General features: G+C 72.6%; 37 protein-coding genes (1 of these 37 running past the window's edge). 19 read left to right on the top strand and 18 right to left on the bottom strand.

The window, feature by feature from the left end:
• On the bottom strand, positions 1–263 hold a 263-nt coding region (locus ABZ822_RS21370; RefSeq protein ID WP_360856246.1), incomplete at its 3' end, for a hypothetical protein.
• Between the two features lie 394 nt (positions 264–657).
• Here ABZ822_RS21370 and ABZ822_RS21365 point away from each other — a divergent pair.
• Both ABZ822_RS21365 and ABZ822_RS21360 read left to right on the top strand, forming a co-directional pair.
• Complete coding sequence (locus tag ABZ822_RS21365) at positions 658–3,969, top strand: hypothetical protein (protein ID WP_360856243.1); 3,312 nt, start codon at positions 658–660, stop codon at positions 3,967–3,969.
• A 308-nt stretch (positions 3,970–4,277) separates the two neighbouring features.
• The gene (locus ABZ822_RS21360) at positions 4,278–5,003 is read left to right on the top strand and encodes a type VII secretion system-associated protein (protein WP_360856240.1); all 726 of its coding nucleotides are present in this window, start codon (positions 4,278–4,280) and stop codon (positions 5,001–5,003) included.
• Between the two features lie 175 nt (positions 5,004–5,178).
• On the opposite strand, the gene ABZ822_RS21355 is transcribed toward ABZ822_RS21360, so the two are convergent.
• A complete protein-coding gene (locus ABZ822_RS21355) occupies positions 5,179–5,943 on the bottom strand; it encodes an RICIN domain-containing protein (RefSeq protein ID WP_360856237.1) in 765 nt (254 codons plus the stop codon).
• 442 nt (positions 5,944–6,385) lie between these two features.
• On the opposite strand from ABZ822_RS21355, the gene ABZ822_RS21350 reads away from it, so the two are divergent.
• Complete coding sequence (locus tag ABZ822_RS21350; RefSeq protein WP_360856234.1) at positions 6,386–6,616, top strand: hypothetical protein; 231 nt, start codon at positions 6,386–6,388, stop codon at positions 6,614–6,616.
• A 340-nt stretch (positions 6,617–6,956) separates the two neighbouring features.
• Here the strand turns inward: ABZ822_RS21350 and ABZ822_RS21345 are convergent, their stop codons facing one another.
• Both ABZ822_RS21345 and ABZ822_RS21340 read right to left on the bottom strand, forming a co-directional pair.
• Positions 6,957–9,182, bottom strand: a complete 2,226-nt coding sequence (locus ABZ822_RS21345) for an AAA family ATPase (RefSeq protein WP_360856231.1) — start codon at positions 9,180–9,182, stop codon at positions 6,957–6,959.
• A gap of 548 nt (positions 9,183–9,730) precedes the next feature.
• On the bottom strand, positions 9,731–9,955 hold the full coding sequence (locus ABZ822_RS21340) for a hypothetical protein (RefSeq protein WP_360856228.1): 225 nt from the start codon (positions 9,953–9,955) through the stop codon (positions 9,731–9,733).
• 268 nt (positions 9,956–10,223) lie between these two features.
• Here ABZ822_RS21340 and ABZ822_RS21335 point away from each other — a divergent pair, with 268 nt between their 5' ends.
• Together ABZ822_RS21335 and ABZ822_RS21330 are read left to right on the top strand one after the other, a co-directional pair.
• Positions 10,224–11,447, top strand: a complete 1,224-nt coding sequence (locus ABZ822_RS21335; protein WP_360856225.1) for a MerR family transcriptional regulator — start codon at positions 10,224–10,226, stop codon at positions 11,445–11,447.
• Positions 11,448–11,456: 9 nt separating this feature from the next.
• Positions 11,457–12,125: an HAD family hydrolase gene (locus tag ABZ822_RS21330; RefSeq protein ID WP_360856222.1), complete on the top strand. Its 669-nt coding sequence runs from the start codon at positions 11,457–11,459 to the stop codon at positions 12,123–12,125.
• A 270-nt stretch (positions 12,126–12,395) separates the two neighbouring features.
• On the opposite strand, the gene ABZ822_RS21325 is transcribed toward ABZ822_RS21330, so the two are convergent.
• The 5 genes from ABZ822_RS21325 to ABZ822_RS21305 form a co-directional block, all read right to left on the bottom strand.
• A complete protein-coding gene (locus tag ABZ822_RS21325; protein ID WP_360856219.1) occupies positions 12,396–13,277 on the bottom strand; it encodes a PhzF family phenazine biosynthesis isomerase in 882 nt (293 codons plus the stop codon).
• A 190-nt stretch (positions 13,278–13,467) separates the two neighbouring features.
• Entirely contained in the window at positions 13,468–14,664 is a 1,197-nt protein-coding gene (locus tag ABZ822_RS21320) for a hypothetical protein (RefSeq protein WP_360856216.1), read from the bottom strand.
• Between the two features lie 135 nt (positions 14,665–14,799).
• Entirely contained in the window at positions 14,800–15,579 is a 780-nt protein-coding gene (locus ABZ822_RS21315) for an SDR family oxidoreductase (protein WP_360856213.1), read from the bottom strand.
• A 425-nt stretch (positions 15,580–16,004) separates the two neighbouring features.
• Entirely contained in the window at positions 16,005–16,730 is a 726-nt protein-coding gene (locus ABZ822_RS21310) for a DUF4232 domain-containing protein (protein WP_360856210.1), read from the bottom strand.
• Between the two features lie 597 nt (positions 16,731–17,327).
• Positions 17,328–17,492 carry a hypothetical protein gene (locus ABZ822_RS21305; RefSeq protein WP_360856207.1) on the bottom strand — a complete coding sequence of 55 codons (165 nt, stop codon included), beginning with the start codon at positions 17,490–17,492 and terminating at the stop codon, positions 17,328–17,330.
• A 231-nt stretch (positions 17,493–17,723) separates the two neighbouring features.
• Here ABZ822_RS21305 and gcvH point away from each other — a divergent pair, with 231 nt between their 5' ends.
• The 10 genes from gcvH (at position 17,724) to ABZ822_RS21255 (ending at position 29,689) form a co-directional block, all read left to right on the top strand.
• On the top strand, positions 17,724–18,116 hold the full coding sequence (gene gcvH / locus ABZ822_RS21300; RefSeq protein ID WP_360856205.1) for a glycine cleavage system protein GcvH: 393 nt from the start codon (positions 17,724–17,726) through the stop codon (positions 18,114–18,116).
• 366 nt (positions 18,117–18,482) lie between these two features.
• Positions 18,483–19,958: an extracellular solute-binding protein gene (locus tag ABZ822_RS21295; RefSeq protein WP_360856202.1), complete on the top strand. Its 1,476-nt coding sequence runs from the start codon at positions 18,483–18,485 to the stop codon at positions 19,956–19,958.
• A 1-nt stretch (position 19,959) separates the two neighbouring features.
• Complete coding sequence (locus tag ABZ822_RS21290) at positions 19,960–20,949, top strand: sugar ABC transporter permease (RefSeq protein WP_360856199.1); 990 nt, start codon at positions 19,960–19,962, stop codon at positions 20,947–20,949.
• Complete coding sequence (locus ABZ822_RS21285) at positions 20,946–21,809, top strand: carbohydrate ABC transporter permease (RefSeq protein ID WP_360856196.1); 864 nt, start codon at positions 20,946–20,948, stop codon at positions 21,807–21,809. The genes ABZ822_RS21290 and ABZ822_RS21285 overlap by 4 nt, the downstream gene beginning before the upstream one ends.
• Before the next feature lie 86 nt (positions 21,810–21,895).
• Entirely contained in the window at positions 21,896–22,981 is a 1,086-nt protein-coding gene (locus tag ABZ822_RS21280) for an NAD(P)-dependent alcohol dehydrogenase (protein WP_360856193.1), read from the top strand.
• A gap of 12 nt (positions 22,982–22,993) precedes the next feature.
• Positions 22,994–23,800: a DeoR/GlpR family DNA-binding transcription regulator gene (locus ABZ822_RS21275; protein WP_360856189.1), complete on the top strand. Its 807-nt coding sequence runs from the start codon at positions 22,994–22,996 to the stop codon at positions 23,798–23,800.
• Positions 23,801–23,929: 129 nt separating this feature from the next.
• Complete coding sequence (locus ABZ822_RS21270; protein WP_360856186.1) at positions 23,930–25,243, top strand: Bcr/CflA family multidrug efflux MFS transporter; 1,314 nt, start codon at positions 23,930–23,932, stop codon at positions 25,241–25,243.
• Complete coding sequence (locus tag ABZ822_RS21265) at positions 25,213–26,424, top strand: serine hydrolase domain-containing protein (protein WP_360856184.1); 1,212 nt, start codon at positions 25,213–25,215, stop codon at positions 26,422–26,424. Before ABZ822_RS21270 ends, ABZ822_RS21265 begins: the two co-directional genes overlap by 31 nt.
• 142 nt (positions 26,425–26,566) lie before the next feature.
• Positions 26,567–27,589: a small ribosomal subunit Rsm22 family protein gene (locus ABZ822_RS21260; RefSeq protein ID WP_360856181.1), complete on the top strand. Its 1,023-nt coding sequence runs from the start codon at positions 26,567–26,569 to the stop codon at positions 27,587–27,589.
• 240 nt (positions 27,590–27,829) lie between these two features.
• A complete protein-coding gene (locus tag ABZ822_RS21255) occupies positions 27,830–29,689 on the top strand; it encodes a ricin-type beta-trefoil lectin domain protein (protein ID WP_360856178.1) in 1,860 nt (619 codons plus the stop codon).
• 17 nt (positions 29,690–29,706) lie between these two features.
• Here ABZ822_RS21255 and ABZ822_RS21250 read toward each other — a convergent pair whose 3' ends face one another.
• From ABZ822_RS21250 to ABZ822_RS21240, 3 genes are all read right to left on the bottom strand, one after another.
• On the bottom strand, positions 29,707–30,207 hold the full coding sequence (locus tag ABZ822_RS21250) for a GNAT family N-acetyltransferase (protein WP_360856175.1): 501 nt from the start codon (positions 30,205–30,207) through the stop codon (positions 29,707–29,709).
• Positions 30,208–30,526: 319 nt separating this feature from the next.
• Positions 30,527–31,339, bottom strand: coding sequence for a dimethylargininase (ddaH, locus tag ABZ822_RS21245; RefSeq protein WP_360856172.1), 813 nt, complete (start codon positions 31,337–31,339; stop codon positions 30,527–30,529).
• 123 nt (positions 31,340–31,462) lie between these two features.
• Complete coding sequence (locus ABZ822_RS21240) at positions 31,463–31,699, bottom strand: DUF6243 family protein (RefSeq protein WP_360856169.1); 237 nt, start codon at positions 31,697–31,699, stop codon at positions 31,463–31,465.
• A gap of 132 nt (positions 31,700–31,831) precedes the next feature.
• Here ABZ822_RS21240 and ABZ822_RS21235 point away from each other — a divergent pair, with 132 nt between their 5' ends.
• The gene (locus tag ABZ822_RS21235) at positions 31,832–32,434 is read left to right on the top strand and encodes a TetR/AcrR family transcriptional regulator (RefSeq protein ID WP_360856166.1); all 603 of its coding nucleotides are present in this window, start codon (positions 31,832–31,834) and stop codon (positions 32,432–32,434) included.
• On the opposite strand, the gene ABZ822_RS21230 is transcribed toward ABZ822_RS21235, so the two are convergent.
• Positions 32,404–33,252 (bottom strand): glycerophosphodiester phosphodiesterase family protein, encoded by an 849-nt coding sequence (locus ABZ822_RS21230; RefSeq protein ID WP_360856163.1) that lies wholly within the window; start codon positions 33,250–33,252, stop codon positions 32,404–32,406. The genes ABZ822_RS21235 and ABZ822_RS21230 overlap by 31 nt on opposite strands.
• Before the next feature lie 151 nt (positions 33,253–33,403).
• On the opposite strand from ABZ822_RS21230, the gene ABZ822_RS21225 reads away from it, so the two are divergent.
• Positions 33,404–34,135: a bifunctional DNA primase/polymerase gene (locus tag ABZ822_RS21225; RefSeq protein WP_360856160.1), complete on the top strand. Its 732-nt coding sequence runs from the start codon at positions 33,404–33,406 to the stop codon at positions 34,133–34,135.
• A gap of 150 nt (positions 34,136–34,285) precedes the next feature.
• Here the strand turns inward: ABZ822_RS21225 and ABZ822_RS21220 are convergent, their stop codons facing one another.
• The 4 genes from ABZ822_RS21220 to efeO all read right to left on the bottom strand — a co-directional run bounded on the left by ABZ822_RS21220 (position 34,286) and on the right by efeO (position 38,812).
• Positions 34,286–35,155, bottom strand: coding sequence for a hypothetical protein (locus ABZ822_RS21220; RefSeq protein ID WP_360856282.1), 870 nt, complete (start codon positions 35,153–35,155; stop codon positions 34,286–34,288).
• Positions 35,142–36,176 (bottom strand): iron uptake transporter permease EfeU, encoded by a 1,035-nt coding sequence (efeU, locus tag ABZ822_RS21215; protein WP_360856157.1) that lies wholly within the window; start codon positions 36,174–36,176, stop codon positions 35,142–35,144. Before efeU ends, ABZ822_RS21220 begins: the two co-directional genes overlap by 14 nt.
• Entirely contained in the window at positions 36,176–37,516 is a 1,341-nt protein-coding gene (efeB, locus tag ABZ822_RS21210) for an iron uptake transporter deferrochelatase/peroxidase subunit (RefSeq protein ID WP_360856153.1), read from the bottom strand. The genes efeU and efeB overlap by 1 nt, the downstream gene beginning before the upstream one ends.
• 150 nt (positions 37,517–37,666) lie before the next feature.
• Entirely contained in the window at positions 37,667–38,812 is a 1,146-nt protein-coding gene (gene efeO / locus ABZ822_RS21205) for an iron uptake system protein EfeO (protein WP_360856150.1), read from the bottom strand.
• A gap of 214 nt (positions 38,813–39,026) precedes the next feature.
• Here efeO and ABZ822_RS21200 point away from each other — a divergent pair, with 214 nt between their 5' ends.
• Positions 39,027–39,740 carry a CDP-alcohol phosphatidyltransferase family protein gene (locus ABZ822_RS21200; protein WP_360856147.1) on the top strand — a complete coding sequence of 238 codons (714 nt, stop codon included), beginning with the start codon at positions 39,027–39,029 and terminating at the stop codon, positions 39,738–39,740.
• On the opposite strand, the gene ABZ822_RS21195 is transcribed toward ABZ822_RS21200, so the two are convergent.
• Complete coding sequence (locus ABZ822_RS21195) at positions 39,694–40,167, bottom strand: adenylyltransferase/cytidyltransferase family protein (protein WP_360856144.1); 474 nt, start codon at positions 40,165–40,167, stop codon at positions 39,694–39,696. The two genes, ABZ822_RS21200 and ABZ822_RS21195, sit on opposite strands and share 47 nt — an antisense overlap.
• A 186-nt stretch (positions 40,168–40,353) precedes the next feature.
• Here ABZ822_RS21195 and ABZ822_RS21190 point away from each other — a divergent pair, with 186 nt between their 5' ends.
• Positions 40,354–40,959, top strand: the 5' end (the start) of a protein-coding gene (locus tag ABZ822_RS21190; protein ID WP_360856141.1) for a glycosyltransferase family 4 protein. Its footprint extends 651 nt past the window's final position; the window shows 606 of its 1,257 coding nt (coding positions 1–606); the start codon lies at positions 40,354–40,356; its stop codon lies beyond the right edge, outside the window.

Below are 40,959 nucleotides of genomic sequence, written 5' to 3'. Positions count from 1 at the left end.
CCAGGCAGCACCGTCCCGACCGTCCACCAGCAGCAGCCAACCACCTCAACCACTCCGCCCCAGACCACCGAGCCCGCGGACACCACCTCGGACACGGAAGACTTCACCGACTTCGGTGGTCTGCTGGACCCGGACCCCATCTCTCCGCCCGCCCCGCCCCAGACCACCGAGTCCTCGGACACCGCCTCGGACACCGCCTCGGACACCGCCTCGGACACCGCCTCGGACACGGCCTCGGACTCGGAAGACTTCGGGGACTTCACCGACCTGCTCGCCGCACCCCCCACGACCACGACCGTCCCGGAGCCACCCGCGACACACGCCCCGCCCACCACCCCGCAACCCACGGATGACTCTGATGACGAGGGCTTGTTCGCTGCGCCGTTGAGCCGCGGTGCTGTCGGGCCGGAGGGCACGCCCGAAGAGATGTCGGGTGTATCGGAGGACGTTTCCGACGACGAGGACTTGTTCGCTGTGCCGTTGCGCCACGGTGGGCTCGGGCCGGAGAGCACGCCCGACCGGTCCGGTCCATCGCGACCGGCCGGGCATGGCACCGAGCTGGAGGCCCCGGCAACGCCGCGTGACTCCGAGTACGGGGCCCATGGCGTTGTCGATGGGAGCGGGCCGCGCCCCGTACCACCGCGGTTGTCGGAGCTGATGCCGGAAGGAGACTGGTGGCGTCTTTACATCGACCCTCGCGATCACCCTCTGGCGCTCAAGCTGTACCCGCACGATCCGGGGCAGCTCTACGACCGGCAGCGGTCACCGGGTTTCCAGCAGAGCATGGTCGACGCCTATCGCGCGACCCTGGACTCGCCGGAGGGGCCGGCGAGGCGGATGAACGCCTCCGAGTACCTCCGGATGCACAATCTGGTGGTCGCCAAACTGGATGCGAAACCCGGTTGGTCGGGAGGTCAGCCGACCAGTTTCCCCCTGCGTAACACCCAACTCAGTCAGGACCTCCTGGAGGAGGAACTGGGCGGCCGGCGGCTGGCCCTCGATCTGGGCACCTACGACTGGCCCTCCACGGCAGCCAAGCCGATCACGGCGTTGGAGACCTTCTCCACAGGCAAGCCCGTCCTCCAGACCAACTATGCGGTGGGCGAGGTGCCCAGGCTGGTCGACCTGGCATTCGACCGCTACTACACCGAGGCCGCGCAGGCGGACAACGACCTGAGCAGGCTCGCGGCGATCGGCAAGGTAGTGCGTGCCCTGCAGGTCATACACCCCTTCCACGACACCAACCGGCGGCTCAACGTCCACCTGCTGCTGCACAAGCTGCTGATCGAACAGGGATTCCGGCCGGTGGTCACGCCGGAGTTGGCGTCGCTGTTCCAGGGCGGCTATTCCGTGGAGCAGATGGCAGAGACATTGCTCCGGAACACCGAGCCCTTCCGGCCGCCCATTCAGGCTCCGGCACCCCAGGGCGAGTTGATCACGCGCGAAGACGAGTTGAGTCCCCGCGCTACTGCTTCGGAGCCGTTGCCGGAGACCTCGGTGGTGCGGGAGCGTTCCGCAGGACAGAGTCCTTCGACCGCAGAGGTCGACACCCGCGAGGTCGACACGCGCGAGGTCGACACGCGCGAGGTCGACACCGGAGAAGCCGACACCGGGGCGGAGCTGGAGGACGTCGCACCGCGCGGCGATTACCGGCGTACCGGACCCGACACCGCGGTGCTCGACGGCACGCCCTTCTCGCTGCACGAGCCGTCGGCCGACGGAGACCGTTTCGCGGACACCCTGCTGTCCGCCCTTCGTCACGCGGCCCCAGCCGCGGTCGCGGACGCAGGGATCGACTCGCCCGAGGCGTTCGCGGACTGGCTCGAGGAGCACGTCACCGATGACGACGTACCCGCGGGCGGGTTGCCTCCCCTGGACGGAGGCCGGAACATCCCGGTGGACCTGCTGGAGGCGATCGGCGTCGAGCTGAACTCCTCGCAGCGCGCCCAGAGCGCCCTCCTCGGCGATGTGCTTCCGGCTTCGGACGCGGGTCTGAGTCCGGCCCAGCGGTTCCGCCTGCTCCGTCGGGATCCCTCGTACGGCGGTGAGGGCGACGGCCTGCTGGACGTGGTGCTCCCGAAGGTCGTCTCCCGCGAACTCGGCGTCGACATCGCGGTGGTGGGCCCGGACGGTGAGGTGACCTTCCACGGGCGCCCCGAGGACGGCCGCACCACCGATTCCGCGCCCCCCGCCGTCGTCGTCCGCGACGGCGACCACTACCTCGCCGGATCGGTGACGCCGCTACGGACCGCGCCACCGCATGACGGCAAGGCGACCGCCCCTCCCGGCCGAGCCGAAGCCGGGACGTCCCGGCGTGCCCCCGCACTCGACGACTCCGCCCGCTCACCCGCCTACCCCGGTGCCCGCTTCCGCAACGCCGGCGAAAGCGCGGGGTCGGCGGATTCCCCGACCGATCCCTGGCGCGATGCGCCGGGTTCACGGGTGGTCGTAGAGAAGCTCGTCGACGACCAGGGCCGGACCACCGGTCTGATGTCCTTCACTCGGGACGACGCCGCGCCGCGCCGGGACGCCTACCGGCAGGCGTCGGGGCTGCGGCAGTACACGCAGTGGTGGCGAGGGACCGGTGGCGAGCTGGTCAGCACGCAGCGCCGGCTACCGGTGGCGCCGGACGCCAAGGTCGTGGTCTGGGGGTCGCACGGTTCCGGCGACGGACGGTTCAGGGGTGCGACGGACGGCGACAAGCCGGTCGTCTTCGGCACGGACGAGTTGCTGGCCCATCTCAAGGACGCGTTGCCGGCCGATGCCACGGACATCCTGCTCACTCCCTGCTTCTCCGGTGCGGACCCCGCGCGGCAGGCTGCTGTGGCCCAGCGGATCCACGAGGCCACCGGCCTCGGGGTGCACCTGGCTGAGGGCGATGTCTCCCTGACTCCGGCCACGGACGACGGTGAGCCGGTCCGGCTCCACACCCACGAACGGGCCGACGGGAGTCCCACGGGCTTTGTCTCCTCCCTGCCGGAGAACCGCACGAGCATCCCGCAGAGCGCCCTGCCGGAGGGTCGGCGGCCCGCCCCTCCGGCACCGGCCCTCAGGAACGCCGAGGACGAGACGGCCGGCCCCGGCGAGCCCGGGGGACAGACATCGGAACCGCCCGGCGTCATCGTCGAGGAGGGCGAAGGCGAGGCAGCCGCCTCCCAACCGCCCCTGCCGCACAGTGACTTCCTGGTATCCGCCGGAGACCCTCTGGGCGGACTCGTGTCGACCGTCCCGCAGGAGCCCGGGCAGCAGCGGGCCGGCGCCGCGTGGCCCGATTCCTTCTTCGATTCGGACTCGGACGTGTCGGACTCGGACGACGAGTCCGATGCGGGATCCGAATCCGGAGCGGGTTCCGGCGAAACGGCGGGCCCGGAGGCCGAGGCTCTGCCGTACCACAAGAGTCTGCGGGCTCTGCGCACCTTGATCGTGAAAGCCATGCGATCGCCGAATGCCGGCGGCGGGGAGTGGATCCTCAGAGCGAAGATCGACCCCGGCGCGTCCTGGACGAGTAGGGACTTCTGGGGCGGCGAGGTGGGCCACGTCTGGCTCGAACTCATCTCCCCTCTCGGACGTTCGCAGACGTTCGGCTTCTATCCCGTCGAGCAGGTCACCGGCCCCAGCGTCCCGGGAGAGATCATCTGCCCGGACGGTCACGGGGGCGCCCAGGAGCAGACGACGGCCACCGTCGGTCTCCAGGAGGTGTTGCGCGGCTACCGCGCTGCTCTCGCCCGGGTCGATGCCTCGTACCAACTCGCCTCGTACAACTGCGCGAGCTTCGCGTCGGAGATCTGGAAGGCCATGACCGGCGATGCGCTTCCGAACGGCATGCTCGTCCCCAACCCGGCCTCCGCCGCGACGACAGTGAGGATCGGGCGGGATCTGCGGCAGCAGCTCGACACGGAGGAGATGAGCAGTGACATGGAGGATCTGATCGACCAGATCAGTTCCGGTCGTATCCCCCCGGCCCTCTAGGTGTATTGATCGCGAGCGTTGCCGAACGCCGGTGTGCTGGGCATCGGTTCCGCTCCTCCGGCGTGAACCGGAGGTTGCCGGACACCGTAGACACCACGTGCGCCACAGCAATCGCTCAGACCCGGCACCAGCCCACGGGGCCTTGGAGAAGGCGAGGCCTTGGAGAAGGCGGCGGAACCCGCCCTCGGGCCCGATGACGCAGGATGTCGGGCGAGGGCCGCCGATGCCGCGCAACACAGCAGGGTGAGTTCCTCACGCGGGGGCCCATCGGAGAGCACAACCGGTACGAGTGGACGGTGGAGAACGACATGACCGGCACGCCAGGCGGGGACATCGCACGGGAGCCGGACCCGACGGCTCCGGACGTCACGGAGCCGTCGGGTCATCGGACACCGCAACAGACGCAAGAAGGCCTGGAAGCCGACGGGTTGACCGTAGTGGCGGAGTCCGGGAGCGACGACGCGGAAGGGATGCCGCCCGTTCCGGAGCACATCCGCGAGGCGGCGCGGCAGGCGCCCGGCCACTGGTTCGCGATGGCCGACCCCACGTGGTCCGGCGAGGGCGCCCCGCCGGAATGGGCCCTGGTCGGCCGGTGGAGGTCGGACGAGCACGGCGAGATCGTCGAGTGGCGGGACAACGAGGAGTACCGTCCGTCCCCGTCGGCGCTGGGGTGGCCCGAACCGGTGGATCCGGTGGACGCCGCGGTGCAGCTCGCCGCGACCGGCTACGGCCCGACGGACGCCGTGGCCCGAACGTTGGCCATGGCGGAGGTCGCTGTGTTCCTCGCACCGGGAGGTGGTCCCGTGTCCGCGGTCGCTCCGGATGACGCGACGCCGGTTGTGCCCGTCTTCACCGCACCGGAGCACCTGAACGCGGCGGGCAGGCTGTCCTTCAGGACCGTGAAGGCCGCGGAACTGCTCGACCAGCTGCCCGAAGGCCACCTGATCTACGTCAATCCCTCCGGCCCGGTGAGCATGACGGTGGAGCCGCACATGCTCCGTGAGTTGGTGTCCGCCGCCGAAGCGGACGGCTGACGACGCGCTCTGACGACGCGCTCTGACGACGTTGCCGGGCGGCCTCACGACGCGGCGTGAGGCCGCCCGCGCTGTTCGAGCCGCGGCGGGGCTTACGCACCGCCCCTGACGTACGACGGCCGCGCCCCTTTCACAGGGCCGCGGCAGTCGCTTGTCGTGCCAGGCCAACCGTCCGTCAGCTGCGGGTGAAGTACCACTGGTGGTTGTTCTGGCTCTCGGGCCGGCAAATGTAAACGATCAAGTTCCGGTCCTCGTTGTCGGCCGTCTGCGAGTCCAGGCACTGATGGTTGCTCGCGAAATTGCGAATCCAGTACAGGCCGTCGGCCTTCTTGTCCAACCACCACAACTGGTTGTCAGAGGTCGAGCCGTTGCACGGGAACTCCGTCACGGCTGTTGCGACGGGTGCGCCTTCGTTGCCGGGCAGGTCCATGCACATGCCGTCCTTGGTGTTTCGGATGACGAACAGGGCCGAGCCGCCCGGACCGGCGTTCTCATACTTCTTCTCGAGGTTCCAGAGCTGGTTGTCCTCGGTGGTGCTGTTGCACACCGCCTGATGGATCGGACCGTCCGCGTAGCCGTAGCCGCCCCCGGGAACGTCGGCGCAGGTCGCGTTCGTAAGGTTCTTGATGAGCACCCGGGTCCTGGTCGCCGGCAAACCGTCGGAAGGCGCCTTCGCCGCGGCTTTCTTCTTCTTCGCCGGCTTCGACGGGCTCGGAGCCGCCGTCTGAGGCGCGGCCGCCTTCGGCGACCGGGCCGGCGGCTTCTTCTTCGGCTTCGTCTTCTTGGGGGAAGGGGATTCGGGGACGAATGCTCCCGCCCGGGACCGGTCGTCCTCGAGAACGGTGTCGGCGGGTGCCGACGAGGAGGCCGTCTCCTTGCGGTCATCGTCGTCGAGCGCCATGACGAGCAGCGGCAGGGCGATCAGGACGGCCCCCGCCACGGCGGCACCCGCGAGGACGGGCTTCTTGGGGCGGCCGGGGAAGCCTGGACTCGCCGCGGCGGCCGCAGCCCTGCCCCCGGCGTCCCCGGACCGGCTGTCGCTCGCCGCCGTGGCGGCGGCGCCCCTGATACTGCGGGTGAGCGCCCCCCAGGCGACGTTGTTGTCGCTGCGGGCCTCGGGTTGTGCCGCGGCACCGCTCGTGTCGCCGCTGTTCTGCTGTGTGGTGGAGCCGGGGTCTGTGGCGCGGGCGGCGGTACCGGTGTCGGTGGCCGCGTTCGCGGAGCCCCCGCTCTCGCCCGTGCTGGCGGCGCCGGACTCCGGCGCCGCAGGGCGAGTCGGGGACGCTCCGTCGGTACCGGCGTTGACGGCGCCCTCGCCCGACGCCGCATCACCTTCCTCAGCCGGACGCGAGGATGGCGTGCCGCCGGTGAGGCATGCGGCGATGGCTGCCGCGTCCGCCGAGGCTCCGGACCTCGTACCCGAGGCGGACGACGAATCGGAGCCCGAGGCGGACGACGAATCGCGGCCCGGGGGCGACTCGGGCTCCCGCGACGTGGATCCGGGGGTCGACTCGGGTTCGCGCGACGTGGATCCGGGGGTCGGCTCGGGTTCGCGCGACGTGGATCCCGGGGTCGACCGGCCGCTCTGCGCGTCCGCGTCGGCCTGGTGGTGATCGGACATGGACTTCTCCTCCTCGCCGGGGACGCGGAGGCCCATGGCGGTGGGGTGGACAGGGCGGAAGCGGAACGAGGGCGCATGAGGCCGCGCCGCGGCAGCTCAGGCTCGGATCGGGCTCAGCGCCCCCCTTCGAGCACACGCCGGCGTATGCGAGGCGATGCCCTCTCCGGCGCCATCGGCCCCGCCGCGCGCAGATGCCGGTCGACCTGTGCCGGGGCCGCGTCCGGACCGTCCGTACGTCCCGGGGCGTGGGGAAGGGGGTCGCGCAGCTGACAGCCGCAGCGCAGGCACCGACGACGGGCGATCTGCATCGTCATCCTGAAGGAGGGGATTGCTCACCCAACAGACCAATCACTGCTCAGTTCGACGCGGCCCTGCGCATCCTGCGCCGAACTCGCGCGCGGCCTCGGTACCGATGGGCCGGCTCCGCGCAACTCCCGGTGCCACAGCAGGTCGCAGAGCTGCTCGAATCCGCGCGTGAGGTGACGGCGGTAGGTGCTGAAGGGAAGGCCGAGCCGCTCCGCCGCGGCTTCCTGGGTGAGGGTGCCGTTCAGGAACGTCGCCGTCAGCGCCCGGCGCAGCTTCTCCCCGCCTCTGTCGCCACCCAGCTTCTCGATGCTCTCGGACACGGCGGTCCGCATCGCTTCGACCGGGTCGGTCGCGGCGACGTCCGCCACCAGCCGGGTGCGGACGAGCGGATTGGCCGACAGGACGTCCGGCCGGTTCCACGAGCGCAGAGCACTGCGGACCGCCGCGTCGAACTCGGGCCGGGAGAGCACCTTCAGGCGGCGGGTCGGCGTGGTCCGGGCGGTGGTCCAGCCCGCCTGGTCCTGGCCGGAGTTGACGAGGTCCATCCGCTCGAGCCACGCCTCGATCGGTTCGGCCCGCCAGTCCTGGCCGAACAGTCCGTACGTCCGGTCGCCCACGTGCGCGACGGGCGGCGGGTCCGTGCGGGCGCAGGAGGATCTCGTCTGCCGTTCGCCGGGGCCGCGGCCGCGGCCCCGGCCCCGGCCGGGGCCGGGATCGGGGTCGGGGTCGGGGTCGGGGAGCACGGTGCACGACCAGGCGAGCAGGTCGTCGTGGATGAGCCGGGCCAGGACGCGGGCGCTGACGAGGTCGCCGGTCGGAGAGGGTCCCAGGTCCTGGGAGACCATGAACCGGGCGATTCCCAGGTGCTCCTTCTCCCGCAGCGGTGCCGTCCGGCGGACGTGGTCCCACGCCACCGCGACGACGGGATCCGCCGCCATGTCCTCCTGGCTCGGCTGGACGAACCGCAGCCACGCCATGAAGCCGGTCAACTCCCCGGTGCCGGCTTCGCGGTAGATGCTGAAGCCCTCCGGCTGCCGGTCGAGCCAGTAGGCGGTAAGGGCCACCGACGCCGGATCCAGCCGTACGGCGGCGAGTTCGAGCACGGCCTGCCGGTCTTCGGGCCGGAAGACGTCCTCGAACACCTGGCTCCTGTTCTTCCCGGTGAACCTCTGGTGCGTGAAGCCCGCGCCGCGCTGGAGATGCAGCAAAGCCGCCGAGGACTCGAGCACGGCGGGACCGGACGCGGTCCGGGCCTGCTCCAGGAGGTGGCCGAAGACCCTGCGGTGCATGGCGGTGTAGCGCTGCGGGTCGCGCCACCGCAGGTCGGCGTCGACGATCTCGCGCACCACGTCGTGCGGGCGGATCCCGAAGCGGTTCGCATCGATGAACGGCAGTTCCCGCAGCCAGGCGAACAACCTGCCCGCGTCCGCCCCGGGAAGAGCAGCCCGCAGCAGGCCCTCGGTCGTGGCCTCGACGTGCGCGCAGATCTCCAGTGCGTGCTGGTGGTCCGGCGAGGGCACGTCACCGATGATCCGGCCCACCAGCGTTCCGATCACATGGGGCCCCGGCCTCCACTCCGTGTCGCCGCCGTCGCCCCGCCTGGCGGCCTCGGCGGCCAGGGAGAGAGCGAGCGGATGGCCTCCCGCGAAGTCGAGCACCGCGGCGTGGTGTGCGGCCGATACACCCCGTGCCTGAAGAAGAGCCAGCGCGTCCTCCTCCGGCAGATCCGACAGCGGCATCACGCGGAGGATGTCGTCCCAGCCCGGATCGGCCCACTCCACGCCCGGGGCCCGCTGCCCCGCGAACACGGCCACGGAACCCACCGGCAGCCGGGGCAGGAACCGCTCGCGCAGCCAGCCCTCGATCGGCTGGTACGCCTCGAAGGAGTCGACCAGCAACACCACGCGGTCACCGGTCAGGACCTTGGCGGCGGCGGCCTCGAAGGCCGCCGGGACGGCCTCGGCATCATGCCCGTCCATCTCGACGACGATGCGCCCGGCCTGCTCGGCCTCGTCGGCGAAGCGTTGCAGGAGGGTCGACTTGCCCACCCCTCCCGGACCGCTCAGGAAGAACACGGCGCAGGAATGAGGGGCGAGCAGCACGGCGCGGAACTGATCCAGCTCCGCGTCCCGCCCGACACATGCGCGAAGCCGCCCCCTGCGCAGTCGCTCGCCCAGGTTGCCGAACGGTTCGTTGCCTAGGTTCGCCATCGTGGTTCGGGGCAGCACCCGCGAGCGGGCCTGGTCCCCCACTCCCTCCGTGGGTGGACACCGGTCTCTCCGGTGGGTACACGGCTGCCTCCGCAGGGTGGTTCACGGCGATCATGTGCGGTGGCCGAGGGTGAGGGCCCCGTGGTCCACCCGCACCGGCCGGTCCTGGTGGGCGGACCAGGTCGTCGGCGGTGTCCTGGAGTGCGAACAGACCGTAGCCGTGCTCCCACCCCGCCGGCGCGGCCACCTGAGGAACGGCTCGATCGAGCCGTTGCCTGCTCCCTCGCCGTGGGCTGCGCGGGAGGTGTCGACTCGGGCCGCGCCCTCCTCGATCGCGGCCGGCGAGTGGGCGACCGGTATGGAGGGTTTCTCGAGCCGTTCTCGGTGCCGAAGGTGGCCCCGATGCCCATGCCCATGCCCGCGATCCGTGCGAGCGCGGGCCCGCAACTGGTCCATACGAGCGGCCGCCGCGCGGCAACGAGGCCGATCAGCCAGGCCCGGATCTCGTCCCCGCTACTTCGGGCCTTCTTCTCCAGGCCCTCGTCGCCCAGCGCCGCATCCCCGGCAGCGGCGGGGCGGCGGGGGAGGTGTCAGGCGGCCGGCCGCGGCCAGTGGTCCATGTCGCCGCCGCGCCATTCGACGAGCGTGGGGTCGCCCAGCGAGACCTCGGCCGGGTCGAGCCCCGCCCCGCGCAGGAACTCGGCCACGTCCCCGCGCCCGTGCGCCAGCCCCACGATCTGGCCGTGCACGGTGACCCGTCGCCCACCGGAGGGGGACGGCGGGTGCACGATCACGGGCGGGTGGTGCACTGCCATACGTACAGCGTGAGGCGGGAGCCGCCGCGTCGCATCCCGGTCACGGGGCCGGGGCGCGCGCAGGGGCGGCGAGCGGCGGCACGGGACCGGGCGCGGAGGGCAGGGGCCGCGGTACGGCCGGGAGCCCGCGCCGGAGGCCAGGGCCGCGGTAGGGCCGGAGCCGCGCCGAAGAGGATCCGGTAGAAGGAAGCCGTTGACCTTCCCCTTCGGGGAGGCTCCAGCATCGCGGTGACCGGGCGGCCTGCCCGGCATGAGGAGGGGAGTGGCCATGGGGCTGCTGACGATCGGGGTCTTCGCGCGGGCGGCGCGCCTCTCGCCGAAGGCACTGCGCCTCTACGACGAGCTGGGGCTGCTCACGCCCGCCCGCGTCGACCCGTCGTCCGGCTACCGGCTCTACGACCCGGCCCAGCTCGAACGGGCCCGGCTGGTGGCCTGGCTCCGGCGGCTGGGCATGCCGCTCGCGCGGATCCGGGCGGTCTGCGACGCCGCGCCCGGCGCCGCCGCCGCGGAGGTCCGCTCGTACTGGGCGCAGATCGAGAGCGACACCGTCGCACGGCGCGATCTCGCCGCCTTCCTCATCGACCACCTGTCAGGGAAGGACACCACCATGACGTCGGATGCCATCACCCACGGCACCACCAACGCCCTCACCGCCACCGGCTCCCGTCCCGCCTTCGCCATCCGCTACGCCGCGGCCTCCGACACCGGAACCGTGCGCGAGCGGAACGAGGACACGGCGTACGCGGGTCCGCGCCTGCTCGCCGTCGCCGACGGATTCGGCGGCGCGGACCCCTCCGCGGCGGGGGCCGCGGACACGGCCGGAGCGGCGAAGACCGGCTCGCCGGGCGGTTCCGCGACCGGCACACCGGCCAGCGCGGTCGCCGTCGAGGCCCTCAAGGCCCTCGAGAACGGTGACACCCCGCTCGGCGACCTGCTGAACTCCCTCGAGGAAGCGACCCGCCGGGCCCACGCCGGCGTGACCGAACTCGCCGCCTCCGACCCGGCGTTGCAGGGCGCGGGCACCACGCTCACCGCGCTGCTGTGGTCCGGTTCCCGGCTCGGGCTGGTCCACATCGGCGACTCGCGCGCGTATCTCCTGCGCGGTGACCGGTTCTTCCAGATCACGCACGACCACACGCTCGTACGGGCGATGATCGATGAGGGACGTATCACCGCCGAGGAGGCCGCCTCGCACCCCCAGCGGGCGCTGCTGCTGCGCGCCCTGGGCGGCGGCGGTGAGTTCGCCCCCGACCTCGGGGTGCGGGAGGTGCGGGCCGGTGACCGCTATCTGCTGTGCTCGGACGGGCTGTCCGCCGTCGTCGGCGCCGAGGACATTCGCGAGGTCGTCGCATCGGCACCCGAGCCCGGCGACGCCGTCCGCGCACTGATCGACCTCGCCGTACGGGCGGGCGGCCCGGACAACGTGAGCTGCGTCGTCGCCGACGTCGTGGAGAACGTGGTGGACGACGTGACGGAGGCGCCCGAGTCGTAGGCTGCCCGCATGGCTGTCCACGCGATCGAGACGGTGGCGTTCGACGTCGGGGAGACCCTGGTGTGCGACGACCGCTACTGGGCGTCCTGGGCGGACTGGCTCGGCATGCCGCGGCACGCGCTGTCCGCGCTCGTCGGGGCGGTCGTCGCGCAGGGGCGGGACAGCGCGGACGCCATCCGGATCGCCAGGCCCGGAGCCGACGTCGACGCCGAGTACCGCGCGCGGGAGGACGCGGGGTGCGGGGAGCACCTGGAGGAGAGCGACCTCTACCCCGATGTCAGGCCCGTGCTGGCGCACCTGCGCCGGCACGGGCTGCGGGTCGTGATCGCCGGGAACCAGAGCGCGCGGGCCGCCCAACTGCTGCGCGCCCTCGACCTCCCGGCCGACGCGATCGCCACCTCGGGGGAGTGGGGCACGGCCAAACCGGAGCGCGGGTTCTTCGAGCGTGTGATCGGTCTCGCGCGGACCGGACCTGACCGCGTCGTGTACGTCGGGGACCACCCGGCCAACGACGTGGGCCCCGCCAAGGCGGCCGGGCTGCGGGTGGCGCACATCCGCCGCGGGCCGTGGGGCCATCTGTGGGCCGGGAGTCCCGGGGCCGCCGAGGCGGACTGGCGCATCGGCTCGCTCACCGAACTCCCGGCGCTGCTGGGGGCGGCGAGGATGCCGCCGGAGTAATTCGTGCGCGGGCTCTCGGCACTGCGCGGATTGCGCGGTTCACTCGACGCAGGGCCGTTTCTCCCCGCTCCGCGGCCCGCCCCGCCCTCGTCGCATCCCTCCCTCCCAGCGACGAGGGCGGGGGTCCTCCACGTCGTGGGATGCGTTGCGGGTACGTGATCTGTCCGGAGCGTCCGCCCCGTCCGTTCGCGGGCGTCCGGCGTGCCTCCCATCCGGTCTCACGCGTCGTTCTCACGCGCCGGTCTCACGCGTCGTTCTCACGCGCGGGTCTCACGCGTCGATACGAGCCGCCTCGCCGCTGACCCGGACCCGGGGGTCGCCCGCGTGCAGCTCCACCTCCAGGAGGCCGGGGCGCCCGAGGTCGTCGCCCTGGTGCAGGGTGAGCCGGGCGTCGTCCGGGACGAGGCCGAGCTCGCGGGCGTACGCGCCGAACGCCGCGGCCGCGGCGCCGGTTGCGGGGTCCTCCACGACGCCCCCGACGGGGAACGGGTCCCGGACGTGGAAGACCGTGCCCGCCTCCCGGAAGACCAACTGCAGGGTGGTGAGGTCGAGTCGGCGCATGAACGTGCCGAGCCGTTCGAAGTCGTAGTCCAGCGCGGCCAGCCGCGCACGCGTCTCGGCGGCGAGGACGAGGTGGCGCGCGCCCGCGAAGGCGATCCGGGGCGGCAGATCCGGGTCGAGCTCGGCCGACTGCCAGGCGAGAGCCGCCAGTGCCTCGGCCACGTCCTCGCCGGAGACCGACTCGACGCGCGGTTCGACGCTGGTCAGCGTGGCGCGCAACGCACCGGACGACGCATCGGCGGTCGCGGTCACCGGGACGGTCCCGGCCGGGGTCGCGAAGACGAGGTCGCCGGGGCCGATCCGCTCGGCGAGCGCGACGGCGGTGGCGACGGTCGCGTGCCCGCAGAACGGGACCTCGGCGAGCGGGCTGAAGTAGCGGGCGGTGAACGCCCGGCCGGGCTCGCCGCCCAGGCCCTCGGGCGGTGCGGTGAGGAAGGCAGTCTCGCTGTAGCCGACCTCGGCGGCGATCGCGAGGAGGGCCGCGTCGTCGAGACCGGCCGCGTCCAGGACGACTCCGGCGGGGTTGCCTCCGGAAGGGTGCGACGAGAAGGCCGTGTAGCGCAGAACCTCGGCCCCGGTGTGCTTCTCCATGACCGCAGCAACTATGGCTCTGGCGTCCCGCATTCCCGCGCGCGAACCGGGCTCACCGCGTTTCCGTGGTCGTGCCGGGCATGGGAACGCTTCTCGGCCCGCCCACGCCGCCCACGCCGCACGCCGCCCCGGAGATCCGGAAACCCGGAGACCCGGAGCCGGAGGGGGCGCGTGCCGCCCCGTTTCAGCCTCACCCCGTGCCGGACGGCGGTTCGCCTCCACCTCCCGTGCTCGGGCCGGTGGGCGGGGCGGTCTGGTCGGGTGGTGGTGTGGAAGCGCTCGACGTCGGCCCGCCGCTGGGCAGTTCGTCGCCGCCGGACGGTGTGGACGTCGGGTCCTGGGCAGGCGTGGACGGCGACGACCCGTCGCCGGGCAGGTGCGGAACGTCGCCGCCGCCCTTCCCGTCCGCGGGCGGTGAGGCCGACGTGGCACCGGGGACGTCCGACGTCTCGGAGGCCGAGGGCGACGCGGACGCGGAGGCGTCGTCGGCGCCCTCCTTCGCGCTGGACGAGGCGGCCGGGCCGCTGCGCCCGGCGAAGCCGTCCCCGAACCACGAGGGCCGGTCGTTGCCGCCGATCGGCGCGCTGGTGGGGACGCCCGGCAGCGGCAGCAGGGTCCGGGGCGCGATGGGTGTGGCGCCGGTGAGGCTCAGGACGAGTCCGGTGGCGTAGAGGGCGCAGGCCGACCCCATCACCCAGGCGGCCCGGCGGCCGTACGAGGGCCGCGCCGCGGGCTGTTCGTCGGCCCGCGCGGACCCCGCTGCGCCGGTCCGTGCCCCGGCGGCGGCCTGCGCACTCGCCGTCTGCGCGCCCGCCGCCCGTGCCCCAGCCGGCTCTGCTCCGGTCGTCCGTGCGGTGGCAGGGGACGGAGCCGGTTCCGGTGCCTGCGCCCACGCCGGTACGGACGTCTGCGTCTGCCGCCGCTCCCGCGTCTGCCCACCGGGCCGCCCCTGCCACGGGGACGGTTCCTGGGCGCGGGCGTGCTCAGGCCGTCCCGCCGTCCCCGGTACGCTCGCCCGTTCCTGGGGGCGCACCGTCGTCCGTTCCCGCTCCCGCCCGTCCACGGGCGGCCGTTCCCGCTCCGGTACGTCCGCCGGAGCCGGGGAGTTCGCCGTTTTCGTCGTCCGCAGGGATGCGGCGGACACGAGGAACGGGGCCGACGTGGAGACCTGGAACGCCCGGCCTGCGGACGAGGGACGGCCCGCCGATCCGTGGGCCGCGTGGAGCATTCCGGTGTCCTGCTCGGCCTGCGGGTTGCCGGGGGCGGGTGCGGGCCAGGCGACGGCGTCGCTCGCGGCAGCGTCGCCTGGCGGCTCGGTGCGGGGGGTGGGCGGTGCGGCCGGGTGGCCCTCCGGGGAGGGCTCCGACGAGTTCTGCCTGGAGAGCATGCCGCAACATAACGCGGCGCCCCCACCCAAGGAGGGAGATACTCTCGCTCAGTCGAATTGTGGCCCGAATCGGTCAAATTCCACCATGGTGGACGGGTGTCGCCCCGGTCGCGGAGTCCTGTCCCTGCCCCGTTCTCAGCCGCGTCCGACGTACGGCATGGCCGTTGCCATCACCGTCGTGAACTGCACGTTCGCCTCCAGCGGGAGCGACGCCATGTGCAGGACCGTCCGTGCCACGTCCGCGGCGTCCATCACCGGTTCGACCGCCACGGTTCCGTTCGCCTGCCGGATGCCCGTCCGCATCCGCTCGGTCATCTCGGTCGCGGCGTTGCCGATGTCGATCTGGCCGCAGGCGATCCCGTACGCCCGCCCGTCCAGCGAGAGGGACTTGGTGAGGCCCGTCATCGCGTGCTTGGTGGCGGTGTACGCGATGCTGTCCGGCCGCGGGGCGTGCGCGGAGACCGAACCGTTGTTGATGATGCGGCCGCCCCTCGGGTCCTGATCCTTCATCAGCCGGTAGGCGCCTTGGGCGCACAGGAACGCTCCGGTCAGGTTGGTGTCCACCACCGACCGCCAGTCCTCGTACGCCAGTTCCTCAAGCGGTACGGCCGGGCCGAAGCTCCCGGCGTTGTTGAAGAGGAGGTCCAGCCGCCCGAAGTGTTCGCGGACCGTGCCGAAGAGTGAGTCCACGTCGTCCGGACGCGTGACATCGGTCCGGACCGCCAGGGTCCGGCCGCCCTCACGCGCCAGACGCGCCGTCTCCTCCAGCGGGGGCAGGCGGCGGCCCGCCAGGGCCACCGACCAGCCGGCGCGGGCCAGTTCGAGGGCCACGGCCCTTCCGATGCCGGACCCCGCTCCCGTGACCACGGCCACTTTCGGGGCTCCCGGTGTGCCTGCGCTGCCGATCTCCGTCATGGGCCGCAGCGTAGGCCCACACGGCCGATCCGGCCCGCATCGGCGGGAGCCTCCGCTCCGTACCGGCGGATTGCCCCCGTACGCACCGACCGGGCGCGAAGCTCATCGACTCGACATGTGCGTGTCGTGCACGCGCCAACGCCCCGCCGTCCCCCGCCTCTGGACTTCTCCTGACAACACCCTTTCGGGGAGGGGCGGATGGCCCGCACGTCCTGTCCGTCTGAGGAAGTGTCTGCCTGTGCACAGCCGGCCCTGGTGCCGTAGCCGGGTGCTCGCGTCACATTCCTGGCCACGTGGTCGTCAGCGCGCGACCTGCCCGGCAGCGGTCTCGTACGGCGCCGCCCGGCCTTGCCTGAACCCCTGAAGGGCATTCCTGGTGGGGCTCGTTGACTCCAACGAGCCCCACCAGGGTGGACTTGGGCTGCCTATTCAGCAGGTGCGGAAGCGAACTCTTCGAACGTCACTTCGTCGACGTTGCAGACCGTGAAGACACCGGCCTCGGGTTCCATCCCCTCTGCCCCCTCTTGCACCGGCACCGTGCGGGAGTCGTCGTCCGGAAGCGCGATGCCTACCTCGCTGGCCTCCCAGGGGCACTCGGTGCCGCCGCGGCCGTCATCGCCGGAGTCCCAGTACTCGACCATGGCCGCGACGGGGTCGCCGGGCGGTACGTCCAGGCCCTCGCCTCCGCCATCCACCCCGTTGTCGACGTTCACGGCCTCGGGTCCGCCGTTCTGGTCCGACGCGCTCAGCGTGGTGGGACCGACGATCGTGCAGGTCTTGTCCGAGGTGTTGGTGATCCGAACAATGGCCTGGGCCTTTCCGCCCCCTTGCCCGCTCCCGGGCACCCCGGTGAAGAACGCGGCCTCGGTGTTCTCGCTGGTACAGGCGCCGGGCGCGTCCTCGCCTGTGCCGTCACCGCCCGTGTCGCCGCCGGTCGCGCTGCCGCCGCCGCTCGAGCTGCCACCGTTGTCGCCGTTGCCGGAACCGGAGCCGCCGTTGTCCTTGCCCTGGTTGCCCTTCGAAGTGGCGGACGCGGAGGATGCGGGCTTTTGACTGCCGGCGTTGTCGTCCTTGTTTCCCTCGCAGGCGGTCAGGCTCAGGGTTGCCACCAGGAGGGCGCTCGCGGCGGCGGGAATGGCTCGAACTCGCATGTATGTCTCCGTCCGGAATCTCGTCTCGACCGCACCCCCCGACACGGGCATGGGCACGTCACGTAGACAGGAGACTCGGGGTCAACCACGGGTTCAGCCCCGGCCGGGTGACGCAGGTCACGGCGGGGGAGGCAGCCACAGGTCGTCATGCTTTCTTCACAACCTCAACTCGCCGCATGTCATCACGGCTGGAGACTCGACGGCCCACGCCGCGGCGCGCCTTCCACCAGGACGGTCACGCTGCCCTCACCAGCCACACGGACGTACGGTCCGCCGCTCCGTCGCATCACGAGAAGAACAGATCAGTCGTCTGACGTCTGATGCCCCTTCACTAATCCTTTACGTCACCCGAGAGCGGTGGTTCATTCAACCTCCATCGAATATCGACCGATCGGTTACAAAGGGCGCCGGTCCTTCCGGAGATGAACCCGGCCCGGACAGCGTCGCCGCGCTCAACCGCGTACCGAACGGGCACTACTGGCGGTAGGTCCTCGGCTGTGAACGGCAAGACGGACGCCGGCATCAAGGTCTTGTCGAGCTGACCGCTTCCCTCGGTGTCGGGGCGCTTGCCGGTGCCGGGGTCGACTGGCGGATCACTCATGCGGTGCATCTGGCCCGGCCGTCGGCCGAGCGGCCCCGCGGCCGCGTCGTGATCTCGCTCCAGCCAAGCCTGTGCGCGCGTACCGGGGTCGATCCGATCGACCCGACCGCGATCACCTGAGACACAATCAGGTTTTGGGTATCCGCCTTCTGCTCGCTCATTTTTTCTCGGTCGGATGAGAAGAGGGCGTCGTACCGGGGGTTGTTCGAGGCGGCGGAGGGTCATGCGGCGGAAGTGCCGGAGTGGTGGCGTGCCGGCGTCTCGGCGTGGCATTCGGTGATCTTGGAGGAGACCCCTCACGCTGTTCCGGTATGTCCGGGGGCGGGCCACGCAACAGCCTCTGTCCGCTGAGCGGGCGGGGTGTCTCGGCACGTCACGCCATGGAGGCTTCGATGACTCATGTTCCGAGCGACTTCAGCTACTCCCGAGACCACGAGTGGGTGCAGTCCCTGGACAACGGCCGGGTGCGCGTGGGCATCACGGACTACGCGCAGAAGCGGCTCGGTGATCTGGTCTGGGTGAGGCTTCCCGAAGTGGGCAGCAGCTGGGAGGCCGGCGACAACTTCAGCCTCGTGGAGTCCGTCAAGTCCCTCATCGAGCTGTACATGCCTGTGGCCGGCACGATCGCCGCAGTGAACGAAAGCCTGGCAGATACCTTCGGGCCCGATCAGATCAGCGACGACCCGTACGGCGACGGCTGGATCGCCGAGGTCAAGGTCGCCAACGCCACCGACCTGCAGGCTCTTCTCACGCCCGCCCAGTACAAAGACTTGATCGGTCAGTAGCACTCGCGGGTGTCACGGCCCGGTCGGCGGTGCGCTGGTGGAAGGGGCCGGCGCAGTCCTCGCGGCCGTCGTCGTCTTCGCCGTGCTCCGGGGCGGACCGGAATGCCCGCGGCCGACGTCGCCGCGCACCCCGGCGTGAGGGCCGTCTGCCGGGCATGCCCGCCCTCGACGGTGCCGAGGCTCGCCGCGCACCGGTAGGTGGTGCGGGGATTTCCGGTCGGCTGCCCGCCCTCCTCGCGCGCGACCGGTTGCCACCCCACACTTCTCTGAGAAGTTATCGCAAGATGTGTTAACAACGGCGCCGTCTTCTGCTAACAATGTGGCCCGCCAGAGTTCGCGTCCGCCGACTCCAAGGACCGCACCGCTATGCCCTTCCGCTCCCCGCCCTTCCCCGCACGACCACCGGCGCCGCCGCCGAGTCGCCGCTCCGTTCTGCGCGGTGCCGCCGGCGCCGGGGCCGCGGGGCTGCTCGCCGCCTGCGGCGGGCGGCCCGACGTGGTCGCCGACGCCGACGCCGGGCCCTGGCGCCGGTACGCCGGCACCACCCTGAACTTCATCTCGGAGAACACCGCCCCCACGGCGGCCATCGCCGCCGACCTCGCGCCCTTCACCGAGCTGACCGGCATCCGCGTCAACATCGTCACGCTGGAGCTGTCCGCCCTGGCGCAGAAGGTCGCCCTCGACTTCGCGTCCGGCAACGGCGAGTACGACGTGGTCTACGCCGACCCGTACCTCGTCCTCGCCCCGTACGCCCCCGCCTTCGCCGATCTGCGCGCGTTCCAGGAGGACCCCGCGCTGCCGCGGCTTCCCGGCGGGTTCGGCGACTTCATCCCCAGCCACCTCGACGCGGCAGGCCGCTTCCGGGACGGCGACAAGATCCTCGCGCTGCCCTACGACTGCCCGACCATGGTGTGGCAGTACCGCGCCGACCTCTTCGAGAAGCACCGGGACCGGATGGCGGACGACCTCGGCTTCGACCCGATGCCGTCCGCCGACTCGACCTGGGAGCAGTACTACGCGATCGCCCGCTGGTTCAACGACCGCACCGACGACGTCCCGTACGGCACCGGGCACCAGGCCAAGCAGCACGACTCGCTGATGTGCGACTTCTCCAACCTGCTCTGGGCGTACGGCGGCGACTACTTCGACGACGGACCGGCCGTGGGCCGCCTGGGCACCACCGACCCCGGCCGGTCACGCCTGCGCTCCGAACAGGCCGTCGCGGGCGCCGAGTTCTACCAGCGGCTGCTCTCCGTGGCCGACCCCGCCTCCCGCACCTGGGACTGGGACGGCGTCGGCTCCGCCTTCCGCTCCGGACGGTTCGCGATGTGCCCGAACTGGCACGAGTACGCGGCCGCCAACGAGCAGGCCATGCCCGGCAAGGTCGGCTACGCTCGGCTGCCGAAGGGGCCGGCGCGCGCCGCCGGGATGTACGGCGGTACCGGCATCGCCGTCTCCGACATCGTCCCGCGCGGCCGGCAGAAGGCCGCCTGGCTGTTCCTCGCCTGGGCCACCGCGCCCCGGACCCAGGTCGGGGGCCTGGCGAGCAAGGTCGGCGGCGGCACCCCGACCCGTACGTCCGTGTACGACAAGCCGCAGGTCGCCGACGCCAGGAAGCGGCCGTCGAAGATGCCCAACATGCTCAGCTCCGACGCCGTCCGGGAGACCTGGAAGCCCGGGAACATCGGGCTGCGCCCCAAGATCCCGATGTGGGGCGAGTGCGACACCGCCCTCTTCACCGAGGTCTCCCGGATGCTCGCCGGAGACGCCTCGCCGTCCGCGGCGATGCGGGCCGCCGCCGACCGCATCGACCGCATCGTCGCCCGAGGGTGGGTGAACTGACGTGCCCGCATCCCTGACCCCCGCCCACCGGAAGGACGGCGCCCACCAGGACGGCCCGAACCGTACGGTCCCGGCGCCCCGTTCGCCCCGCACCGGCCCCGGAGGCGCCGGCCGCCGCACTCGGATTCCCGTCCCCGGGTTCACCGGCCGTCTGATGTCCCCTGGCCTGCTCGTCCTCGCCGCCGTCTCCGTGTTGCCGTTCGCCGCCGTCGTGGCCATGAGCTTCGCGCGCGTCCATCTGCTGGGCGGGCTGCGCCTGGACGGCGTCGGCGTCACCAACTGGACCCGGCTGTTCACCGATCCCGACACCGCCTGGGCGTGGCTGCGCACCGCCGTCTACTTCACGCTCACCGTCGGCGGAGAGATGGTGCTCGGCACGGCGCTGGCCATCTGCCTGTGGCGGCTGCGCGGCGGCCGCAACGCCGCCCTGAGCCTGCTGCTGCTCCCGATGTTCGTGGCCCCCGTCATCGTCGGCCTCCTCGGCCGCTTCCTCACCGACTCCACCTTCGGGCTCTACGCCTGGGGCCTGCGCCAACTCGGCTACCACGGCGACGTGATGGCCGACTCCACCACGGCGTTCGCCGCCGTGACCCTGATGGACATCTGGGAGTGGACCCCGCTCGTCGCGCTGATCGCGCTGGCCGGACTCACCTCCGTACCCGCCGGGCTGCTGGAGGCGGCGGCGCTCGACGGTGCCGGGATGCTGCGGACGCTGCGCCACATCGTGCTGCCGTGCGTCGCCCCCGTACTGCTGGTGGCGCTGCTCATCCGCTCCATGGACGCGCTGCGCTACTTCGACATCATCTGGAACACCACGGGCGGCGGTCCGGCGAACGCCACCAAGACCGCGTCCGTCCAGCTCTACGAAACCGCCTTCCGCTTCTTCGACTTCGGCTACGCCGCCGTGACCGGTCTGCTCATGCTGGCCGTCACCACCGTCGTGGCCCGCTGGTTCGTGACTCTCCTCGACCGGAAGGGGCCGGCCGTATGACGTCCACCGCTCCGGGCGCGGCGCCGCTGCAGCGCGGCACCCGCGTCTCCCGCATCCTCGTCCGCGTCCTGGTCGCCGTCGCGCTGGTGTGGACGCTCGTCCCGCTGGGCTGGATGGCGCTGTCGTCCGTGAAGCCCGCGGGCGAGGTCACGGCCCCCACGCCCGACGTGTGGTTCGGCCCGACCCTCGACAACTACCGGAACCTCTTCGGCGGTTCCAACAACCTGTGGCCGTATCTGAGCAACAGCGTGGTCGCCGCGGGCCTGTCCGCGCTGCTGGCCACGGCCCTGGGCGCGCTCACCGGCTACGGTCTGGCCCGCACCCCGATGCGCGGCAAGCGGCATCTGTCGTTCTGGATCATCTCCACGCGGATGGCTCCCGCCGCGGCCGTCGTCCTGCCGATCTTCCTGGTCTTCCGCTTCCTCGGACTGATCGACACCCTGCCCGGCCTGGTGCTGGCCTATCTGAGCTTCAACCTGCCGTTCGCCATCTGGCTGCTGAACGCCTTCTTCGCCCAAGTCCCGCCGTCCCTGGAGGAGTCGGCGCAAGTCGCCGGATGCACGCGCTGGCAGGCCTTCCGCCATGTCGTGCTGCCGCTGACCCGCCCAGGGCTCGTCACCACCTTCGTGCTGTGCCTGGTCTTCTCCTGGAACGACTACGCCTTCGCGCTGGTGCTCAGCGGGCCGCACACCCAGACCTTGCCGCTCGCCGCGGGGCAGCTCGTCACCCAGACCGGCATCGACTGGGGACAACTCACCGCCATCGGCACCGTCGTGGTGGTCCCGATGATGCTCGTCGGCCTTGCCGTACGCCGGTGGCTCGTCACCGGCCTGACCATGGGAGCCGTGACCGGAGAATGACCGCCGACCACCCCTCCGCCCCCGACCGCACCCCCGTCCCCGCCCCGGCCCGCGGCGGCTCCGCCGCCCGGGTATCGCATGGCCGGATGCCCGCCGCGCCCGTCGCACCGCTGCCCGACCGCCGACCCGACTCCATGCGCGCCGCGGTCCTCCGAGCACCCCGCGAACTCGTCGTCGAGGAGCGCCCGGTGCCGGAGCCGGGCCCCGGCCAGGTCCTCGTACGCGTCGAGGCGGTCGGCATCTGCGGCTCCGACGTGCACTACTACGAGCACGGCAGGATCGGCGACTTCGTCGTCCGCGCCCCCATGGTGCTGGGCCACGAGCCGAGCGGCACGGTCGTCGCCCTCGGGCCGGGGGCGACCCGCCACGAGCCCGGCCGGCTCGTCTCGATCGAACCGGGCGTGCCCTGCGGGCGGTGCGACCAGTGCCGCCGGGGCCGCTACAACCTCTGCCCCGACGTGTCCTTCTACGCGACCCCGCCCGTCGACGGCGCCCTGTGTGAATACCTCGCCGTCGACGAGGACTTCGCCCATCCCGTACCGGATTCGCTGAGCCCGGTGGCCGCCGCGCTGCTCGAGCCGCTGTCCGTCGGCGTCTGGGCCTGCCGCAAGGGCGCGGTCACCACCGGCTCCCGTGTCCTGGTCACCGGCGCCGGGCCGATCGGCCTGGTCGCGGCGCAGACGGCGCGGGCCTTCGGCGCCGCCGAGGTCGTCGTGACCGACATCGAACCCCACCGGCTGGAGGCCGCCCGCAGGCTCGGCGCGACCGCCACGGTCGACGCCCGCACGACCCGGCCGGCCGACACCGGCTTCGAGCCGGATGTGCTCCTGGAGTGCTCGGGTGTCCCCGCGGTCGCCGACGAGGCCGTACGGACGGTCGGACGCGCCGGGCACGCGGTGCTCGTCGGCATGGGCGGAGACTCCGTCCCCCTGCCCCTGGCCCATGTGCAAAACTTCGAGATCACCGTCACGGGCACCTTCCGGTACGCCAACACCTGGCCCACGGCCATCGCGCTCGCCGCGTCCGGGGAGGTGGAGCTCGACCGGCTGGCGACCCACCGCTACGGCCTGGAGGAGGCCGAGCAGGCGCTGACCGTGAGCGCCCGCGACCGGACCGCGATCAAGCCTCTCGTCCGTCCGCAGCTCAACCGGCCGGACGGGGGCAGGGAGTAGAAAGGGGACCGCGTGCCCGCCAAGGCACGGCTGTCGCAGGCAGCGGTCGAGCAGCGGCGGCAGGCCGTCCTGCGGTACGTCGCCGAGCACGGCGAGACCCGCATCGACGACCTCGCCTCCCGGTTCGACGTCAGCCTGATGACCATGCACCGCGACCTCGACGACCTGGCCGGCAGACATCTGCTGCGCAAGGAGCGCGGACGCGCGGTCGCCTTCCCCGCCCTGACCATGGAGACCGCCACCCGCTTCCGAGAGGGCACCGGCGTCGCGGCGAAGACGGCCCTGTGCGCCGCCGCCGCGCGCCGGATCGCCCCCGGGAGCACCGTCCTCATGGACGACTCCACCACTCTCTACCCGCTGGCCGACGCCCTGGCCCGGCGCGGCGGGCTCGCCGTCGTCACCAACTCGATCGGCCTCGCCCAGCGCTTCGGGTCCTCCCCCGGGGTGGACGTCACCCTCCTGGGCGGGCGCTATCACGGCGAGTTCAGCTCCTGCACGGGGCCCGAGGTCGGCCGCGGCCTGGCCCGTATCCACGCCGACGTCGCCCTGATGTCGGCGACGGCCGTCCTGGAGGGCCGCCTCTTCCATCCGCTCCGGGAGTACGCGGAGGTCAAGGAGGCCATGCTGGCGTCGGCCGACCGCGCGCTCCTCCTCGTGGACCACTCCAAGTTCGGCAAGACGGCCACGTACGCCTACGGCACGGCCGCCGCGTACGAGGCGGTCATCACGGACACCGGTACCCCGGAGGAGGAGATCGCGGCCGTCCGCGCTCTCGGGATCCCGGTGGAGACGGTCGATCCGGGGGAGCCGGGGACGTAGCCAGGCGCACGGAGGGCACGCCCTGCGCTTCCGCCCGTCGCCCCGACCCCGCCGTCCGGCCCACCTCGACCGTCCCGTCCGCGCCGCGTGCTGAGAGCATGAGTGGGATTCGACGAGACGGAGGGGCGCATGCCGGACACCGGCCCGATCAGACCGGAACAGATACCAGTCCCCACCCCGCGCCGTTCCGGCCCGTCCGGCGCCACGGCCGCCCCCGCGCACCCCGCCTCCGCCCGCCGCGCCGGACTGCTCGTCATCCTCATGCTCGGCGGCCTCACCGCGATGCCGCCGCTGTCGATGGACATGTACCTCCCGGCGCTGCCGCAGGTCACCGAGTCCCTCCACAGCCCCGCCGCGACCGTTCAGCTCACCCTCACCGCCTGCCTGGCCGGCATGGCGCTGGGCCAGCTCGTCGTCGGCCCGATGAGCGACCGCTGGGGCCGTCGCCGTCCCCTCGTCGCCGGGATGGCCCTCTACGTCGTCGCCACCGCGCTTTGCGCCTTCGCCCCCACCGCCGGGCTGCTCATCGCCTTCCGGCTGGCCCAGGGCCTGGCGGGCGCGGCCGGGCTGGTGATCGCCCGGGCGATCGTGCGCGACCTGTACGACGGCGTGGCCATGGCCCGCTTCTTCTCCACCCTGATGCTGGTCTCCGGCGTGGCCCCGGTCGTCGCCCCGCTCATCGGTGGCCAGGTGCTGCGCGTCACCGACTGGCGCGGGGTGTTCTACGTGCTCACCGGCGTCGGCGCGCTGCTGACCCTCGTCACCGCCCGGTGGCTGGAGGAGACCCTGCCGCCCGAGCGGCGCCACAGCGGCGGACTGGGCGAGACGCTCCGCATGATGCGCGGGCTGCTGGCCGACCGGGTCTTCACCGGCTACATGCTGGCGGGCGGCTTCGCCTTCGCCGTGCTCTTCGCGTACATCTCCGCCTCGCCCTTCGTCGTCCAGGAGATCTACGGCGCGTCCCCGCAGACGTACGGCCTGCTCTTCGGGCTCAACTCGATCGGGCTCGTCGGCGCCGGCCAGCTCAACGGCAAGGTCCTGGCGGGCCGGGTCGACCTCGACAAGACCCTCGCCACCGGCCTCGCCGTCATCACCGCGGCGGCGGTCGCGCTGCTGCTCATGGCCTCCGGCGCCCTCGGGAGGGTGGGGCTCGCGCCGATCGCGGCCGGGCTGTTCGTGCTGATGTCGGCGATGGGCCTCGTACTGCCCAACACCAACGCGCTGGCCCTGACCCGCACGCCGCATGCCGCCGGTTCGGGCTCCGCGCTGCTGGGCACCGCCGCGTTCCTCGTCGGGGCCGTCGCCTCGCCGCTCGTCGGCGTCGCGGGCGAGCACACGGCCTGGCCGATGGCCCTGGTCCAGCTGGTGTGTGCGCTGGCGGCCGTGGCCTGTTTCCTGGGACTGTGCCGTCCATGGAGGCACGCGGACCGCACGACCGGCTGACCGCCCCCGGCTTGCGCGCCGGAACCCCGGCGGAGGCCGGGCTCGACGCCGCCGAGCTGGACCTGCTCGTGCGCGACGTCCGGGGGCTGACCCAGGGCGCGGACCCCTGGTGCGCGGGAGCGGTGGTCCTCGCCGGGCGCGGGCCGGTCGTTGCCGTCCGGGAGGCGGCGGGCTGGGCGGTGCGGTATGCGGCGTACGACGAAGGGAACGGCCGGGGCGCCGAGCTCCCGGACCCCGGCGGCGCGGCCGTGCCGGGGGGAGCGGTGAAGGTGCCGATGCGCACCGGTACCCGCTTCGACCTCGCCTCGCTGACGAAGCTCTTCACCGCGATGGTCGCCGTGCAGCAGGCGGAGCGGGGCGCCCTCGACCTGGACCGGCCCGCCGCCGCGTACGTCCCCGCCTTCGGCGCCGCGGGGAAGGCCGCCGTCACCGTCCGGCAGCTCCTCACCCACACCTCCGGCCTCCGGCCCGAACTGCCCTTCTACGAGCGGGAGGACAGCGCGGACCGGTACGCCCCGCTGTGGGAGGAGGAGCCCGTCACGCCACCCGGCACCGCACACCTCTACTCCGACCTCAACCTGATCGCCCTGCAAGCGGTGCTCGAGCAGGTGGCGGGCCGGCGGCTGGACGCCCTCGTACGGGACGGCGTCACCGGCCCGCTGGGCATGACGGCGACCGGGTTCGGGCCACTCGCGCGCGTGGACGACGTGGCCGCCACCGAGGACCAGCGCCGCCCGTGGGCCAAGCTCGACCGCGGCATGCTGCGTGGCGAGGTGCACGACGAGAACGCGTACGCGCTCGGCGGAGTCGCCGGGCACGCCGGGCTCTTCTCCACGGCCGGTGACCTGGCCGTGCTGTGCCGCACCCTGCTGGACGGCGGCACGTACGGCGGCGAGCGCGTCCTCGCGGCGGAGTCGGCGGCCGCGCTGCTGGATCCGCCGGGGCTCGGCTTCGGGACCGATCAGCCGTGGTTCATGGGCGAGTTGGCCGGGCGGGGGGCCGCCGGGCACACCGGCTTCACGGGCACGAGCCTGGTCCTGGACCGGGCCACCGACACCTTCCTCGTCCTGCTCGCCACCACCGTCCATCCGCGCCGCCGCCCGGCCGACAGCCGTCCGCGGGCCGCCGCCGCGACGCGGCTGGCCCGGGCGGTGCGGGCGGCGGAGCCCGGGGAGAGCTGAGGGCGGGCCGTACCGGTGGTCATGAGCGCCGGGCGGCGGCGTCCGGCGGGAGCGCGCGGGGAGGCGCCGGTCCTGGAGCGCCTGCCCATGGGGTGACGGTCAGGAGGGCCGGGGGCAGGGCCGACGACCTAGAATCGGGGCCGTGCACTCCCCCCAGTCAGCCCGTCCGGGCACCGGAACACCGCCCGACCGCGCCGACGCTCTGCGGAGCGCTCTCGCGCGGCTGCTCGACGGGCTGCCTCCGCGCCAGGCCGCGCAGGCCGTGGAGCGGCTGATCGCCAACTACCGGGGGAGCACCCCCACGGACGCGCCTGTACTGCGCGACCGCTCCGACGTCGCCGCCTATGCCGCGTACCGGATGCCCGCGACCTTCGGGGCCGTGACCGCCGCCCTGACCGCGTTCCGCGAGCGGCTGCCCGACTGGACCCCGGCGCACCACGTGGACGTGGGCGGCGGCACCGGCGCGGCGGTCTGGGCCGTCGCCGAGGTGTGGCCAGGACCGCACGACCGGCCGACGACGGTGCTGGACTGGGCCGAGCCGGCGCTCGCCGTCGGTCGCGAACTCGCGGCGGACTCCGGCCTGCCCGTCCTGCGCTCGGCGACGTGGCGCCGCGCGGCGATCGGCGACGGACTGGCCCTGCCGGACGGCACGGACCTGGTCACCGTCTCGTACGTCCTGAAGGAGCTGGCCGAGGACGGCCGCCGGGCCCTGGTCGACGAGGCGGCGCGCGCCGCGCGCGCCGTCGTGCTGGTCGAGCCCGGCACCCCCGACGGGTACGCGCGCATCATCGCCGCGCGGGACCGGTTGCTCGCGGCGGGCCTGCGCGTCGTCGCGCCGTGCCCCCACAACGACGCCTGCCCGATCGAACCGGGCACTGACTGGTGCCACTTCGCGGCACGGGTCGGCCGCTCCTCCCTCCACCGCCAGGTCAAGCGCGGCTCACTGCCGTACGAGGACGAGAAGTTCAGCTACGTGGCCGCGGTGCGCGACAGCGTGCCCGGAGGCGTGGCCCGCGTGGTGCGCCGTCCCCAACTGCGCAAGGGCCAGGTCCTGCTGGACCTGTGCACGCCGGACGAGGGGCTGCGGCGCGCGACGGTGACCAAGCGCCAGGGCCCGGTGTACCGGGCGGCGCGTGACGCGGGGTGGGGCGACACCTGGTCCTGAGGGACCGGAACCGGGCAACCCGCAGCTTCCTTGCCGCGTGCCGCCAACGAGCCCTGGGCGCCTGCCCGATGATGCGGCGCCGCCCAGGGACGCAATCGGTTGCGTAGCACCGTACGAGGCACCTACGATCACGGGCCGGGCGTGGGGCGGCCGGTCACCGGGCGGACCCCGCACGCGCTGGAACGAACGGCTTCCGCCTCGCTCTCGCACATCTGTGAGCACGTACGAGGAGTCGAGAAGGTGCCGAAGTCACCGAAGGGTCCGGGGGACCGGTCCGCCGGCCGGGACGCCGTACCGCCCGCGGACGACCCCACCGGTACGCCGAACCCCGCCGGTGCGGCCGGGACTTCGGGCACGACCGGGACCTCGGGCACGACCGGGGATGCTGACGCGGCCGGGGCAGCGGATGTCGCCCGCGCACCCGACACGGAACTGACCCGGCGCGTCCAGGCGGGCGCGCCCGCGGCCGGCCCCGCCGTACGGGAACTCCACCGCCGCCACCTGCCCGCCGTCCTGACGTACGCCCGGCAGGCCACCCGAAGCGAGGAGGCCGCCCGGCACCTCACCGCCCAGGTCTTCGCGCGCGCCGAGGCGGAGACGTGCCGCGGCATCGACCCGGACGGGCCCTGGGGGCACCATCTGCTCGTGCTGGTACGGCGGTTGGCCGGCGCCTGGGCCGCCGACGGCCGCGAGGCGCGGCTCGCACCCGCGCTGGCCGACTGGTTCGAGCGGCCGGACCGACCGGACCGACCGGAGGGGCCGGAGGGGCCGGGACGGCGGCCCGGCGACGGCACAGCGCCCGACGCGTCACCGGTGCTGCGCGCCGCCTTCGACGGGCTCGCGCTCCGCACCCGCGGCGTCCTCTGGTACGGGGTGGTTGAGGAGGAACCGGCTGCCCGTACGGCGCTGTTCCTCGGTGGGGCCGAGTCGTCCGTGTCCGAGCTGAGGCCCCAGGCGCTGGACGCCCTGCGCAGGGCCTGCATCGAGCGGTACACGGAGGACGCCGGGGATGCCGGGGACGCGACCTGCCGCGCGTTCGGGCGCCTGATCGAGGCCGCGACCCAGGAGGGCGGCGGGCAGCGCGACGCGCACCTGGACACCCATCTCGCCACGTGCCGGCGCTGCGTGCGCGCGATCGAGCAACTCGACGCGCTCACCGCGGATCCGCGGACCGCTCTGGCCGGGGCTCTGCTCGGTTGGGGCGGGGCGGAGTACGTCGCCGCGTGCCCGCCCCGGACGCTCGCCGGTACCGGCTCCGGTTCGCCCCATGGCCCCGGCTCGCGCCCTGAGTCCGGCGCCGGCCCCGCGACCGTACGCCCCGGCCTCATGGGTTCCGCCGCCCCTCCGGCCGCGGCCGCCGCTCCCGTCGCACGCACCGGCGGGGCGGGGGAGCGGTGGGCTCTGCCGTTCATCCTCGTCGCCATGGCCGCGGTGGCGATCAGCGCCGTCGTGCTGCTGATGCCCGACTCGGAGGACCGCCCGCCGCAGGGACTCGGCGGTGAGGTGCCCCCGGCCGTTCCGGCCCCGCGTACGCCGTCCCCGCCCGCTCCCACGGCCACGACGAGCAGGCCGCCGGACCGCGCCACCCCGACGCCGAGCCGCACCCAGGCGACGCGCACGCCCAGGCCGACGCCCACGGCCCCGAACTCCCCCTCGGCGACGGCATCCGCCGTACTGGGCGACGCGTTCGCGTCCCTGGTGAACGCCGGTTCGGGACTGTGCCTCGATGTGGAGTCCCCGGACTTCGAGAAGCGCCCGGACGTGGTCACCGCTCCGTGCGGCGGATCGCCCACGCAGCAGTGGCGGATCGACGAGCAGGGCCTCGTCCATCTGCGGGCCGACCCGGACTTCTGCCTCGACGCCCAGGGCGACACCGAGGAGAACGTCGGCATCTGGCCCTGCAACCCCATCGAGGGGGACGAGCCGCAGAACCTGGTCTTCACCGCCGACCCGTCCGGCACCGTACGGCCGTTGATCGCCGCGGACTTCGCGCTGACGGCGCAGGACGGGGCACCCGGCGGCAAGGTCGGACTCCGTCCGGTCGAGGGCGGGGGCGAGGACGGGGACGGGCAGCGCTGGACCGCCGGATCGGCCGCGTGAACGACGCGTCAGGTCACCTAGGGCGCTTCTTCGCCGCCGCTCCGGCCGCCGTCGTGTTCGAGCCAGACGTAGTCGACCGGCTGAGCGGCGTTCCAGTCGGCGGCGAGGCCGGGGTCGACCCGCACGAACCCGGCCCCCAGGTAGCACCTGAGCGCCCGGTCGTTGTCCGGGTGCACCCGCAGGAAGACATCGGCGAAGCCGGTCCCGAGAGCCCGCTCGGCCAGGTGCCCGACCAGCACGCGGCCGAGCCCCTTCCCTCGGGCCCCGGGGGCGATGATGATCCGCGCGAGCTCGACCTCGTCCTCCTCCGCGTCGAGCCACAACTCCCCGTACCCGAGGAGCTGGTCGCCCTCGACGAGCACGTGGGCCTGTACGTCGTCGTCCTGCTGCCACCCGGAGATCGTCTGCTCGGACACGGGGAACTCGCTCCTCCCGCACCACAGGGTGACTTCCGTCGACGACGCGGGCCAGCTCGCCACCGCTTCAGCATGGGCGGGGGCAAAAGGAAGAAGATCCATGACGTACGTCCTTGTCCCTGTCGGCCCTTCTGATCCGGGCCGGTCCTTCAGATCCGGTCGTGAGACGCGGCCCTCCGGTCCGGGCCCGCGGAAGACCGACCCTACGGAGGGCCGCCCGGGCGTTCGACCCGTTTTCGTGCGGGACGGACCGGTCCGACCCCACGCGCACACCCGCGGCCGGACCGCCCGAGGGGCCCGGCACCTGGGGGCGGGTGAACGGCGGTGTGCGGGGGCCGCGTTGGCGCGGCCCCCGCACACGGGTGCCCTGGGCGCATGGGCGTACCGGCGTACGGACCCTCGCGCCCGTACCGGCGCGGCGCTACGCCGGACGCAGCTCCGCCGTGCAGCACTTCACGCTGCCGCCGCCCTTGAGCAGCTCCGACAGGTCGATGCCGATCGGCTCGTACCCCCGCTCCCGCAGCGGCTCGAACAGCCCCACGGCGCCCTGGGGCAGGAGTACGTGGAGACCGTCGGAGACCGCGTTCAGGCCGAGGGCCGCCGCGTCCGACTCCTCCGCGATGATCGCGTCGGGGAAGAGCCTGGCGAGGGCGGCGCGGCTGCCGGCCGAGAAGGCGGCCGGGTAGTACATCACCTCGTCGCCGCCGAGTGCGCAGAGCGCCGTGTCCAGGTGGTAGTAGCGCGGATCGACCAGCTCCAGGCCGATCACCGGGCGGCCGAAGAACTCCTGGGCCTCGGGATGGGAGAGCGGGCTGCTGCGGAAGCCGCGTCCGGCCAGCAGCCAGGACTCGGTGACGGCGAAGTCGCCCTCGCCCTCGTTGATGTGCTCGGGTTCCAGGATCTCGGTGAAACCGTGGGCGCGGTACCACTCGAGGTGGATGGCGGCTTCGTCGGCGCGCTGGGGATGCGCGAACTGCGCGCCGAGCACCCGGCCGTCCACGACGGTCGCGCCGTTGGCGGCGTAGACCATGTCCGGCAGGTCGGGCCGGGGCTCGAGTTCCTCGACGGTGTGGCCGAGCGCGCGATAACGGTCGCGCAGGTCCTCCCACTGCGCGACGGCGAGGGCCAGGTCCACCGGCTTCGACGGGTCCATCCAGGGGTTGATGGAGTAGGTGACTTTGAAGTGCGCGGGTGAGCACATCAAGTACCGGCGGGGAGTGAAGGTCGGGCGCAAGGAGACTCCTCACGGGTGTGGTGTGGGGCGCGGAAGCTGGCTGCCCGCGCGCTCACATGTTCCCCCCTGACGCCCGTTTCGTCACAGTGACTGTTCAAATGATTCGCGGAACACGGGAAAACATCAGGTGCCGGACCGGTTCTCCCGGGGTTCCTCCGGCCGGGTCCCGTCCTCTTCCGGCCCGGCTCCGCGCTCCCTCGCCTCCTTCAACTTCCGCAGCAGTTCCCGCTTTTCGGCCATCGGGTCCGCTCCGCCGCCCCGTCCGCGGCCGCCCCGGCCGCCGCCGCGCAGGGTGGAGCGGGAGAGGTTGGCGCGGGTGCCGCCGACGCCCAGCAGATTGCCCGTTCCGCCTCGGGTCATGAGTCCTCCTCGGTTCGCCGTCGCCCGACTCCGTGACGAGACGGTCCGTCTCGTTCGTTGCTCACCAGGATGCGGCGGCGCATGCCCGCTGTCAAGACGAAACGTCTCGCCTCGCGCTGGTAGATTCCTGCCATGGCCCAGACCCGTACCCCCGACGCGGCCCGCCGCAGTGAGCGGTCCCGCCGCGCGATCCTCGACGCCTCCCTCGACCTCGTCGGGGAGGTCGGCTATCCCCGGCTCACCATCGAGGCCATCGCCGCCCGCGCCGGCGTCGGCAAGCAGACGATCTACCGCTGGTGGCCCTCCAAGGCGGCCGTCCTCCTCGATGCCTTCGTCGCCCTGGTCGACGACAACGCCGAGGGCGCGTACGAACTCCCCGACACGGGCGACCTCGCGGCCGACCTGAAGCTCGTCCTGCGGGCCACGGTGGACGAGCTGAACGACCCCGCGTTCGACCTGCCGTACCGCGCCCTGGCCGCCGAAGGCACGATCAACGCCGAACTCGGAGCCGAGTTCGTGGCCAGAATCCTCGAACCGCAACTCCAGCTCTACGTCAAGCGGCTGCGCGCCGCCCAGAAGGCCGGGCAGGTCGCGGACGACATCGAGCCGCGCATCGCCCTGGAACTGCTCGTCGGGCCGCTCGCCCAGCGCTGGCTGCAGCGCACCCTGCCGCTCACCCACGCCTACGCCGACACCGTCGTCGACTACACCCTGCGCGGCATCGCCCCGCGCTGAGGCACACCCCGGGCGGGCACGGACGTCAGCAGGCCCGGCGCGTCCGTGATGATGCCGTTGCAGCCGAGCCGGAGCGCGCGGTCGCGGTCGCGCGGGGTGTTCACCGTGTGAGCCCACACGCGGGGGATGCCGGAGGCGGCCGCGCGCCGCAGGTCCTCGTCCCGGGCCTCGTGGTCGACGTCCAGCAGGTCCACGAAATCCCGCCATTCCGCGGGCCGGTCGTGCCGCATCTGGCGGGCCGAGCGCCAGAGCTGGGCCATGAGCCCCCTCCGGTGCGCCTCGCGGGCGACCGCGGGCCGGTTGGTGTTCACGAACACGGAGTCCGTCAGCCCGCGCTCCTGGATGAGGCGGGCGAGGCCCGGGAGGCTGTCCGGGTCCTTGGCCTCCAGCATCAGCACCGTCCGCCCGCCGAACCGGTCCAGGACCTCGGCCGCCGTCGGCGGGTGCTCGGGCCGCCACCGCCCGGGCAGGTCCGATCCCGGCCGCAGCCGCACCCGCCGCCACTCGCCCCGGGTGAGATTCCGCACCCGCCCCGCCCGCCCGGTCGTACGCTCCAGCGTCGCGTCGTGCATCACCACGACCGTGCCGTCCCGCAGGATCCTGGTGTCGAAGTCGAGCACCTGGACGACCCCGCTGCGCAGCGCGGCCGCCAGCCCGGCCATGGAGTTCTCCGGGACCTCCAGGGCGCCGCCGCGATGGGCCACGTAGACGATCTGCGGAAGGCGGCCCGCGGCGACCCGTCGACCGAGGTCGACGGGGACGACCGGCCCCGCCAGGGAGATCGAAAGGACCCCCGCCAGCAGTGACCTTGTGAGCATGAAGACAACGCTAGGTCCGTATTTCCGGACATGCCCCGCATGAGGGGCCAGGTGGATGGCGTCGCGGGGCACCCCGGATGAGGACTCGGGTCACCCGGGGAGGAGGATGGTGGCAGCATTGACCGGGCAACGGGTCGAAGTGAGGGGATACATGCAACGGCAGAGCAGGTTCTCCACATGGCTGCGCCGTCGTCCGAGGAGCGGTACGAGCGAGGCTGCGGGTGCGAGCGCCGCGGACGCCCGCGAGGACCTGCTGCTGGCCGCCGCCGGTGCCGGACTTCCGCTCGCCCAGGCCGCGTATCCCGAGGGCTACGGCTGTTCCTGCGACCGCATCGGCTGTCCCACCCCGGGCCGCCACCCGGTCTCCTTCGCCTGGCAGACCCAGGCCTCCACCGACGCCGAGCAGGTCGCCCGCTGGCTGCGGGCGAAACCCGAGGCCAACTTCATCACCGCCACCGGCATCAACCACGACGTCCTCGACGTCCCGTCCGAGGCCGGGCACAGCGCGCTGGAGCGGCTGGACGCCGAGGGCGTGGAGCTGGGCCCGGTCGCGGTGAGCGGCGAGGGGCCGCAGGGCCGCGTGCTGTTCTACACCGCCACCCGCGGCACCCCGGACGACGAGGACGAGTGGTGGCCGTGCGAGCTGGACTGCCACCCGGAGACGATGGACGAGCACCCGGGCCTGCGCTGGCACTGCCGCGGCAGCTATGTGCTCGTCCCCCCGGCCCGTCTCCCGTCGGAGGGCTCGGTGACCTGGCTGCGCGGCCCCGAGCTGCCGCTGCCCGACCCGCTGACGCTGCTGGAGGCGCTCACGGACGCGTGCGCGAAGTACGCCGACGAGGACGCGGGGCACGAGTCGGCGGCCTGGCCGCTCCGGCACTGACCGGCGCCGCCTTCCCGCGCCGGGGGCCCGCCTTCCCGTACGGGGACGCACCCCGGCCCGTACTGGTCACCGGTCCGCACGAACGGCACACCGGCCCGTACCGGTCACCGGCTCGCGCCGGACGGCCCACCGGCCCGCGCGGATCCGGCCTCAGCCGCCCTTCGCCGACGTCACGCCCTCCAGGCGGTTGAGGAACACCACCTCGCCCTGCGGCGGTATCCGCACGGCCGACTCCGAGATCCGCGACAGCGACAGCCACTTCCGCGGCTTGCCGGTCACCAGCGCACGCGCCGTGCTGTCCTTGATCTCGCCGACCCGGAAGCCCTCGGCCATCGTCCGCTTCTCCGCGTGGTGCGCCGCGAAGAACGCCAGTGCGCCGCCGTCCGCGAGCCGCAGCGCCACCGGGGCGTACTGCGGGGGCTTCGCCGGCTGGTCGATGTACTCGGTCCAGAACTGGGCCGTCCTGCGCAGCTTGTCGCGCGACTCGACCTGCCCCGTCGTGGCCTGGCCCTCGGCGAACCTCTTGCCCTTGTTGCCCTTGCCCGCCTTGAGATAGCGGGTGTACGCGGTGCTGAGCCGCCCCGGTGCCATCGCCAGGCCCTGCCCCGCCCCGCGCGCGACGGGCTCGGCCCAGCCCTCCTCGTCCGTCCTGAAATCCGGCACCTCGTCCGGGCTCAGGATCGACAGGTAGGCGGCCTTCCACGGCTGCTTCGCCCCGTCCCGGACGAAGAGCAGCAGCCACCGGTTGTCGTCCCGGTTGCTGTCGGCGTCCGCCAGGAAGAACTTCGGCCAGCCCGCCTGCTTGGGGATCGTGAACTTCGCGTCCGTCAGCTCCAGTTCGGGGTAGCCGGGATACCCCGAGGGCCGGGTCTTGCGCTGGGCCTGCACCCCGGGCTGGTTCATCGCCTGCAGCGGGCCGGTCTCGACCCGGGCGAGCGCCGCGGGGTTCGACGTGCGGTACGCGGTGTTGTAGCCCTTGGTGAACGTCTCCAGGGCCTTGGGCGCGTCAGCCTTCGACACCGCCGGGACGATCTCCCGTTCGCCGTGCACCGTCACGCACCCCGTCAGCACCGGTGCCAGCAGCGCCGCGGCCGACAGCAGCACCGTCGTCCTGCGTCGTGTGCGTGCCGTCGGGCCGGTGCGCATCCGCCTCGGCGTCACGGGGCTGGGGTGCAGCGCGCTGCGGGTCATCGGGGCCGGGCTCCTTCGGGGACACCTTCGAGGCTGCCTGAGTCGGCGCAACCCTACCGGGGGCGAAGAAGAACGCGAGGGTGGGTACCAGATACGCCACCCATACGACGACCTGGAGCACCGTCGGGTCCGGCTGGAAGTTCACCGTGCCCTTCAGCAGCGTTCCGTACCAGGTGTCCGGCGGGATCGTCGCGCTGATGTCGAACGCCTTGGTGCCCAGGCCCGGAAGGAACCGCGCCTCCTGCAGATCGTGGAATCCGTACGCCAGCACACCCGCCGCCACGATCACCAGCAGACCACCGGTCCAGGTGAAGAACTTCGCCAGGTTGATGCGCAGCGCGCCCCGGTAGAACAGCCAGCCCATGGCCACCGCCGTCGCCAGCCCGAGCACCACTCCGATCAGCGGCCGGGACGTGCCGTCGTCGGTCGCCTTCACCGCGCGCCACACGAACAGCGCGGTCTCCAGGCCCTCCCGGCCCACCGCGAGGAACGCGGTCGCCACCAGCGCACCGGTGCCGACGGCCAGCGCCTGGTCGAGCCTGCCCTGCAGCTCCGCCTTCAGATGCCGCGCGGTGCGCCGCATCCAGAAGACCATCCACGTGACCAGGCCGACCGCCACGATGGACAGCGAGCCACCCAGCAGTTCCTGTGCCTCGAAGGTGAGTTGCTGCGAGCCGTACTCCAGCGCCGCGCCGAAGCCCAGGCTCAGGGCCACGGCGATGCCGATGCCCGTCCAGATGGGCCGCAGCGCGTCCCGGCGGCCGGTCTTGACCAGATACGCGACCAGGATGCAGACGACGAGACTGGCCTCCAGCCCCTCGCGCAGGCCGATCAGGTAGTTGGCGAACATCAGGCGCCCTTCTTCCCGGTGGCCTCGAAGAGCTCCCGGCCCCACCAGTCGTCCTTGTCCCGGACACCCGGCGGGACGGCGAACAGGCCGGAACTCACGTGCTGGATGTACTCGTTCAGCTCGTCGCGCGCCAGGCTCTTCTGGACCGGCACGAATCCGGTGCGCACATCGCGCTGGTAGGCGATGAAGAACAGCCCGGCGTCCAGCAGCCCGAGCCCGTCCGTGCCGTCGGTGAAGGAGTAGCCCCGCCGCAGGAGCCGCGCCCCGCCGTTGTTGTCCGGGTGCGCCAGCCGTACGTGCGCGATCTCGGGCATCGCCTTGAGGTCCGGCTCGTCGCGCTCGCGCCGCTTGCCGTACGGGGCGCCCTCGCCCTTCGTCCGGCCGAAGATGTCCTCCTGCTCCTTGAGCGAGGTGCGGTCCCAGGTCTCGATGCGCATCCTGATGCGGCGGGTGACGACATAGCTGCCCCCCGCCAGCCAGGACGGGCCGTCCTTCTCCGAGACCCACACGTGCTTGCGCAGCGCGGGGGTGTTGGTGCCCGCGATGTTGCGGGTGCCGTCCTTGAACCCCATGAGGTTGCGCGGGGTCTGGGCGTCGGGCGTGGTGGAGGAGGTCTTGCCGAAGCCGAGTTGCGACCAGCGGATCGCGACCTTGCCGAAGCCGATCCGGGCGAGGTTGCGGATGGCGTGCACCGCCACCTGCGGGTCGTCGGCGCACGCCTGGACGCAGAGGTCGCCGTGGCTGCGGTCGGGGTCGATGCTGTCGCCCGCGAAGAGCGGCAGGTCGATCAGGGCCTCCGGCAGCGCGGACTTCAGCCCGAAGCGGTCCTTGCCGTCCTTCTCGAAGAGCGTGCGGCCGAAGCCGACGGTGACGGTGAGGCGGGACGGCTTGAGGCCGAGGGCCTCGCCGGTGTCGTCCGGCGGGGCCTCCGGTATGCCGCCGACCGCGCCTTCGCCGACCGAGTGGCCGGCCGTCATGGCCGCGGCCGCCTTCGTCCATTCCTTGAGCAGGTCGGCCAGTTCCTCACGGGAGTCGGTCTTCACGTCGAACGCGGCGAAGTGCAGCCGGTCCTGGACGGGCGTGGCGATCCCGGCCTGGTGCTCGCCGTGGAAGGGAATGGCCGCGCCCTCGCTCGCCACGGGCCGGGTCTCGTCCCCTCCGGAGGACAGCGCGACGGCCGTCCCGCCCGCCGCTGCCGCGCCGAAGGCCAGCCCCGCTCCGCCCCAGCCCAGAAGGGAGCGGCGGGAGGGGGCGGGGCCGCCGCCCTGGGCCACGCCGTCGCCGTCACCACCTCCGGCTGCCGTGGTGCCCTGGGTCGGCTCGGTGCTGTCGGCGGTCATCGACGCGTCTCTCCCTGCTGGTCGGCGACGGGCTGCGTGCCGGTCGGACCCGGGGACGGCTGCTCCCCGGTGACGTCCCGTCCGCTGCCCGGCGGTTCCTCGGTCGTTCCTCGGTCGTTCCTCGGTGGTTTTTCGAAGGCCGCTCGACCGCTACTTCACGACGGCCGCGGCGAGCTTGGACAGCGGCTCCGCCAGGGAGTTGACCCCGTCCGACAGCTCCTTGCGCTCACCCTTGCCGACCTTGTCGTAGGAGGTGAACTCGTACGAGGAGGTGTCCTCGCGGTACTCGTCGAGGAGCTTGTTCAGGGCGGCGAACTGCCGGTCCAGCTCCTTGGTGAGGGCCGGGTCGTTCCCGGCCGCGACGGGCTTCAGCAGCTCGTACGACTTCTGCGCGCCCTCGACGTTGGCCTTGAAGTCGACGAGGTCGGTGTGGCTGTAGCGCTCCTCCTCACCGGTGACCTTGCCGGTGGCGACCTCGTCCAGCAGCTCCTTGGCGCCGTTGGCCATGGCGGTGGGGTTGATCTCGGCCTTGCCGACCCGCTTCTGCCAGTCCTGGAGGTCCTTGACGAGGGTGCCGGCGAGCTCCTTCTCCTTCGCGCCGATCTTCTCGTCCTTCCAGAGGGCCTTCTCCAGACGGTGCCAGCCCGTCCACTCCTGGCCCTTCTCCAGACCGTCCTCGCGCAGGTCGACCTTGGGGTCGATGTCGCCGAAGGACTCGGCGACGGGCTCGGTGCGCTCCCAGCCGATGCGCGAGGGGGCGTACGCCTTCTTGGCGCCCTCGACGTCGCCCTTCTTCACGGCCTCGGTGAAGACCTCGACCTTCGGCAGCGTCTCGTCGGCCTGCTCCTGGGCGTAACGGCGGTACTCCGCCACGGCCTTGTCCAGCCGCGGGTCCGTCTTCCTGGCCGCGCCCTCGCCGGTGGCCCGCACCTTCTGCCGTATGCCCTGGCCCTTCATGCCGGGCTTGCAGGCGATCTCGTACGCACCGGCCTTGACCTCGGCCGTGATCTCGGCGGTGGTGCCGGGGCCGATGTTCTCCCGCTCGGTCACGATCCGGTCGCCGGGTGCGTAGATGTAGACCTCGGTGACCTTCTCGCCCGTGTTCTCCACCGCGAGCTTCACATGACCCGCGGGGAACTCCTTCTTCGAGACCTCGCACGCGGAGTCGGACGCCGTGACCTCGACGGCGTCGGAGCTCTTGGCGTCGCTCTTCTCGGCACAGCCGGCGACCGCGGTGAGGACCACGGCGGCGGCCAGCGCGACGGCGGCACCAGAGGGGTTACGGACGGCTCGCATGCAGGCTCCAGGCAGGGTCGGACCTTCGGGACGGCGGCGGTGAGGCCGCCCTAACTTATCTGAGGCTTACCTGAATAGCCGTCGGCGGTCCAGTGATCCCGGTCTCACTGCGAATCGCCCGGACCGGCCGTCAGTGGGCCGTGTCATCATGATCGAGGCTTTTGTGTTCGCCTTGCGGACGGGTGCGACATCTGGGGGGATGATGGCTCAAACCATGCCATTCGGCGCCGTTCTGCGGGAGTTGCGCGGCGCTCAGAAGACGGCCAAGGGCGTCTCTCTGTACTCACGCCACATCAACCGCCCCGCGGGGCGGGTCATCGCCGCGGCGGCGTACCGTATCGGGCTGACGCCCAATCAAGTCACGCTGGTCAGCGCGGCGTTCAGCTTCTCCGCCGTAGCGGCCCTGGCCTTCACCCCTCCCTCGTGGCCGCTCGCGCTCACGGTCTATCTGGGGCTCGCGGTGGGCTTCGCGTTCGACTCGGCGGACGGCCAGCTCGCCCGGCTGCGGAAGGAGAGCAGTCCGGCGGGGGAGTGGCTCGACCACGTCGTGGACTGCGCGAAGATCACCGCGCTGCACGCCGCGGTGCTGATTTCCTTTTACCGATTTTTTGAACTGCCCGGCCCGGGCTGGCTGCTGCTGCCGCTCGGTTTCCAGTTCGCCGCCGTGGTGACGTTCTTCGGCGGACTGCTCACCGACAAGCTCAAACCGAAGGCGGGGGCGACCGTGCTTCCGGCCGCCCCCTCGCGCATCAGGGCCGTCGCCCTTCTCCCCGTGGACTACGGCGTCTTCTGCGCGGTCTTCCTGCTGCTCGGCAACGAGCGGCTGTTCCTGGGGGCGTACACGGCCCTCTTCGCCGTGCACGCCCTCTTCCTGGCGGCCTTCACGGCGAAGTGGTTCCGGGAACTGGCTGCGATACGCCCGGCGTGACCGGCTGCGTGGTGAGCACGTCCAGGGCACGGCGGAGCTGCGTGCTGGACGTGTGCACGGTGTAGGGGAAGTAGACGACCTCGACGTCCACCGCCTTGAAGTCGCGCTCCAGCTTGTCGCCCTTGGGCGTGCCCCGCCAGTCGTCCCCCTTGAAGATCACGTCGAACCTGACCTGCTGCCAGGTCTCCAGCTTGTCCGGCACGGTCTCGACGAACGCGGCGTCCACGAACCGGATGGAGCGGACGATCTCCAGGCGCTCGACCAGCGGCACCACCGGTGCCCTGCCCTTGGCCAGCTCCGCCATCTCGTCGGAGACGACCCCCGCCACCAGGTAGTCGCACTGGCTGCGGGCGTGTCTGAGGATGTTGAGATGGCCGACGTGGAAGAGGTCGTAGACCCCGGGCGCGTAGCCCACGGTGTGCGGCATGGATGGAACCCCCCAAAGTGCGATGCGCTCCCCAGCACATCCGAGCCACGACGATAGCCCGGCCCCCGCCCTCGTACAGGAACATTGCGAAAGCCGAACAGTCAGAGAAAAACGACATGTTGCACCGGCGGCCGACTCACGACAGCTAGGGTGCATCTGATCGACTCTGGGGGGAGAAGATGCGCCATGGCTGACCATGGGGGGCGGCGTCTGCTGCTGGTGTCCACCAACTACGCGCCCGAGCAGGCCGGAATCGGCCCGTACGCCACGCAGATCGCCGAGCATCTGGCGGCCGAGGGGGACGAGGTCCACGTGCTCGCCGGGATGCCGCACTACCCGGCCTGGCGGACCGACCCCGCCTACCGCGGCGTGTGGCGGACCGAGGAGCGGCGCGAGGGCGTACTGATCCACCGCAGACGCCACACCGTGCCCGCACACCAGACCGCGGTCCGCCGCGCCCTGTACGAGGCGTCGATCCTCGCCCACTCCCTGGCCGCTCCGCCGCGCACGGGCCGGCCCGACGCGGTGATCGCCCAGCTCCCCAGCCTCGCGGGCGGAGTCGCCGGTGCCCGTCTCGCACGGCGGTACGGCGTCCCGTACGTCCCCGTCGTGCAGGACCTGATGGGCGCGGCGGCGGCGCAGAGCGGCATCCGCGGCGGGGACAGGGCGGCCGCCGCCGCCGGCCGGGTCGAGTCCCATGTGCTGCGGCGCGCCACGCTCCTCGGCGTCATCCACGAGACCTTCGTGGACAAGGTGGTGGCCATGGGCGTGCCGCGCGAGCGCATCCGGCTC

It is taken from the genome of Streptomyces sp. NPDC047108 (assembly GCF_040643575.1).
GTDB lineage: Bacteria > Actinomycetota > Actinomycetes > Streptomycetales > Streptomycetaceae > Streptomyces.
This window is presented reverse-complemented; position numbering and strand designations above follow the sequence as displayed.

Coding starts and splice junctions, on each gene's coding strand:
- ABZ822_RS21365 (WP_360856243.1), top strand. CDS start 658: ATGCCGGAAGGAGACTGGTGGCGTCTTTACATCGACCCTCGCGATCAC.
- ABZ822_RS21360 (WP_360856240.1), top strand. CDS start 4,278: ATGACCGGCACGCCAGGCGGGGACATCGCACGGGAGCCGGACCCGACG.
- ABZ822_RS21350 (WP_360856234.1), top strand. CDS start 6,386: ATGGCTGCCGCGTCCGCCGAGGCTCCGGACCTCGTACCCGAGGCGGAC.
- ABZ822_RS21340 (WP_360856228.1), bottom strand. CDS start 9,955: ATGGCAGTGCACCACCCGCCCGTGATCGTGCACCCGCCGTCCCCCTCC.
- ABZ822_RS21335 (WP_360856225.1), top strand. CDS start 10,224: ATGGGGCTGCTGACGATCGGGGTCTTCGCGCGGGCGGCGCGCCTCTCG.
- ABZ822_RS21330 (WP_360856222.1), top strand. CDS start 11,457: ATGGCTGTCCACGCGATCGAGACGGTGGCGTTCGACGTCGGGGAGACC.
- ABZ822_RS21325 (WP_360856219.1), bottom strand. CDS start 13,277: ATGGAGAAGCACACCGGGGCCGAGGTTCTGCGCTACACGGCCTTCTCG.
- ABZ822_RS21320 (WP_360856216.1), bottom strand. CDS start 14,664: ATGCTCTCCAGGCAGAACTCGTCGGAGCCCTCCCCGGAGGGCCACCCG.
- ABZ822_RS21315 (WP_360856213.1), bottom strand. CDS start 15,579: ATGACGGAGATCGGCAGCGCAGGCACACCGGGAGCCCCGAAAGTGGCC.
- ABZ822_RS21310 (WP_360856210.1), bottom strand. CDS start 16,730: ATGCGAGTTCGAGCCATTCCCGCCGCCGCGAGCGCCCTCCTGGTGGCA.
- ABZ822_RS21305 (WP_360856207.1), bottom strand. CDS start 17,492: ATGAGCGAGCAGAAGGCGGATACCCAAAACCTGATTGTGTCTCAGGTG.
- gcvH (WP_360856205.1), top strand. CDS start 17,724: ATGACTCATGTTCCGAGCGACTTCAGCTACTCCCGAGACCACGAGTGG.
- ABZ822_RS21295 (WP_360856202.1), top strand. CDS start 18,483: ATGCCCTTCCGCTCCCCGCCCTTCCCCGCACGACCACCGGCGCCGCCG.
- ABZ822_RS21285 (WP_360856196.1), top strand. CDS start 20,946: ATGACGTCCACCGCTCCGGGCGCGGCGCCGCTGCAGCGCGGCACCCGC.
- ABZ822_RS21280 (WP_360856193.1), top strand. CDS start 21,896: ATGCCCGCCGCGCCCGTCGCACCGCTGCCCGACCGCCGACCCGACTCC.
- ABZ822_RS21270 (WP_360856186.1), top strand. CDS start 23,930: ATGCCGGACACCGGCCCGATCAGACCGGAACAGATACCAGTCCCCACC.
- ABZ822_RS21265 (WP_360856184.1), top strand. CDS start 25,213: ATGGAGGCACGCGGACCGCACGACCGGCTGACCGCCCCCGGCTTGCGC.
- ABZ822_RS21250 (WP_360856175.1), bottom strand. CDS start 30,207: ATGGATCTTCTTCCTTTTGCCCCCGCCCATGCTGAAGCGGTGGCGAGC.
- ABZ822_RS21240 (WP_360856169.1), bottom strand. CDS start 31,699: ATGACCCGAGGCGGAACGGGCAATCTGCTGGGCGTCGGCGGCACCCGC.
- ABZ822_RS21235 (WP_360856166.1), top strand. CDS start 31,832: ATGGCCCAGACCCGTACCCCCGACGCGGCCCGCCGCAGTGAGCGGTCC.
- ABZ822_RS21230 (WP_360856163.1), bottom strand. CDS start 33,252: ATGCTCACAAGGTCACTGCTGGCGGGGGTCCTTTCGATCTCCCTGGCG.
- ABZ822_RS21225 (WP_360856160.1), top strand. CDS start 33,404: ATGCAACGGCAGAGCAGGTTCTCCACATGGCTGCGCCGTCGTCCGAGG.
- efeU (WP_360856157.1), bottom strand. CDS start 36,176: ATGTTCGCCAACTACCTGATCGGCCTGCGCGAGGGGCTGGAGGCCAGT.
- efeB (WP_360856153.1), bottom strand. CDS start 37,516: ATGACCGCCGACAGCACCGAGCCGACCCAGGGCACCACGGCAGCCGGA.
- efeO (WP_360856150.1), bottom strand. CDS start 38,812: ATGCGAGCCGTCCGTAACCCCTCTGGTGCCGCCGTCGCGCTGGCCGCC.
- ABZ822_RS21200 (WP_360856147.1), top strand. CDS start 39,027: ATGCCATTCGGCGCCGTTCTGCGGGAGTTGCGCGGCGCTCAGAAGACG.
- ABZ822_RS21195 (WP_360856144.1), bottom strand. CDS start 40,167: ATGCCGCACACCGTGGGCTACGCGCCCGGGGTCTACGACCTCTTCCAC.